Raw genomic sequence first — 44,925 nt, 5'->3', positions numbered from 1 at the left:
CCGATTCTAGTTTGAAACAACTGACTTACTTAAAAACCTACATTACTGTTTCGTCTACTATTTAGTTTTCAAAGACCAAGCCGCTGTTTGCGACAGACTCAGCACCCTACCTGAACCGTTCCAACCTGTCAAGATTTTCTTTTCTTAAATCTTTCTCAGATTCGCAGCCACCGCAACTTTCCCACGGTGACTGCCGGTCCAAATATTCGGTTGAAAAGAACGTCGTTGCTGCGGAGTCCAGCTTTATAGCAAAGGCCGTTTCGGCTGTCAATGCTTTTTTGTCGGCCGCTGAGCAGAAAGTGTCTCGTGCGTCAGCGGAGGGTGGTTATAACAAAAGCCCCCCTCCCCGTCAACGGGTTTGTTGTTAGTTTTTTCTCAAGAGACTTAAGCTATAACAATTGTTCGTGCGCAACCACCTTGTGGAGCTTGTGGACCTTGTGCACAGGAGATTACGGTGACGCTATTGCAACGGCGTGGCTCAAACGACCAAGGGCGATGCTTGCGCATCGCCCTTGGCTTTACTGCTATGGGTGCTGTTATCCCTTTACTCAGGCCTGTGCTGCTTTGAGGGCCTGGTCCAGGTCGGCGATAATGTCCTTCACGTCTTCAATGCCAATGGAAAGCCTGATGAAGTCGGGGCTCACCCCTGACGCCAACTGCTCTGCCGGGCTTAATTGCTGGTGCGTAGTAGACGCCGGGTGTATGACGAGGCTCTTTGCGTCACCGATATTAGCCAGATGGGACAAAAGCTTCACATTGTCGATGAACTTCGAGCCTGCTTCCACACCACCCTTGATGCCGAAGCCTATGATGGCTCCCGTGCCATTGGGGAGATACTTCTTCGCATTCGCATGATCTTTGTGGCTCGGCAACCCGGGGTAGTTGACCCAGCTCACCAGTGGATTCTGTTCAAGCCACTCGGCGACCTTCTGGGCATTCTCTACGTGACGCGCCATCCTGACGTGCAGGGTCTCAAGCCCTTGCAGGATCTGGAAGGCGTTGAACGGCGAAAGGCATGCGCCCATGTCTCGCAGCAGTTCAACCCTCATCTTGATGATGTAGGAGATGTTCCCCAGGGCATCCCAGAATTTGAGACCGTGGTAGGAGGGATCAGGCTCGGTGAACTCGGGAAACTTGCCGTTGTTCCATGGAAAGGTACCACCATCAACGACACAACCGCCGATACTCGTGCCGTGGCCACTCATGAATTTGGTCAGCGAATAAACGACTATGTCTGCTCCGTGCTGCAGCGGCTTGAACACATACGGGGTCGCCGCGGTGTTGTCCACGATATAAGGAATCCCTGCATCATGGGCAACCGTGGCAATCGCCTCGAAGTCGTCGACGTTGTTCTTCGGGTTCCCGATCGCTTCGCTGTAAACCAGACGGGTGTTCTCATCGATGGCTTTGCGGATGTTCTCCGGATCCGACGAGTCGACGAACTTAACGGTGATGCCGAGTTTCGGCAGGGTGTAATGGAAAAGGTTGTAGGTCCCGCCATAGAGATAACTGGTAGAGATTATGTTCTGGCCCGCGCTCGCTATGTTGAGCACGGCGTAGGTGGTGGCAGCCTGACCGGAGGCGACAGCGAGCGCTGCAACGCCGCCATCCAACTCCGCCACTCTTTTTTCAAGCACGTCAGTCGTCGGGTTCATCAGACGGGTGTAGATGTTGCCAAATTCCTTCAGCCCGAAAAGGTTGGCCGCATGCTCGGAACTTTTGAACACGTACGAAGAGGTCTGATAGATCGGTACGGCACGGGACAGGGTGGTGGGATCTACAGTCTGGCCGGCATGGAGCGCAAGGGTATCAAATCCGAATTCTTTTTCTGACATAATCTCTCCCGTCCTTTCTGAAGCTGTTTCGTAAAGAATATAGAGTGTTTTCTCTATAACGAAACTTCACCCTCTTTGTCAATAATTTTGGAATTAAAACTCCACCATTTCAGTCTGGTAGCCGTCCGTACAGCTCGGTGGCCCGCGAGAGCTTCGACGCAAGCTTTCCGGTGAAGGCATCCGCCGGGCACCTCCAACTCCAGTTGCCTCCCGCGACACCCGGCACGTTCATCCTCCCGGTACTCGGCAACTCGAGCAGATCCTGCATCGGTATGATGGCGTAATCGGCCACGGAAGCGAGCGCGCAGCGCACCATGTGCCACACGATGTCCGCACCGTCCCGATCGAAGTAGGCCAGTACGTTTTTCTGTTCCTTCCCCTTCAACGACTGAAACCAACCCATAGTGGTGTCGTTGTCGTGAGTCCCGGTGTAGACGACGCAGGAGCGAACGTGGTTGTGCGGCAGATACGGGTTTTCCGGGCCCGAACCGAAGGCGAACTGCAGTATCTTCATCCCCGGAAATCCGAACTGATCGCGCAACGTCTCAACTTCCGGCGTTATGATGCCGAGATCTTCCGCGATGATGGGGAGGCTCCCCAGTGCGTTTCTGAGGGCACGGAAAAGCGCCTCGCCCGGCCCCTTGACCCAACGGCCGTTGATCGCCGTCTTCTCCCACATCGGGACCTCCCAGAAGGCCTCGAAACCGCGGAAGTGGTCGATGCGCACCATGTCGTATAGGGAGAGGTCGTTACGCAGGCGTGCGATCCACCAGCCGAATCCCTCCTGGGCCATGCGGTCCCAGTTGTAGAGCGGGTTCCCCCAGAGTTGGCCGGTCTTGCTGAAGTAGTCGGGGGGGACACCGGCTACGACAATGGGAATTCCCTTCTCATCCAGGTGGAAGAGGTGCGGATTGGCCCATACATCGGCTGAGTCGTAGGCAACGAAGATGGGGAGATCCCCCACGATGGATATGCCGAGCACGTTGGCGTAGGTTTTGAGCTGCTTCCACTGGCGTGCGAATTGCCATTGCTGGTATTTCTGCTCGCCTATGGCACTCCCGAGTTTCTCGCTCCAAGTGGAAAGGGCTTCCGGCTCCCGCTTTGCCAGTGCGTCAGGCCAATCCTTCCAGCTCACCTCTTTGAACTGTTCTTTCAGCGCCATGAAAAGGGCGTAGTCGTGCAGCCAGAAGGTGGTATCGCAGAATTGCCAGAACTCCTCTTTGCGTTTTTGGGGCGCCTCGGCAAAGAAGCGGGCCGCTGCCTCCTTGAGCCTTGCCGACTTGTACAGTTCCGCCGCCCCGTAATCGACGCGGGTCGAATCCAGTTCCGGCCTGGCCTCCCCGGGGAGCAGGTCACCCTCGTCCTCAAGGGCTTCAAGGTTTATGAGCAGAGGATTTCCGGCGAAGGCCGAATAGCACGAATAGGGAGAGTTGCCGTACGCGGTAGGACCAAGGGGAAGGATCTGCCACAGGGACTGCCCTGACTTGTGGAGAAAATCAACGAACCGCTTTGCCTCGTCTCCGAAAGAGCCTATGCCGCCCGGCCCAGGCAAAGACGTCGGGTGCAACAGTATCCCACTTTTTCTCTTCCTCGCCATCCTCACCTCCATTACATTGAATTAAACACTCAGAATCCTTCTGGAATTTGAGCAGACACTACTATGACACAATTCACCTGCAATGCAATGCTCCAAAGCCTTTACCGCACTTTCAACACATGATATAGTGCCGGCCATGGAAACTATAAAGACTGCATCGTTCGAATCTTTGATGGAGCTGGCTGTACCTGATGGTGACGGGTACATCTTCACCTTGGATGGCGAGACTTTCCGGATCAAGGACACACTCGAGATCACCGGGATTGCTACAAGGAAAGGTTACATCATCATCTATTGAGCAAAAGGCGGTGTGTGTGAAGGCCAGTTTCGACTGCTCCGCTTCATGCACCTGCTGCGAGAATCTCGTCCACGCGTCGGCCGTCGAGGGTCTCCTCGTCCAAAAGGGCCAGCGCCAATGCGTCGAGTTTGCTGCGGTTTGCCGTTACCAGCTCCATTGACTTCCCTTCAGCGGCACGAATCAATGCCGCGATCTCCTGATCGATAAGCCAGGCCATCTCTTCCGAGAAGGTCTTTTCCTCGGCCAGCTTCATCCCCAAAAACGGATGTTCCTCCCCGCGCGGGAAAGTCATCGCCCCGATCTTCTCGCTCATTCCCCATTGACAGACCATCTTTTCCGCCAGCTCCGTCACGTGCTTCAGATCGCTTTGCGCACCTGAGGAGACGTCGTGAAAAACGATCCGTTCGGCGACCCTCCCACCCAAGGCGACGCAGAGCCGGTTCACCAGGTATGCGCGCGGGTAGTGGTATCGGTCGTCCTCGGGGAGTTGCTGGGTGACGCCCAGGGCCCGCCCTCTCGGCAGGATGGTCACCTTGTGCACCGGATCCGTACTGGGCAGCAGGCGAGCTACGAGGGCATGCCCTGCCTCGTGGTACGCAGTGATCCTTTTCTCCTCATCGGAGATGACCATGCGCCGCTCACCGCCCATTAGGATCTTGTCCTTGGCGCGCTCGAGCTCCTCTAGCCCGACGACCTGTTTGTTGTCCCTCGCGGCCAGGATGGCGGCCTCGTTGACGAGTCCCTCCAGATCGGCGCCGGTCATACCGGGGGTCCCCTTCGCGATGATGGCGAGATCAACGTCCGGGGTGAGCGGCACCTTCCGGGTGTGCACCTTCAGGATCTTCTCCCGATCACGCCAGTCCGGACGTTCGATCACCACGTTGCGGTCGAAGCGTCCGGGGCGCAGCAGGGCCGGGTCGAGGACGTCGGGGCGGTTGGTGGCGGCGATGACCACGACCTCGGTGTGCGGGTCGAAGCCGTCCATCTCCGACAAAAGCTGGTTCAGGGTCTGCTCACGCTCGTCGTGCCCGCCGCCGAAGCCGGCGCCACGGCTTCTGCCCACCGCGTCCAGTTCGTCGATGAAGATGATGCTCGGGAGCATCTTTCGTGCACCTGCAAAGAGGTCGCGTACGCGGCTCGCTCCCACGCCGACAAACATCTCGATGAAAGCCGAGGCCGATATGGAGAAGAAAGGGACCCCCGCCTCCCCCGCCACCGCCCGGGCAAGCAGGGTCTTCCCCGTCCCCGGAGGCCCGACGAGCAGCACCCCCTTGGGCACCTTCCCGCCGATCTGCTGGAACTTCCTGGGATCCTTCAGGTATTCGACCACCTCGCGCAGCTCCTGCTTCGCCTCCTCCATGCCGGCCACGTCGGCGAAGGTCACATCGATTCGCTCCGAGGTGTAGGCCTTCGCTCCGGAGCGGGCGAAGCCTCCCATCATGCCGGTAGGCCCCTGTTTCCGCATCCCTCTCATGACGAAAAGCCAGACCCCGATGATGATCGCCCAGGGGAGCAGGTAGAGAACTATCGAACCGAAGGCGGAATTTTCGGTAGATACAACATTCACGTCGACCCGCCGCGCGCTAAGCTCGGGCAGCAGGCTTGGGTCCTCCATTGAAGGGAGGGTGGTGTTGAAGGCCGCGGCACTGACCATCTTCCCTTTTTCCTCGACCGCGGTAGCCGGGACCGAGATGGGAGTACGAAACTGTCCCTTCGCGCTCCTCCCCCTGAGGATGAGGTTCTTCACGTTGTTGGCGGAGAGTTCCTGCCTGAACCTGCTGTAGGTAATCTCGACCCCGCGCTCTGCCGTCTGCTTCACCATCGCCCCGTAAAAGAGGTCAAGCAAGAGCACGAACAGTGCGGTGATCAGCAGCGGTCTCCAAAAGGACTGGGCCATGACCGGCTCCTGTACTCAGGGGGTAAAACGGCACCAGGGTATTCTAGCCAAGACGACAAGCATTACAAGTTTTTAATCTTTTAGCATGGGGTGGAGAGAGGAAGAAGGTGGGTGCATGGCGGGGGTGGAACAGAGCCGGGCGTGGCCGGGTCAGGGCTCCAGGCGGTAGCTGCCGAAGCCGAACGGAGCGCCCTTGCCGAGGTGGGTGGCAACGCCAAGCCGCAGGAGAAGGTGGAAGGGCTCCAGGTCCCCCTGAAACCGCGCCACCCCAAGGATCCCGGCGGGACGGCCGTTCCACGAGACGAAGCGGCAGTCGGACGCGATGGTCCGGACGTCTTCGCTGCACTGGGAAAGCCACCGGTAGTCGAGATCGGGCTCGTCTCCCTCGTAGTGATAGGCAAGCGACGAGACCCTGCGCATGAGCGAGCGTGCGAGATGCGCGAAGGTGTAGCTTTTGAGCAGACGGCCGTCCTGGACGAGCTTTAGCGGCGTCAGAAAGCGAAGGGAGAGCGTCTCGGTCGACAGCGGACCAGTCATGTCCGGGTCGAGCGAACCAAGTAGCGGCAGTGCGGGGTGATCCTGCCCCGCGACCACGCTTCGCGCCCCGCCCGAAGACTCGGCGTGCACCGCGACCACGGTCCCGCGTCTCGCCTCAATGAGAAAGCGCACCGCGGAAAGGTAGACGGCAAAATGCTGCACCGCACTCCCCACCAGCGTCAGGGACAGCTCGCAGGCAGCGCCCGCATTGGGGAGGGGCGGCAAAGCGGGAAACCGGAAGATGAAAGGAAGCGGCGGCTTCTGATGACGCCGCACCGCCTCCGGGTCCTTCGCTATCTGCTGGCCGAAGGTAACAGGGAAGGCGCAGCGCGCAAGGGCGGTACACCCCTGGCAGTCGCCCCTTTTGCAGGAGAGGGCCCTGCGGAAGGCATCTTCGAACTCGGAGCGGCCGGCGAAAAGGGCGTAGGGGTCGGAGATGTCGTCCCTTAGGACGAAGCTGAACCAGAGTCTCGCGTAGTGCAGTTCCAAGCGCGCCCCTACCCTTCCGTCTCGAGCCTGCGCTCAAGATGTTCCCGCACCTGCGCCAGGACCTCGCGGACCGGACGTTCATCCGGGAGCATGGCCGCAAAGCGGTCAAGGATGCCGCGCTCCCTGATCAGCCGCAGCGCCTTCAGGTAGTTGATGTCGTAGATCCAGGAGACCTGCAGCAGTTTGAAATCGTTGAGACTCTTTAGGGTGGAGAGATGGACCATCCGCCCGGCGGCGACGGCGGCCAGCGGTTCGGGGGAGCAGCCTGGCAGATCGGGAAAGCCGAGTCCCGCTGCCGAGGCGCGCTCCGATTCGGGGGCGTAGAAGTATTCGACGAAGACGCGCCAGATATCGAGCTTGTCGGCGTCGCGCAGAAGTCTCAGCAGTGCGTCGGTCTCGGCGGGAAGTCCATCCGGAACATGAAATGCATTGTGCATGCGTACCGCGGTGTCGACACGGGAGAGCTCTTCAGCGGAAAGGAATTGCAGCGGAGCGTGACTCTTCATGATTTGCGCGGAGAGGTGAGCGTGGTTCAGCGACTCGCTGTCCTTGAAGGTGCCGTAATCACGGTACTGCGGAAAGCGCCCCAAGTCGTGGCACAGAGCGGCCACTTCGGCAAGAACCAGGAAACGCCGAGGCATCCCTTGCGCCACGATGAGCGCATCGCGGCAGACGTTGCTGGTGTGCTGCTGCTTCAGGTCGTAGTTGCGCTGCACCGCCGGATCCCCGGTTCGAAAGGAATCGCAGTAGGAGGTGAACCAGTCGCGCAGCGGCGAGAGGTCCGGAAGTGCCGCCTCATCATTCATCGTGCATCTTCTTGACGATGTACTCCGAAAACTCCGCCATGACCTTCGATTCGTCCCCACCCTGGTAGGAGATGATGCTCCGCAGGTGGGCGAAGGATTCGACGTCCATCTTATCGAATGCACAGCCGATGCCGCCTGGAACGAGACGGGCAACGGTCCCCTTCACGTTGATGACGATCGGCTCGGCAGCCGAGGATAGATAGATGGTGACCTCAACGGGAGAACCGACCGGGATCTTCTCCTCGGTCTCCATATAAAGGCCATGCAGACTGATGTCGGTCACCTCGCCCTTTATGGCCACGCCTTCCGCCTGCAACAGCGCGGAAACCCTGAAATCAACCCGCGAGAAGTTACGCCTGTCGTTCATCATGTTCCCCTTTCGGACAGCCGGCGGAAAAAGGGGGCGCGTGGCCCCCTCTTTTTTGCCTGCTGCATGCTGCTAGTCCTCGAAGTTCCCCTCGGGCCCCTTGTCACGGGAGAGCCCCTTAGCCTGCTTGGGAAGCTGCTCCTTGGTCCACTCCGCCGGGTTCTCGATGCGCTTCCCTTTCGGGCCGAGATCGTAGGAACCGGCCTTGACGATGGCTTCGATGGCGAGCGGAGCGGTGTCGGCCGAATTGAAGACGTTGGTGATGAGGTTGTAGGCGAAGTCCTCCACCCTCTTGCACATCCGGTCGCGCACTTCCTTCGTCTGAGCCAGGAGCTTGTTCTCGAACGGGAGGTTCAGGTTCTTGTAATCCCCCTTCTTCCACCCCTTGGAATCAGCGAAGGCGACCATCTCGGCCCAAAGCTCCTCACTCATCCCCTCGCCCTTCACCTTGATGAAGTTGCCGTTCGCGTCGAGGTTGGCGTTGCCGTACTCGTTCACCTCGAGCCCCCAGGAGATGAACTGCAGCGCGGTGGCCACGTTCGCCTTGGTGGTGCGGGTGTTCTGGGCGATCTGGCGCAGCCTCTCGTAGCTGTTGCCGGAGGTTCCGTGCTGGGCGCCGTTCACGCCGTACGCCTTGATCGCCTCGTGGATCTCGGCGGTCAGGTCGACCTGGATGCCGGCGTCTGATGCCTCGATGCCGTGAGTGGTGCCGTTGTTGAGGGCGATCCAGTCCGGGAAGATATCATGTGCGTTCAGGCCGCGGATCAGGAAAAGCGCCTCGGGGACGGTGGAGAGCCCCTCCTTACCCTTGATCTCGCCGACCTCGGTCTCGAGACCGGCCCAGGCAGGGATCACGCTGTTCAGCTCGAGGTTGGCGAGAAGGTTCTCCTCGTCCGGCAGGTGTGAAGCGTCGATGGCGATGGAGGTGATGCCGGCGTCGAACATGCTCGGGATCTCGACCTTGGCGGACTTCACGTCCCCCTCGCCTTTGATGCCATAGTGGTCGGCGTGGATGGCGACCGGAATGGTGATGCCGAGCTCGTTGGCTACGGCGTCAACCTGGCGCGCCATGTTCCAGTAGTTGACCGGGCAGTAGGCCTTCTGCCCCCCTTCGCTCTTGGCGATCTCGATGATGACGGCAGCGTTGGCCTTCTGGGCTGCGGCGAGCACGCCGCGGATGACGAAGTGGTTGCGGCCGTTGGCGGCCAGGGCCAGGGCGTGTCCCTTGGCGTTCATGGCGCGGTCGATGACCTTGCCGCTTACCAGCAGTGCTTTTGAATTGGGGAAGAGTTTCGCTACGTTGGGGGGGCGCCCGACTTCAAGCGCTTTGACGAAATCTGAAGATGTTGCAGTCATATCTCCTCCTTTTGGTGGGAATATCAATTCATGGCAAAAAGCCGCTTCCTTATAGCATCTTAATCATGTAAAGGCAAGAGCCTTCGCTACCGATCCAGGATGAACTCCGTAGCCCCTCCTCCGCGGAACGGGCCACGTCCCAGGTACTCCCCACTCCAGTAGAGTGAGGCTTCGCCCGGAGGGAGGCCGGACTCGACTGCGGCGAAGGTGAAGCGTGCCGGAAGCCTGTCCCCGGTGGCGGCGGTGACGGCGAGCGGGTAACGGGCCAGGACCGGAAAATCGCCCCGCACCGTTTCCGCAGTCATCGATTGCGCCGCGCTGCCGCGCGACACGAAGCACTGCACCCCCTTCTCGCGCGGCGGAAGCTTCGCGTGCAGCAAAAGCTCGCCGCTTCCCTCTCCGGAGAGGCGAAGGTCGTAGCTCGGGGTCCAGCGCTCATCGCGCATCAGGTAGGAGACCCGCGCCTTGCTCCCGGTCACCCAGATGCGCGCCGAGGCCACCCCCTTGCCGGCGGCCGCGATCTCACGCTCCACGGCGTCGAGGACCAAGCGGCATTTGCGCTTGCTGCGCAATACCCCCTCCATCTGGCTCAAAGCGAAGTCGGTACCCTGCTGCAGGGCGGCCACCGGATCGGGGTTCGCCTTGGTCCTGCGCGGCGCCTTGCCGCTTTGCGACTTGGCCGCTGCGCTGAAGATCTCCTCGCGCCGGTCCAGTGCGGCCATCCTGTCGAGCAGTTCGCCCCGGCGCTCCTTGAGCCGTGCCAGTTCGCCGGAACGGCGCCGGTCCTGTTCGGCCGGCACCAGCTCAACCCGCAGCACCGATCCGCCCGGGGCCTTCACCCTGAGCGAGCCAGGAGCAAAGCTCTCCGGAAGAGGCAGCTCCGCATAGCCGCCGGGGGCACCCACTTCCTGCTCCACCCGGGCTCCGTCGGTGAAGTAAGTGACACTCTTCGTCCCGGCGAACGCCTGCCGGCAAAGCAGGGACGAAAGAAGGAGAACGGCGAGCGGGAGAAGGCGCATGCGGCACCTCGCTGACGGCTTGGGATGAAAAGACAGAGGACAACTTTACAGTCCTCCTTAAGCCATTGCAAGGAGCCGCGCCGCTTACTTCTCTACATCCAGAAGCTCCACTTCAAAGACCAGGGTCGCGTTGGGGGGTATCACCCCGCCTGCGCCGTTCGCCCCGTAGCCAAGCTGCGGCGGGACGACGAGCTTCCTTTTGCCGCCGACCTTCATGGACATCACCCCTTCGTCCCACCCGGGGATCACCTCGCCCGCGCCGATCCGGAATACGAAGGGCTGGCCGCGGTCGAGCGAGCTGTCGAACTTGGAGCCGTTCTCAAGCGTGCCGGTGTAATGGACGGTGACGCTCTTGCCCGAGGTGGGCGACGCGCCGGTCCCCACCACAAGATCGGTGTAGGAAAGGCCGGAAGCGGTGGTCACCGCACCGGCTGCACTTTTCTTTTCTGTCTTTTCGGCTGCCGCCAGCTTGGTCGGTTCCTTCTGGGAGCAGGCGGGTATGGCCACCGCCGCCATGAGCAGCAGCAGCACAAGGAACTTCTCAACGTTACGCATCAATCTCCTCCGTCAGGTGTGATTAATCGTTTTAATCCAGCAGGTGGACAAAGAGTCCGCTTCTGAGCTTCGGTTCGAACCAGGTTGACTTGGGCGGCATGATCTTGTCCTCGTCCGCCAGCGACATGAGCTCCTCGATAGAGGTCGGGAACAGGGAGAAGGCGACCATGTACTCGCCGGAATTCACCACCCGCTCCAGTTCCTCGACGCCGCGGATTCCGCCCACGAAGTGGATGCGCTGGTCGGTGCGCGGGTTGCGCACGCCGAGGACCGGGCTCAAGAGGTTGTCCTGCAGGATGGATACGTCCATGGAAGCGACGGGATCGTTTTCCGGGAAGGAGTCCTCGCGCGGGACGAGCACGTACCACTTTCCGCCCAGGTACATGCCGAACTGGTGCCGCTCGCCGGGCTGCACCGCGCCGGAGACCGGCGTCGCCTCGAAGCGCTCGCCGACGCGTGCCATGAACTCGGCGAAGCTGCGGCCGTTCAGATCCTTCACCACCCGGTTGTAGGGCATGATGGTCATCTCGTTGTCCGGGAAGATCACGGTGAGGAAGAAGTTGTACTCCTCGCTGCCGGTGTGCTTCGGGTTGGCGTCCTTTCTCAGGTCGCGCACCCGGCTCGCCGCGGCACTGCGGTGGTGGCCGTCGGCGACGTAGAGGGTCGGGATCGCGGCGAAGCTCGCGGTCAGGGAGTCGATGAGTGCCTGGTCGGCGATGTCCCACAGGGTGTGGGAGACGCCGTCGTCGGTGGTGAAGTCGTAAAGCGGCTCACCCTTGGTCACCTGATCGATGGTCGCGGTGATGGCCGGGGCGTTGCGGTAGGTGTAGAAGACCGGCTCGTCGTTCGCGTTCAGCGCATCGATATGCTTTACGCGGTCCTCCTCCTTGTCCGCCCTGGTCAGCTCGTGCTTCTTGATGGTGCCGTCTTGGTAGTCGTCGACACCGGCGCAGACCACGAGGCCGGTCTGGGTGATGTTGCCCATCTTCTGGCGGTAGACGTAGTAGCGCTCGGTGTCGTCCTGCAGCAGCACCCCTTCTTTCATGAACTTCGCGAGGTTCTCCCGCCCCTGGACGTAGACCGGGTCGGAGTGCACGTCGATGTCTTCCGGAAGATCGATCTCCGGGCGGGAAATGTGCAGAAAGCTCGCCGGATTGCCGGCCGCCATCGCCATGGCCTCCTGCGTGTTCATCACGTCATAGGGAAGAGCGGCGACCTTCTCCGCCAGATCCTTTTTGGGGCGCACCGCCTTGAACGGCTTGATAAATGCCATAACTGCTCCTGTCTTTTAATTCTCGTTCTACAATCTATGTTCTAGGTTCTGTGTTCTATGTTCTAGGTTGTCTCTGTTTCAGGTACTGCACTCTCATCGGCTTTTACCGGCGTCGGCTTAAAAGTATCGCTTCGCGCCGACGAACCTCTTCTGAAAGTAGGATTCGTCCATGGAACTCACCTTGATGTCGTCGCCGCGACGCGGGGCATGCACGAAACGGCCGTTGCCGACGAAGATGCCGACGTGGTTGATCTCGTCCGGGGAGCCCCCGAAGAAAACCAGATCGCCGTCCTTTAACTCCTCGCGCCCCACGGCGTCACCCACCCGGTACTGCTCGCGCGAGGTGCGCGGGATGTTGACGCCGCACAGGTTGTAGACGGCGCGCACGAAACCGCTGCAGTCCATGCCGTCCACCACGGTGTCCCCGCCCCAACGGTACGGGATACCGACGAAGCGCTCCGCGGTCCGGGCGGCGATCCCGCCCATGTCGCTGCGGTCGCGCTTCACCGGCTCTTCCTTCTTCTTCACGGGCTTCGCCGGCTTGGTGATCGAGGGGGCCGGCGCCTTCTCGATCACGGTCTCGCGCAGCGCGGCACTTCGCTCGGGCTGCGGCGCGGCGATGAAGTAGGAGCCGATGGTCCTCTCCTTCACGAGCTTCTGCGCCGCCTTGCGCGCATCGTCGCGACGGGGGAAGTCCCCGAAGCGCACGGCGTAGATGCCGTTTTCCCTTTTGAAGTAGAAGGCCTCGATCCCCTGGTCCTGAAGTTTTTTGGTCAGCCGCTCGGCGTTTTTCACGTCGGAGAAGGCGCCCACCTGGATGGCGAAGCCAACGCTCGTGAGCCCCGCACGCTGGGCGGCGCAGCCGGTGGCCGCGGGTGCCAGCAGCAATAGATATATGACAAAAAGCCTTACCGTCTTAAGCATTATCGTTCCTTGTCAGAGCTCCCGCCCCGTAAACCCACCCCTAGATGTCGCTCGTCTCGCGGCGCACGCCCATGAGGTAGGGGACCACGAAGTCGTCCAGCGCGCCGTCCAGCACGTTGTCGGGATTGCCGCTCTCGACACCGGTGCGCAGGTCCTTCACCATCTTGTAGGGATGCAGCACGTAGGAGCGGATCTGGCTCCCCCAGCCGATTTCCTTCTTCTCCCCGGCGATATCGGCCGCCTTCGCCTCGCGCTCCCTGAGCTCCAACTCGTAGAGCTTGGAGCGGAGCACCTTCATCGCGGTCGCCTTGTTCATGTGCTGGCTCCGCTCGCTCTGGCAGGCCACCACGGTGCCGGTGGGGAGGTGGGTGATCCTGATCGCGGAGTCGGTGGTGTTGACGTGCTGACCGCCTGCCCCCGAGGAGCGATAGGTGTCGATCCTCAGGTCGCTCTCCGATATCTTGATGTCGATGTCCTCTTCCTCGATGATCGGGAAGACGAACACGGAGGCGAACGAGGTGTGACGCCGGGCGGAGCTGTCAAAGGGCGATATGCGCACCAGGCGGTGGATCCCCGCCTCCGCCTTCAGATAGCCGTAGGCGAACTCGCCGGTCGCCGCGAAGGTAACCCCCTTGATCCCGGCCCCATCCCCTTCCTGGTAGTCGGTGATCTCGGTCTTCCACCCCTTCTTCTCGCAGTAACGCAGGTACATGCGCAGGAGCATCTCGGCCCAGTCCTGCGACTCCGTCCCGCCTGCACCGGAGTTGATGGAAACGAAGGCGCCCGAGGCGTCGTGCGGCCCGGAGAGCATGCGACGGAATTCCGCCTGGCTCACCACGGTCTCCAGTTGCGCGTTCATGGCGCGCACCTCGGCAAGGGTCGCCTCGTCCTCTTCCTCGCTCCCCAGCTCGATCAGTTCCTTAATGTCGCCGGCCTGCCGCTCGAGCGATTCCCAGGTGTTGACGTCCTTCTCCATGGCCATCCTGGCCTTGAGGACCTTCTGGGCATTCTCGGCATCGTTCCAAAAATCGGGGCGGGAGGTCACCTCTTCGAGCTCCTGCATCCGCTCCCTCTTGTCATCTACGTCAAAGAGACCCCCGGAGGTTGTTGATGCGCTCCACGAGCTCTTCTATCTTGGCTATTTCCTCTCTGAACATCGGTACGGCTCCTTATGTCGCATCGCCTTCAGGCGATATAGGTTTTTGTCAAAAAATCAGTCCCGCCCTCTGCGACGGTAGCAGGCGACCGCCATCCCCGCGCTCCCGGAGAGGCAGAGCAGCGCGAAGAGGTCGCCGAAACGGGTGTAGAAGGTCCCCCGCGCGCCGGTACGGATCTCCCCGGCCAGGGTTCCCTCCTGGAACAGCGGTGTAACCCCGCGGATGTGCCCCTTGCTGTCGATCACCGCGCTGATCCCGGTGTTGGCGGCACGCACCAGGGGGACCCGGTTCTCCACGGCCCGGAACACGGTCATGGAGAGATGCTGGTACGGTGCGGAGGTGCGCCCGAACCAGGCATCGTTGGTGATGTTCACCAGGAGCCCGGCGCCCTGCTCGACGTAGGCACGGGCGATTTCCGGGAAGATCCCCTCGAAGCAGACCAGCACGCCGAGCTTCCCCGCGGAAGAGGCAAGGAGCTGGGTGCTCTTGCCCGGAGAGAAATCGCCGACGCCGGTCACCAGCTTGTTCACGAACGGCAAAAGCGGAGCAAGCGGCACGTACTCGCCGAAGGGGACCAGGTGCAGCTTGTCGCTTCGTCCGGCCACGACGCCCTGCTCGGTGACGAGAAAGACGCTGTTCAGGTAGCGCACCGTTCCCCCCTCCTGCTCAAAGGCGGGGCTTCCCACCACGATGGGGCTCTTCAGTTCCCTGGCGAGGCTCTTGAGCCGCTCCGCGTAGGCGGGCTCCTGCTGCAGGAAAAACGGCATGGCGCTCTCGGGCCAGACCACGAGCGTCCCGGGCTCGCGGCACCCCTCGCGGGTCAGCCGCTCGTAGGTCTTCACGGTGGCGTCCTGCCAGGCCGGGGCCCACTTGACGTCCTGCGGGATGTTTCCCTGCACCACGAGCACCCGCTGCGTCACACCCCTGTCGGCACGGGTGAGCCGGGCGACGCCGTACACCATGGTGGCGGCAAGAAGCAGCACCAGCATGATGAGCGCGCGCACCGGGTAGGGCTTTTTGTGCCGCATGGAAACCCAGATCCGGTAAAAGACCACGTTGGCGAAGGCAACGAGGAAGCTCACCCCGTACACGCCGGTCAGGTCGCTGATCTGGATCAGCGGCAGGGTGCGGTATTGCGAGTACCCGAGGTTCGCCCACGGAAAGCCGGTGAACGCGTAGGAGCGGACCGCCTCCCCCGTGACCCACAGAAGCGGAAAGGAGCAAAGAAGCGGGATCCCGTTCTCCTCGCAGCGCCGCACCATCCACAAAACCGCGGCCGGGTAGAGCGCGAGGTATCCTGCAAGCAGAAGAAAGAGCGTGCCGCTCACGCTCCAGTGCAGCTTGCCGTACCCCATCATCACCACGTTCAGCCAGTACAGAAGTGCCGTGTAAGCGGCGCTGCCGGCGACGAACCCGAGCCGGAACCCGAGCCTCGGGGCGACGCCGTCGGCGGCGACAAACAGCGGCACGAAGGCGATCCACGCCAGCACCGAGATGCCGGGAAGCGGAAAGGAAACCGCGAGCAGCGCACCCGAGCAAAGCGCCAGCAGGTAGCGCCCCGCGGTCGTCGCGCCGGGGTTCACCGTCTTGCCGGTCACGACTCCTCGGACTCCCGTTCCAGCTCTTCTTTACGGGCGATGTGCACCTTCGCGATGCGGCGTTCGTCCGCTTCGAGCACGGTAAGTACCAGGGTCTCGCTCTCGATCACCTCGCCCGCCAGCGGGATGCGGCCGGTCAGGTGGAAGATGAGCCCCCCAACCGTCTCGAAGTTGTCCTTCTCGATGGAGACGTGGAAGTGCTCCTCCACCTCCTCGATGGTGAGCCTGCCATCGGCGACGATGGAGCCGTCCCCCTGCACCGAGAGGCGCTCGGTCTCCAGGTCGTACTCGTCCTGGATGTCCCCCACGATCTCCTCGAGCAGGTCCTCGATGGTGACGAGCCCCGCGGTGCCGCCGTACTCGTCGATGACCACCGCCATATGGACGCGCCGCTTCTTGAAGTCGTGCAGCAGCTCCTCCAGGTTCTTGGTCTCGGGGACGAAGAAGGGGGCACGGATCAGCTTCCGCAATTCGATGGCGTCGTCCGGCTCGCCCCAGTATCTCAGGAGGTCCTTCGCGTAGATGAGGCCGATGACGTTGTCGATGGTCCCTTCGTAGACCGGCAAGCGCGAGTGGCCGGAGGCGATGATCGATTTCAGCACCTCGCTCACCTCGTCCTGAATGGAAACGCAGGACATCTCCATGCGCGGCAGCATGATCTCGCGCACCATCGAGTCACCCAAGGTGAGGATGGAGCGGATCATCGCGTTCTCCTCCTGGTTGATGACCCCTTCTTCCTCGCCGGCGTCCATGATCTCCTGGATCTCGGCCTCGGTGACCTTCTTTTTGCCGTACAAGAGCCGGGTCAGGGATTCGATGAGCCCCTGTCCCTTGCGTCCGTTACCCTCTTCCAAGGATGTTTCTCCTTACTGTTGCTGCATTGTCGGTCAAGACGTTTCACCCGAAGGCGCGGAACAGCAGATGCACCGCCACGGTGATCGCCACCCCGACGAGCCCCCCCGCCACGACTTCCCTGGGACGGTGGATCCTCAAAAGAAGGCGCGAGTGGCTCACCATGGCGGCGAGGATGAAACAGAAAACCGTTATGAGCGGGTCCTGAGTGTGCAGCGCGACCGAGGTGGCGATGGAAAAGCCGACCGCCGAGTGGCCGCTCACGCCCCCCCCTTCGAGCGGGGTCCCGGTGCCGCCGCGCGCCTTCATGATCACCACGACGATGAGCACGAGGACCACCGAAACCACCATCCCCGTCTCCGTTTCGGTACCGATCATCTCGAGCCCCGTTCTCTGCCAGGGGAGCACGTACCTGGCGAGCACCAGGTACCCCATGATGGCGGTGCCGAAGGCCGCCACGAGCACGGCGCCCGCGGCGACATCTTTGGCGAGCTTCGCCAGCGGGTGGTACCCGGGCGAAATCATGTCCACCACGATTTCGACCGCCGTGTTCATGAGTTCGGCGAAGAGGACGAAGCTGACCGCCAGGGCGAGCAGCATGAACTCCATGGAGGAGACCCGCAGCAAAAGGGCGGTGAAGAGCACGGCGAGCGCCGCCAGGAAGTGGTAGCGCATGTGCTTTTGCGTGCGCGTCGCGTGGAGGATCCCCTCGATCGCGCAGTTCACCGAGTCGATGAAGCGGGTCGGCTTCATGCTACCGCTTTCCCAGGCTAGACAAGCCCTTCCTCGACGAGCAGGGCGAAGATCTCACGCTCTTTCGCCTCCATGCGGGCGGCCTCGGCCTCACCGCTTCTTTCGTGGTCGTAGCCGGTGATGTGCAGGATGCCGTGCATAAGCAGGAAGTACAGGCGGCCCAAAAAGGTGTCGCCGGACTCCTCGGCCTCGCGCGCCGCGGTGTCCACGGAGATCACCACGTCCCCCAGCACCTCCGGGTTGACGGCCCCGAACTCCCCTTCCTGCATGGCGAAGGAGATCACGTTGGTCGCCTTGTCACGCCCCAGGTACTCACGGTTCAGGACCCGGATGGCCCGGTCCCCGACGATGCTCACCGAGAGTTCCGCCTCAGGACATCCCAAGGCGTCTAAGATCCTCTGTGCCACCCTTCGCAGGTCCTTCTTCGCGACCGGTATCCGCCTTTGGCGGTTCGCTATCGATATCTTCTGGCTTCCTGGCAATCGTCTTCTCCTTGTAGGCGGGCTCGGGGTAATCGATACGCTGATGGTAGATCCCCACGAGTATCTGGTTGAAGCTCTTGGCTATCTCGTGCAGGTTTTTGAGCGTCAGTTCGCACTCGTCCAACTGCCCGTCGATGAAGATGTTGTTGATGATCTTCTGCACGAGCCCCTGGATCCTCGCCGGGGTCGGATCGGTGAGCGTGCGCGAGGCGGCCTCGACGCAATCGGCAAGAAGCACGAGCCCCGCCTCCCTGGTCTGCGGTTTGGGCCCCGGGTAGCGGAAGTCGCGCTCCTCCACCGGCGGGGAGCCCGGTGTCTCCAGCCCTTTCGCCTTCAGGTAGAAGTAGTTGATGATCGAGGTGCCGTGCGACTGACGGATGATCTCGATGATCGGCTGCCCCAGGCGGTGCTCCTTGGCGAGTTCGACACCGTCCTTCATGTGCGAAATCAGGATGAGCGCACTCATGCTCGGAGAGAGCTTGTCGTGGCGGTTCTCACCATCGCGGATGTTCTCGATAAAGTACTGCGGCTTCTTCAGCTTTCCGACGTCGTGGTAGTAGGCGGCGACACGGGCGAGCAGCGGGTTCGCGCTGATCGCCTCGGCGCCGGCCTCGACCATGTTGCCGACGAGTACGCTGTGGTGGTAGGTCCCGGGGGCCCGGATCATCAGCTCGCGCAACAACGGCGAGTTGAGGTTCGCAAGCTCCAGAAGCTTGACGTCGGTGGTGTACTGGAACACCGCCTCGATGAGCGGAATCATGCCGGACACGTAAGCCGCGTTGATGAAGCCGCCCAAGAAGGCGAAGACGATGCCGTAAACCGGTTGCAGCGAGATCGGGCTGTCGTTGTAGACGTGGAAGCAGACGGCGAGCGCCATGTTCACCGCGCTCACCTTGAGCCCCGCGCTGTAAATGGTCCCACGGTCCTTGCACTGGCGCACGCCGTGAGCCCCGACGATGCCCCCCAGAAGTGCATAGACGACGACCTGGAGCGAGTTGTTCAACATGATCCCGGTCAGGGGCGCGGTGATGGCGCAGTAGACCAGGGCGACCTCGGAGTTCAGGATGATCCTGACCACGATGGCGGAGGCCGCAAAAGGGAAAAGGTAGAAGTAGTTCGCCGTGTCGATGGAAGGGAAGAGCCCCCCCATGGCGGTGGAAACGGTGGAGACCAGCTTCAGCACCCCGAAGTTCACCACGGTGAGAAGGGACAGTAACAGGATGTCCTTGTTGCTCGGGTTGAATTTCCTGATGTTCTTGCGACCGAAGCGGAAGGGGGCGTAACAGAGCACCAGGATGAGCCCGAAGATGCCGAGGCCGGTGAGGATCGGGGCGCTGTTGCGCGCACTGAAAACCCGCTCCAGCTTCATGGCCTGCTCGGAGGTGACCCGCTCGCCGACACGGACCAGCATCTCGCCCCGCTTCATCTTGAAGAGGACAGGACGCACCGCTCCGCGAGCCTGGCTCTTCTTCTCGTCGGTGCCGTTGCGGTCGAAGGTGAGGTTCGGGGCGATCATGCGCAGCGCGAGCCCCTTCAGGGTCTCGAGGTCACGGGGAGAAGCACCCTGGGTAAGGGTCATCCCTAAAAAGGCGCGGCGCGCCCCGGCGAGATCGAGGCTGGCGGAGTAGTCCCCTCCCGCCACGTCCTGCTTGGTCGTCTCGTCCACCACCACGATGCCGTGGCGCAGGTCCGCGGCGAAGTGCCCCTTGTCCGCCACGATGCGCTGCCGGTACAAGGGGGCTAGCTGCCGCCCGAGGTCGGAGAGGAAGGCGCGCTGCTGCCTGACCCGCGAGAGCGCGGCCAGTTCCTGCGCAGAGACGTCCACGCCGACCGCCGCGATCACCGCCTTGCGCCTCGCCTCGCCGTGCAGGGTGGCGTCGTCCATCAGCTCGAGGGCGTCCTCCAGACGGCGCACCAAGTCTATGTTGCCGTTGGGTGCAAGCGTATAGACGAAGGGGGCGGCAGCTTCGGCCTCGGCACGCTTCTTCTCGGTGAGGAGCAGGTCCTCGATGAGATAGTCCTGCGTGGCGCGGATGTCGGAGGTGGCAATATCCCCCTCCCGGTAGTGCACCGAGAGGAACTGCGGGCTCGGGATGATGAACAGGGTGAGGAATAAGGCGGTGAGGAAGAGCATGATGAAGCGGCTGCGCTTCTCATACCGGTCGCAGGTGAAACCTTGCGCGACCGCTTCCATCCAGCTGTCACACAACCGGATCAGCGAACTCTTCTGAATTGTCTGTTTATCGCCGCTTTCAGTGGGCATTATTTCAATGGTTCCCGTGTCGTAAGGACAGAGACTGCAAGGCTAGCAGCAAGGGCACAATATATCCCTTTTATTCGATTACTGTCAATCTAAACGAAATCTCTGGAACCGCTGTCACGACGGCATGTTAGCAAATTTTTACAAAAGTTCCTTCCCTTTGGGGGCGGTTATGTTATATAACGGAACTCCATTAAGACGGGCGGTGCCGCCCGTTCACAATCCAAAATCCATTGCAGGGAGGGGAGAGATGAGCCAGATAACCGACGTTTACGCCAGAGAAATCCTTGATTCCAGGGGAAACCCGACACTCGAGGTCGAAGTGTTCCTGGATTCCGGTGCCATGGGTAGAGCAGCGGTTCCTTCCGGCGCATCTACCGGTGAGCGCGAGGCCCTTGAGCTGCGCGACGGCGACAAGGGGCGTTACCTCGGCAAGGGCGTCGAGAAGGCAGTCTCCAACGTCAACGACATCATCGCCGACGAGATCACCGGCATGGACGCCACCGACCAGGTAGGCATCGACAAGAAGATGCTCGAGCTCGACGGTACCGAGTTCAAGAGCCGTCTCGGCGCCAACGCCATCCTCGGCGTCTCGCTCGCCGTGGCCAAGGCCGCGGCCGACGAGGTGGGTCTGCCGCTGTACCAGTACATCGGCGGCGCCAACGCGAAGGAACTGCCGCTGCCCATGATGAACATCATCAACGGCGGCGCGCATGCCGACAACAACGTCGACATCCAGGAATTCATGATCATGCCGGCGGGTGCGAAGAGCTTCAAGGAGGCGCTCCGCATGGGCGCCGAGATCTTCCACGCCCTCAAGTCGGTCCTGAAGGGTAAGGGCTACAACACCGCGGTGGGGGACGAGGGGGGCTTCGCGCCGAACCTCAAATCCAACGAGGAGGCGCTCCAGGTGATCATGGAGGCCATCGTGAAGGCGGGCTACAAGCCGGGTGAGGAAGTCGTCCTCGCTCTCGACGTCGCCTCTTCCGAGCTCTTCGAAAACGGGGTGTACACCCTGGAGAACGAGACCGAGTCGAAGAAGACCGCCGACCAGATGGTCGACTTCTACGAGAACCTCGTCAACAAGTACCCGATCATCTCCATCGAGGACGGCATGGCCGAAAACGACTGGGATGGCTGGAAGAAACTCACCGACCGCCTCGGCAAGCGCATCCAGATCGTGGGCGACGACCTCTTCGTGACCAACCCCTCCATCCTTAAGGAAGGGATCAAGAAGGGGATCGCGAACTCCATCCTGATCAAGCTGAACCAGATCGGCACCCTGACCGAGACCCTCGACGCCATCGAGATGGCCAAGCGCGCCGGTTACACCTGCGTCATCTCGCACCGCTCCGGCGAGACCGAGGACGTGACCTTAGCCGACCTCTCCGTCGCGGTCAACGCAGGCCAGATCAAGACCGGTTCGCTCTGCCGCACCGACCGCGTCGCGAAGTACAACCAGCTCCTGAGGATCGAGGACGAGCTCGACGAGGTCGCCATCTTCAGGGGACACGACGTGTTCTACAACGTGAAAAAATAGGGGCACGCGATCGCTCCCGCGCTTCCCGGTTACATCGAGGGCGCACCCACCAGGGTGCGCCCTTTTTCTTTGCCCCTGGCGCCCCCGGATTCCCTTGCGCCTTCTTCCTCATGAAGGTATACTCCGTCCCATGTTAACCTACCAGATAGCGGCCAAAGACCACCTGCGGCGCGTGGACAGCTTCACGCGAAACCTGCTTCCGAGCGCCCAGTTCTCCTACATCAAGAAGCTCATCTCCTCCGGGCACCTAAAGGTAAACGGCGCCCCCGCCGCCCCCGGCGAGCTGCTCCGCCTGGGCGACCAGATCACCATCAAGGAGAGTTCGAAGACGACGGCGCTTCTCGCCCGCCTCACCCCGGAGCTCGACATCCTCTTCGAAGACACCTGGATCCTCTGCCTGAACAAACCAGCAGGTATTGCCGTGCATCGCACCGAGGACCCGGAGGAGATCACCCTGGTAGATCTCGCCGAGGCCCTGCTCCAAAAGCGCGACGGCTCCGGAAAGCTCAGGCCGGTCAACCGGCTCGACAAGGGGACCTCCGGCGCGATCATTCTCGCGAAGAGCGCGGTCGCCGCCGGCATGTTCGGCAAGATGATCCAGGAGGAAGGGCTCGGAAAGCTGTATCTTGCGGTGGTGGAGGGGAAGCTGCAGAAACAGGGGACCATCGATGCCGCCCTGGACGGCAAGGAATCGCAGACGAGCTACGTGAGGCTTTTGCAGGGGGGCGGGGTTGCCCTGCTGGCGGTCTATCCGCTGACCGGCAGAATGCACCAGATAAGACAGCACTTCAGGATGATCGGACACCCGATCCTCGGTGACAAGCGCTACGGCGGCAGGAGCCTCACCGGCTTCGCCGGCCATGCGCTCCATTCCTTCCGCACAACACTCATGCACCCGGCCACCGGTGAGGAGATCGACGTCCCGGCTCCGCTTCCCGAGCAGCTGCTGCGTCTCGCCTCCCGTTTCGGCTCCATGGGGGAGGAAGCCCTCCTGTCAGCGCTCGGCGAGATTCCCGCAGCCGAGGCAGCAGCCCTTTCCTAATCTCCCCAACCTTTGGCCCCGATGAGGGGAACGAATCGGACCCCGCAGAGCTCCTCGTAGCAGAGCTCTCCTCCCGCCAGGCGGCGCACCCGCACGAGTTCCTGCAGGTGCGGGCTGCGTCCCACAGGTATCACGAGCCTCCCCCCCGGGGCGAGCTGCTCCAGCAATGCGTCGGGCACTTCGGGCGCCCCGGCGGTCACCACGATGCCGTCGTAAGGGGCGTGTTCCGGCCATCCCAGCGTCCCGTCGCCCAGGTGCACCTTCACGTTGCGGTAGCCCAGCTCACGAAGCCGTTCCTCCGCGCTGCGCGCCAGGTACGAAAGGCGCTCGACAGTGAACACCTCGGCAGCGCAAAGACTCAGCACGGCGGCGGCATAGCCCGAGCCGGTACCGATCTCCAGCACCCTCTCGGCCCCACCGAGTTCCAGGGCCTCGATCATGTAGGCGACGATGTACGGCTGGGAGATGGTCTGTCCCTCCTGGATCGGCAGCGGGCCGTCCTCGTAAGCTAGAAACTCCATCTCCGGCGGCAAAAACGACTCGCGCGGCACCTCGCGCATCGCCTTCAGCACGGCGCCGTCCCTGATGCCGCGCCCGGCCAGGTGATCGGTCAGCATCCGCTCTTTCCTCGCCATCAGTTCTCTCTTGAGGTCGCTGGTCATGGCATCCTCCCGAAGGCGCAATGTTACCACAGGGACCGGCCGTCTCAACCGCGCCTTCCCGGAGGCCTGGGACTGGACCTGGCAGCCGACAACGGCGCACAGCCAAGTATCAAGCAATTGCGGCAAATGAATTAGAACCCGCCAATACTACACCGCAACACCTCACACTCAACCTGTTGACTCTTATATGGGGCAGGCGTAGACTTAAATCAGATGAAAGGGCTCTTTGAAAAAAGCTCTGGAGTACAGGTAGAGGTGGCGTGAGGTACCCTGATTATTCCACACTTATGATTTCCCAGGTTTCAGACGCGGTGTGCAGTTCCCGATGCTTTTACGGAATTACCTGAAGCGTTTTCCGGGGAGATGCTTCACAAAAGAGCGTGGTCTCACATAAACCTTTACGGCACTTTGGAGCTAGTAACTGGCGCGTACGGAGATCAAGCCGATTGGCCTAAAATAATCTCATCCGCCATGCGCGTAAAAACCGCTTCAAAAAGGGGAAGGAACCTGGAGCAACGGGCAACACGGTCCCGCCGGAGCGCGTTCTCCGCCCCCGGCACCCACCTTCCACCGACGGATAGGGGTAAAGGATCTCATAAAGTGGCGCCAGTTACATTTTTCCAGGCCCGGTGCATCAAGCACCGGGCCTTTTTCGTGCCGCAAACCGGACCAACGCCATGCAGCGGTGCAAGCGGGTGCTATAATGGGTGCGCGCTAATTATGGCGAATCTAAAAGGATGGAGGTTGCCATGCCACGCGGAGCCAGAATTACCATGGAGGAAAAGGGACAAATGACCGCCCGCAGTCCTGAACCTTACCAGCCCAAGCGCGGGCTGCCGGACGGGACCGTATGCAAGGGGTGCGGCATCGTCTACCACAACAAACGGTGGCAGATAGTGGAGGGAAGCGTAGCGGCACAAAAGGGCGACGTCCTATGCCCCGCCTGCCAGCGCATCGTCGGAGAAGACCCCGCCGGCGTGGTGACGCTCTCCGGGCCGTACCTCGCGCAGCACCGCGAAGAGATCATGAACACGGTGAAGCAGCAGGAGGTGAAGCACCGGGAAAAGAACCCGCTCGGGCGCATCATGGAGATCAGGGAGGATAACGGCGGTATCGTGGTGACCACGACCGAGGACAAGCTGGCGCAGAAGATCGGGCGCGAGCTTTACAAGTCGCAGCGCGGCGAGCTTCACTACAAGTGGAGCCACGACCAGCGCATGGTCCGGGTCGACTGGACGCGCTAGGAAAGCGCACTGTGCGGAAAGAAAAAGCCCCTCTCGCCAGGCGAGAAGGGCTTTTTTCGTGGGTGAGTTGCCGATGGATGTGACTTGCTACCCGCGTCGCAGCGGCTCGAAGAGGTACTCGAGGCCGTTTGCCTTCACCTCGTACATGCATGCGAGCATCGCCCCGAGCTCCCCTCCGGGGAACCCCTTCTGCCTCATCCATACGAGATAAGGCTCGGGAAGGTCCACGAGCAGCACGCCGGCGTACTTCCCGTAGGGCATCCTGGTGCGGGCCAACTGCAGCAGCCGGTCCGTATCAGGGAAAAGCTCCTCCACGGGCTACCCCTTAAGCTTCGCCTTGAGCAGGTCGCCCAGGGTCCCCATTCCTTTGGGGGCCTCGGAAACGGTCTTCTTGTAGGCGTCCATGCTGGCGGTCTGCTCTTCCTGAGCGCGGCTCACGGAAGCAAGCGACAGGGAGATCTTCTTCGCCTCGCGGTCCACCGACTCGACCTTCACCTCGACCTCCTGCCCTTCGGCAAGGACCTCGCGGGGGTGCTGGATCCGCTTGCCGGCGCCGAGTTTAGAGATATGGATGAGACCGTCCACGCCCGCTGCCAGGGTGACGAAGGCGCCGAACGGGGTGAGCCTTGCCACCTTGCCGTTTTGATAGGAACCTTCCGGGAACGCGCCCGCCGCCTCTTCCCACGGGTCGGCCAGGGTGTCTTTCAGGGAGAAGGAGATGCGGTTCTTGTCCCAGTCGATCCCCTTGATCACCACCTCGACTTCCTGTCCGACGGAGAGCACGTCACTTACGTGATTCACGCGCGCCCAGGCAACCTCGGAGACGGGCAGAAGCCCCTCCACCGCCCCGATGGAGACAAAGGCGCCGAAGTCGCGCAGCGAGGTGACGGTCCCCTTCACGCGGTCGCCGACCTTGAGGGTTTCCTTGAGCGCCTCTTTCTGCGCCTGCTGCTCCTCCTCGAGGAGGGCACGGTGCGACAGCACGATGTTGCGCCCCTTCTCGGAGTATTCCATGATCTTAAACGACATGTGCTTGCCGAGAAGCGCCGCGGTGTCCTCGACCCTTCTCAGGGCGATCTGGGAGAACGGACAGAAGGCACGCGAGCCTGCCACCTTCACCTCGAAACCACCCTTCACTTCCTTCTCCACCACGCCCTCGACCGGGATGCCGGCTGCGAAAGCTTCCTCGAGCTGCGCGTTGCCTGCAGCCTGGCCGCTCCCCGCGCCAACCTTGGTGGTGAAACGCATCTCGTTGTTGCGCGAAGAGAGGAACCAGGCGGTGACCTTGTCGCCAACCTTGACGGTCACATTGCCGTCGGCGTCGAGGACTTCCTTGATGTCGAGGATCCCTTCGCCTTTGCGGCCGGTATCCAGAAAGACCCAGTCCTTGGCGATTTGCAGTACGGTCGCCTCGACCTTGGCACCCGGCTCAAGCCGGCCGGCGTCCTTCTGGCTCCGCTCGAACAGATCGGCAAAGCTCTCCTCTTCGTTTTCCATCTCTTCCCTGTGATCGATATCCATTTAAATACCTCTGAACGTTTTGTTGCGCTTTAGCACCAAAGGAGCATACAGGGGACCCCGTACCCTTGTCAACTACTTGAGCTGCTTTGAAAGATCTTTCTGGCGCTCCGCTTCGGCTTACAGAGTAGGGGGATGGGAACCAGGGGGCGCGGAAAGAAAGAGGCAGCCACGAAAAGTAGTTAAAGCCTTTACGTCCCTGCTCCGATAGGAATGAAAAACAGCCACAGTCACGGATGAAGGAGAGACCGATGGGCGTGCTTGTCTGCTACGACGATTTCACCTACGACGTCATCAACGATTATTACCTCGAACACCTGCTGGAGACCGGCTGCATCCTGGGCTATGACAGATCGGAGCACTGGGTGAAACAGGAAACGGCGCCTGCCGCGCCGTCTCTTCACTCTTGCGCGTCCGGTTCAGCCTGAGGCGAAAGACCGCCGTTCCCCTCCCCCAGCGCGCCTCCTCATGCCCGGCAACCCCGAACAGGTGTGGTAACATCTCCAGGGTGCAGCGTCAGCCGAGCATAAGACGGAGGAACCATGAACGTACCAGCCGCGCTCAAGCGCATTTCCGACACGATCTGGGAGCTCCCGGTGAGCTACAAGACGGGGATGCTCGTCCCCGCGAGGATCGTGGCCAGCGAGAAGCTCGTCAATGAGATGGACGCCGGCGTCTTCGAGCAGGTGAGCAACGTCGCCACCCTCCCCGGCATCCAACGCTACGCCTTTTGCATGCCCGACGGGCACTGGGGCTACGGCTTCCCCATCGGCGGGGTCGCCGCCATGGATCCCGGCTCCGGGGTGATCTCCCCGGGGGGGATCGGCTTCGACATCAACTGCGGCATGCGTCTCGTACTCACCACCCTCACCGCCGAAGAAGTCCAACCAAAGCTCCACCAACTGGTCGACCGCCTCTTCGCCCGCATCCCGACCGGCGTGGGATGCCAGGGGTTCGTGAAGCTAAAGCACGACGACTTCCGCAACGTGGTGCAGCAGGGTTCGCGCTGGTGCCTTAAAAACGGCTTTGCGACCGAGCAGGACCTGGAGATGACCGAAGAGGGGGGATGCTTTGCCGGTGCCGATCCATCGCACGTAAGCGAGAAGGCGATCGAGCGTGGTTACAACCAGCTCGGCACCTTGGGGAGCGGCAACCACTACTGCGAGATCCAGGTGGTGCGCCCGGAAAACATCATGGCCCCTGAGCTCGCCGACGCCTTCGGTCTCACCGCCGTCCCGAACCAGGTCGTCATCATGTTCCACTGCGGCAGCCGGGGGTTCGGCCACCAGGTCGCCACCGATTACCTGAAGCTCTTCCTCTCTGTCATGGAAAGAAAATACGACATAAAAATCGTCGACCGGGAGCTTGCCTGCGCCCCCTTCCATTCCCCGGAGGGGCAGGCCTACTTCAGCGCCATGAAGTGCGCGGTCAACATGGCCTTTGCCAACCGCCAGGTGATCCTGCACCGGATCAGGGAGGTCTTCTCGGACGTCTTTCACGCCTCTCCGGACGAGCTCGGTTTGCGCATGGTCTACGACGTGGCGCACAACACGGCGAAGCTCGAGCGGCACGCCGTGCACGGTGCAAAAAAGGAGTTCTTGGTGCACCGCAAGGGATCGACGCGCGCCTGGCCTCCCGAAGGGGAAGGGCTGCCGGAATGCTACGAGAAGACCGGGCAGCCGGTGATCATCGGAGGGAGCATGGAGACCGGCTCCTACCTCCTCGCGGGCATGTCCAGCGGTGCCGAGGCCTTTTTCACCACGGCGCACGGCAGCGGCAGGACCATGAGCCGGCACGAGGCGAAGAAGAGCTTCAGGGGAGACAAGCTGCAGCGCGACATGGAGCAGCGCGGCATCTACGTCCGTACCGACTCCTTCGGGGGGCTCGCCGAGGAAGCGGGAGCCGCCTACAAGAACATCGACGAAGTGGTGGCGGCAACCGAGTTGGCCGGGCTTAGTAAGCGCGTCGCGCGTCTCGTACCGATCGGGAACATCAAGGGGTAGCGGAGGGGATATGCCGTTTGAATACCGCGGGGACATAGCACACGCCGACATAGCCTTCGATGCCTGGGCGCCGACCCTGGAGGAGCTCTTCAACGAGGCGGCGCGGGCGACCATGCAGGTCATGGTAGAGAACCTGGGCGAGGTGCGTCCGGCGCAGACGCTCGAGGTGAAACTGGAAGAGGAAAACGAGGAGATGCTCCTCTTCGACTTTCTGAACGAGCTTATCTTCTACAAGGACGCGAGGCGATTGCTGCTGCTTCCCACCGAGGTGAGCGTGGCCCCCGCGGACGGCGGTTTCGTGTTGCGGGCGAGGCTTTCCGGTGAGGAGATCGACGTCGTCCGGCACCAGATGAACACGGACGTGAAGGCGGTCACCATGCTCCGTTACAAGCTGGAACAGGTGGCCAATGGGTGGCGGGCAACGGTGGTGCTGGACGTTTAACCCCCCGCCTCGACGGTAAAGGCGGGGTCCACGATACGTTCGCTACGACAGACCGGGCAGCGCCCCGGCTTTTTCACACGCTCCCTTTTCTGAAAGGAAAAACCGCACTCCAGGCAGCGGGACGGGGTTACCACCAGCTTGCCATGGAGTGCGGCTTTTATATGTTCGAGGTGCTCCAGCACCTCCTTCTCGGATATCCCCACCGCACCGGAGAGCTCCTTCGCGGTGAGCGTCTCCCCCCGTAGCAGCGCAACCAGCTCCCGGCGCACCGTCTCGTAGCGCCGCACCGGGACGAAGGGCTGTTTCGGTCGCTCCTTCACCCGGTTACCACCAGGTGGTTCACCACCTCGTTCACGCCGAGCACGTACCAGACGTCCGACTCGGCGGCCCTCCTGTTGTTCGGCGTAGGCACCGTTCCCTCGAGGGTCACGACCCCTTCCTTGCTCCGTACCGTGATTTGCGAGGCGTTCACCAGGGGATCCTTCTCCAAGACGATCCTGATCAGGTCGACCAGCTCCTCGTCGTTTTCCTCGGTGTCGGACCAGACCTCGATCCCGTTCACCACGTCCCTGGAGCCGGGGACCCACCAGGCGAGCACGCCGGCGAGGCGCTTGTGCGACACGCTCTCGGCCCTGCCGTTCAGGACGACGACACCGTCAGCGACCTCAACCTCGATGACACGCTCGAGCCCTCTTTGCGCGGTGCCGCGCACCTCCTCCAGTTCCTGCTTCACCACCGCCTGGACGGCGTACTGCATGAAGGCCGGCTCGCTGGAAAGCGCGTTGCAAACGTGGTCCCTAATGGCACCGTCCTCCATCGGCTCGGAGGGCTCGACGCGCAACCGGTCCACGATGCCGTTGACCGGCGCGGGACGCGCGGCGATCTCGAGGGCGAGCTTCTTCGCGGCGATCCCACCAACTTCGCCCGAGATGGTGACCACGCCGTCGGCAAAAGCAAGCTCGATGGGGTGCCCGTGCAGGTTCACCCGTGCTTCCCTCTCCAAGGCGGCACGGATGGTTCCGACAACCTCTTCCGCTCTAATCATGTTCTCCCCCTTTCCCGGCTGTCCGTGAAAGAGCACGTAGCCAGGTCCCCATGTGACGCACTGCTTCGGTGCATTAATAATAGGCCAGGCGACAACGGGAAGATTGTAGCACGCGGCAGGGGGTTGTCGAACGGAAGGAGGGAGTGGGGATAGGCGGAAAACGGCGGCAGGGTCGCTGCCGCCGGCTTTTTAGAGGATGCGGTTCAGGAAGGACTTGATGCGGTCGTGTTCCATCTGGTTGGCGAAGAAGTCCTCGGGGGTACCCTGGGCTACGAAGGAGCCCTTCTCCATGAAGATGACCCGGTCCGCCATCTCCTTGGCGAACCCCATCTGGTGCGTGACGATGATCATGGTCATCCCTTCCTTGCCGAGGTCGCGGATGGTATCGAACACCTCGCCGATCAGCTCCGGGTCGAGCGCGGAGGTCGGCTCGTCGAAGAGCATCAGCTTAGGTCTCATGGCAAGCGCCCGGGCGATGGCGACGCGCTGTTTCTGGCCGCCCGAAAGGGTCGCCGGGTAAACGTCGCGCTTGTCGGAGAGGCCGACCTTGGCCAGCATGTCGAGCGCGATCGCGCGCGCCTCCTGCGGGCTCTTCTTCTGCACGGTGAGCGGTCCTTCCATTACGTTGCCGAGGACGGTCATGTGCGGGAAGAGGTTGAAGTGTTGGAACACCATGCCGATCTCGGAGCGCAGCGCGCATATCTTGTGCGGCGCGTCCAGGTGACGGCGCCCGTGCTTGCTGGTCACGTAACCGATTTCTTGCCCCTCGAAGAGGATGGTCCCCTCCTCGATCTCCTCGAGGAAGTTGATCGAGCGCAAAAGGGTCGATTTCCCGGAACCGGAGGGGCCGATGATGACCACGATCTCCCCCGGGCAGACGTCCAGGTCGACGCCGTTCACGGCGGTGAGCGAGCCGAACTGCTTGGTGATCCCCTTGAGGCTTAACAACGGTTGGTTAGCGATTTTCATAGATGCCGGCCCGAATCTCGATCTTTTCGAAGATGAAGGTGAAGATGGTGGTGAAGAGCAGGTAGATGAGCGCCGCCAGGATCAACGCGGTCACGTTGAAGTAGGCGTTGAACATCTGGTCCGCGGAGCGCATCAGCTCGACCATGGCGATGGTGGAGACGAGGGCGGTGTCCTTGATGAGCGCTATGAACTCGTTGCCGATGGGAGGCATGAGCCGCTTGTAGGTCTGCGGGATGATCACCCGGCGCATCGCCTGCCAGTAACTCATGCCGATCGCCTTCGCTGCCTCCATCTGCCCGTGCTCGATGCTCTGGATGCCGCCGCGGATGATCTCGCCAAGGTATGCGGAGTAGTTAAGCCCGAGGCCCAGGATGGCTGCGGTGAACGGCTTGAAGGTGATGCCGAGGGACGGAAGGCCGTAGTAGATGAAGAAGAGCTGCAGAAGAAGCGGGGTGCCGCGGAAGAGCCAGATGAAGAACCAGCAGATACCGGAGACCGGCTTGAAAGTGCTGATGCGCCCGAGCGCGATGAGGAGACCGCCGACGGGAGAGATCAGGATGATGCAGACCACCAGGGTGATCGTCATCACGGCTCCCTTCAACAGCTGCGGCAGGAAGCGGAGGCAGTCCTCGATGAACACCTTGTACCGGGGCTTTTGCTCCTGTTGCACCGAGGCCATGAAATTGAGCGCCTCGCTGTTGTCGGGGTATACGGCGAGCACCTCCTTGGCGGCGGCGCTGGCGGCGTTCATGTCCTTGAGGGCGAACTGCAGGCGCGCGATCTGCATCCTGCTCCTGACGAAGGCACCGCTTTCGTCCCCCTTCTCGAACTCCACCTTTTTCAGGATTTTGATGGCGGCGGAGAGATCCCCCTGGGCCATCGCGTCGTTGGCTTCGGTGAAAAGCTGGTCGTAATCCTTGGCAAAACAGATGGAGGCTGCGAAGAGCAGCACGCACGAAAAAAGCAGGATCGACCTTTTGGCAATCCTGCCGTTAAAAAATTTCATCGGCACACCTGACTGGACTTGTGACTCTCCCCCTCCCCGCGAGGGGGAGGGGAAAACGGTTGACTATTTCCACTTCTTGGGGTTGGTGATGTCCTCACCGAACCACTTCTTGGAGATCTTCGCCATGGTGCCGTCCTTGACCATCTTGTCGAGGGTCTTCTGAACGGCTTCGCGCAGCTCGACATCTTCCTTGCGGAAGGCGACGCCGAACGGCTCCTTGGTGATGTTGCCCGGCAGGATGCGGAACTTGCCAGGGCGCTTGGCGATGAAGTCGCGGCCGGTCGCATCGTCGATGATGACGGTGTCGAGACGGTTGGACTCGAGATCGAGCAGCGCTTTCGGGTTGTCCTCGTACTCGCGCACCTCGCCTGCCGCAGCGGGAAGCTTCTTGACCGCCTCGACGGCGGAGGAACCTTTCTGAACGCCCACTTTGGCGCCCTTCAGGTCGGCAAGTTTCTTGTGCTTCTTGTCGGCGAAGCGGATCACGGCTACCTGGCCGTCCATCTTGTACGGCTTGGTGAAGGCGACCTCTTTCTTGCGCTCATCGGTGATGGTCATGCCGTTCCAGATGCAGTCGAATTTTTTGGAGTTGAGAGCGTGGATGACGCCGTCCCATGCGGTCGGCTGCCAGTTGATCTTGATGCCCAGACGCTTGCCCACTTCCTCGGCGGCATCGATGTCGAAGCCCACCAACTGCCCCTTGTCGTTACGGTAGCCCATGGGGGGAAACGCGTCATCGAGCCCGATGGTCATGGCACCGGCGCTTTTCACCCTTTTGAAGGACCCGTCGCCGGCGAAGGCCGAGACGGCGCAGGCAAGGACGAGCAGAGACGACAGGATAACCCAGATCTTTTTCACGTTTACGCTCCTTTTCTTTGCTGTAGTCGGTGATGGTGAAGCTTAGAAAAATTTGATGTAAACAAACAGGCGTTTGGACCGGCGGATTATTGCAGAATCTCGCTGAACCGTCAAGAAGATAACGGGAAGCGGGAGCGTCTGAAGACGCTCCGGGCCTGACAGAGCGATGGAACGGGAGGGCGTGCAAAGAGAGGCGAGGCGGTACCGTATACCATGTTGCCCCCAATTTGCCAAACCAGTATAATCCGGGTGAATAGCTGAACTACGTCCGAGAGGACAGCAAAGAGGCTACAACCTGATGTGCAAGAAGATTTTCATAGCCGCGACCGGGCAGCATGTAGGGAAGACGACGATAAGTCTTTCGCTGCTGCACCTCGCGAAAAAGAAGTACGCCCGCGTAGGCTTCATAAAGCCGATCGGCCCGAAGGTATTCATGCTCGACGGCGTCGAGATGGACATGGACGCCGCACTCATCGCCTCCGTCTACGGCCTGGAGGCCGACCGCAAGCTCATGTCGCCGGTCGTTGTCGGCAAGGGGTACACGAAGAAGTACCTCTCCGGCGAGATCGCGCCCGAAGCGCCGCTTGAGGCGATCAAAAAGGCGTGCCGCGAGCTCGAGGCGAAGAACGATTTCCTCATCATCGAGGGGTCCGGACACGGCGGCGTGGGCTCCGTGGTTGGCATCAACAACGCCCAGGTGGCGAGGACACTCGACGCGCCGGTGATCATGGTCGGCGCGGGCGGCATCGGCTGCGTCATCGATTCGGTGCAGTTGAACCTTTCCCTGTTCCAGCAGCAGGGTGCCGACGTGAAGCTGGTCCTCGTGAACAAGCTTCTTGCCGCCAAGCGCGAGGAGACGCTCGGGTTCCTGCGGTCCTTCTTCGAAAGCCGTCAGCAACGTGTGGCCGGTGCCTTCGATTACTCCCGCACCCTGGCGAACCCGACCCTCCTCGACCTCTCGAAGCTTCTGAAGCTGCCACTGCAGGGGGACCAGGAAGGGAAGAACCGGATCATCAACCACATCCAGTTGGGCGCCGCCTCGTCGCAGCGTGTCATCGACACCCTGCAGGACTCGACGCTCCTCATCACCACCAGTTCGCGCGACGAGCTCATCGTCACCGCGTCGGCGCTGTACAACATCCCGGCCTACCGGCACAAGCTGGCGGGTATGGTGATCCCGGGCTCCGCTCCGGTATCCGCCATCACCCAGAAGATCCTGGATGACAGCAACATCCCGTACCTGCGCACCTCGCAGAACACGGCCGACGCCTTCCTCACCCTGACCGAGCACGTCTCGAAGATGACCGCGGACGACGTGGAGAAGATCAGCCTGATCCAGTCCACTGCCGAAAGCGTCTTCGACTTCGAGGCGATCGACGCGATGGCCCGCTAGTAAAAAGCAGTCCAAAAGAGAAAAGCCGGAAGGGAATCGATCCCCTCCGGCTTTTTTATTATCCTGCCACCGCCCCTCGTTACCTACCCAAGCCGCTCCACCAGTGCGTCGTAGATCCCGTAAGGGGTCGACTCCACGACCTGGACCGGGGCACCCAGCTGCTGCTCAACGTCATGCAGACTAAGGTCGTCCAGAAAGACCCCCTCCCCTTCTTTTAGCATCACGTCCGGCACGAGTACCGCGTCGCCAAGATCCACCCCCTGCAGGGCCGCCACCACGTCGGCGCCGCACACAAGACCGGTCACGGTGACGGTTGGGCCAAAGAGCCGGTTTCGTACCGGTACCGGATGCATGGCGACCCCCGTGGCGCCGGAGAGGCGCTCCAGGAACTCAGAGAGGAAGCGGTAAGGGGATTCGCCGGTCACCACGGTAAAGCGTCCCGACTTCAGCTTTTCGGCCTCCTGCAGCACCTGATCGGCCTCGGAGAGGAAAAGCGGTATCATCCCGACGCCATTCTCCAACTGCGGCAGGTCGCCGTAGCTCGCCACGTCCGGGAAAGGGACCTCCCCCTTTATGTAGAATTCATCGGCCAGGAAGAGAAACGGTGCACCGAGACGCTTCTCAAGGAGCTGCGACTGCGGGAACCACTCACCCACAAAGGCGGCGGCGAACTCCTTGGTAACCGGCGCCAAGGGGGGGAGGTTATGGCGGTGCTCGGTGAGACCGACCGGAACGACGGCAAGCGACGACACCCACGGGTGCAGCGCCGCCAAGTCCTCGACGGTCTTCGCGAAGACGTCGCCATCGTTCCAACCGGGGCAGAGTACCACTTGGGTATGCATGGTGATGCGCGCCTCGGCGAGCTCGCGTATCACGTCGAGGATGGAAAGGATGCCGCTCTTGCCGAGGAGCTTCTCCCGCAGCGCCGGTTCCGTCGCATGCACCGAGATGTAAAGCGGCGAAAGGCGTTGCTCCTTGATCCGCTCCAGCTCGGCCCGCCCGATGTTCGCCATGGTGACGTAGTTGCCGTAAAGAAAGGAGAGGCGGTAATCCTCATCCTTCACGTAGAGAGGACCGCGCAGCCCGCGTGGGAGCTGGTGCACGAAGCAGAACACGCAGTTGTTGCCGCAGCGCGCCGGAGCGGGCGCCTGGAACGAGAGCCCCAGAGGCTCCCCCTCCTCGCGTTCAACCTCGAGCTCCCAGAGCTCCCCGTCCGCCTTCTCAACCTGCAGCTCGAGCTCGTCGTCCGAGGCGTAAAAATTGTAGTCGATGACATCGCGCAGTTGGTGACCGTTCACCGCGATGAGCCGGTCACCGGGCTGGAGCTCCAGCTCCTCCGCTATGCTTCCCGGTATGATCCGGTCTATGGTAAGCCCTGACATGGGGTCCCTCCTGTAATGTGCATGCCTTGCAGCAGACGCAGGTATTTCCGGCTGCGGAAACTGCCGCTCTGTCGGCGCGGTGCCGAGCAGGCGGCGCGCATGCAGGTTTAATGATAGGAGGAGAAGGAGGTTTTTGGCAACAGATAAAAAACGAACCGGCCCTCACGGGCCGGCTGGGGATAGGACTTAGGTGAACCTGAAGGGACGCACCGATGGATCTCGGTCCGCGCCGAATGGTTCTGCTGTGGCTTTTCCCTGGTTATTGAACTACTGGTGCAGACGGAATACACCGTCTACCGAGGTGATGCTGCAGATCGCGTGCTTGTAGATGAGGATATCACCGTGCACTTCCATCAACACGGAGAAGTTGTCGAAGGATTTGATATGCCCTTCCAGCTTTTCGCCGGACATGAGCTGCACCAGGACCTTTACACGCTCCTTGCGGGACTGGTTGAGGTACTGGTCCTGAATGTTAAAAGGCGTTTTCGGCATGATTCCGCTCCTTTACCCAAAAAATTCAATCACATGACCAAGGATACTAGCAAAACCTGTAGGATATTCAAGCCAATAAATTTCATTTTCCCTGCCGAACCATGTCATCTGACGCTTCGCGTAACGCCGTGTGTCCCTCTTTATCAGCGTAACTGCTTCATCCAGCGTTATTTCTCCATCCAGATGTGCGCAGATCTCCTTGTAGCCTATGGAGCGCATGGCCTTCATGTCGCGGCGATACCCTGAGGCGAGCAGACCTTTCACCTCGTCCACGAGCCCGGCCGCTATCATCCGCTCCACCCTGAGCTCGAGGCGGCGGTACAGCTCCTGGCGCTCCACTGATATGGCCGCCTTGAAGGTATCGAAGTAAGCGCCGGAAAAGCCGTGCTCGGCACGAAACGCCGAGATGGGGCGACCGGTCTGGAGGTAGACCTCGAGGGCGCGGATCAGGCGGACCCGGTCGTTTGGGTGCAGCCGGGCCGCGGTCTCCGGGTCTGCGAGCAGCAGGCGACGGTGCAGTTCCTCCCCCGGGACATCGTCGAACTGACGGCGCAGCTCCGGGTCGCCGGTCGGGGAGTCGAGCAGCCCCTCCAAGAGGGCACGCAGGTAAAGACCTGTCCCCCCGACGACGATCGCCTTCTTGCCGCGCCGGTCGATGCCCTCGATGGCTGCGGTAGCCGCACACCGAAACTCCGACGCGGTGAAGTCCTGGTCCGGCGACACGATGTCGATCAGGTGGTGCGGCACGCGGGCGAGTTCCTCGGGGCTAGGCTTCGCTGTGCCGATGTTCATGCCCCGGTAGACCTGCATCGAGTCGGCGTTGACGATCTCGGCGCCGATCTCCTCCGCGAGCCTAAGGGCCAGATCGCTCTTCCCCGAACCGGTCGGGCCGCCGATCACAAGCAGCTTGATTTTCTTCTTCGCCATCTCCGTCACGCTCCGCTACACCCTCTTGAACATCTTCTCGACCTCGGAGAGGGTGAGCGTCTGCATGACCGGCCTGCCGTGCGGACAGTTGCTGGAAAAGTCGGTCTCATCCATCTGCTTGAAGAGAGCGGCAATCTCCTGGGCGCTCAAGGAGCGCCGCCCGCGCACCACGCTGTGGCAGGCGATACGCGCCAGCAGATCCTCCTGCACGTCGGTAAAAGTGCGGCTGCGGCTAAGGCTCGCGAGTTCCTCCAGGATGTCGCGCACGGTACGCAGGTAGTCACTCCCTGCCAAGAGCTGCGGCACGGCGTTCAAAAGCCACGTGTTGCCGCCGAACTCTTCGAAGGAGAAGCCGAGTCGGCGCAACTCCTCCAGATGCTCCATGAGTACCGCAGACTCCTTGAATGAGAGTTCCAGCGTCTCCGGGAAGAGAAGCCCCTGGCTGTCGACCGCCCGCCCGGCAAACTCCCCCTTCAGTCTCTCGAAGGCAACGCGCTCGTGGGCCGCATGCTGGTCGATGAGCACCAGGTCCGTGCCCCGCTGGCACAGGATATAAGAGGCGTTGAACTGGCCGATCACGGCAAGGGAGGAGAAATACCCGGGCGCGCCGCCTTCCGCCTCCTCTTCCTTGATCGGCTGCGGCACGACCGGGGGCTCGGGTGCAGACTGCGGCTTTTCCGCCTGGGAAGGGAAGTGTAACTGCTGCCGCAGGGCGGGCTGAGGCTTCGCCTGGTATCCGGTGAGCAGTTCGCGAATCTCCGCCACCTTGGCCTCGCTGACCGACGTTGCCGGTTGCTCCGGCGCGGGCGCCGCCGCGGGTACCTCAAAGCGCTCGTGCTTCGGCGGGGCAGCCTGAGTGGGAGGCGCCGCCTGCGTCCAAAGCTGCCTCGTTGTCGTAGTCGCCGCCGCGGACTGCGTCTCCGCCGGGCGCGCAGCGTCCGGCGCGGCAGGACGTTTCAGCCACGGCGTCTGTTTCAAGACGCTTTCCACGGCGAACTGGATTGCGTCGTGCACCCGCCCCTGCTGCCTGAACCTCACCTCGTGCTTGGTCGGATGCACGTTCACGTCGACCTCGCCGGGAGGGATATCGATGAAGACCGCGACTACCGGATAGCGTCCGCGCTCCATGAAGTTGCGGTAGGCCTGGAGAACGGCGTGCTGCACCACCTTGTCCTTGATGAAGCGGCCATTTATGTAGGTGTAGAGATGGCTTGCCGCGCTGCGGCTGCACTCGGGCGCCGCCACCAGTCCGCTTACCTTTACCCCCCCATCTTCGTATGAGACGGGGTAGAGAAAGGAAGCGATGGAGCGACCAAGAAGCGTCGCCACCCGCTCCTTTAGGTCGGCGTCGAGAGCACGGAAGACGACCTTACCGTCGTTTTTGTAGGTGAAGCGGACGTCCGGGCGGGAGATGGCCAGTCGGGTCAACAGCTCGCCCACGTGCCCCCCCTCGGTCTCCGCGCTCTTCATGAACTTAAGGCGCGCCGGCGTGTTGAAGAAGAGGTTGCGCACCTCGATTACCGTTCCCGAGGCCATGCCGCACTCCTTGACCTCCTTGATGCGCCCCCCTTCGACGTAGATCTCCGCTCCTTCCAGGGTTTCCGCGGTGCGGGTGGCGATGGTGAGACGCGACACCGAGGCGACCGACGGCAGCGCCTCGCCGCGGAAACCAAGGGTGGTCAGGGAAAAGAGGTCGTCGTCGCTGGCTATCTTGCTCGTGGCGTGGCGCTCGAGGGCGAGCAGGGCGTCCTCGCGGGACATGCCGCTCCCCGAATCGGTGACCTTGATGAGCCGCCTGCCGCCGGACTCGATCTCCACCGTCACCTCTTTCGAACCGGCGTCGAGCGCGTTTTCCACCAGTTCCTTGACGACGGAGGCGGGGCGCTCCACTACCTCGCCGGCAGCGATCTTGTTGGTGAGATTTTCAGGAAGAATGCGGATCTTTGTAGCCAATGTCGTCCCTCACAGCCATCACGTTAATCGAGGGAGCAAAGATACCTTAACCGGCGACGGTTTGTAAATCCAAGATTGCTCTGTGAGGCGAAGCCGCCGGCTTGCGCGTTGCGGCACCTGCAAAGGATGCTATAACGTGCATGATGAAAATTTTCTCATCCATAAAGCAGGGTCTCATCCTTCTCCTTTTGGTCTGCGTCCCCTTCCCCCACGCAGCCGCGGCATCGAGCTACCCCGCCCCCACCTACCTGCTGAAGATCGACGGGCACGTCTACCGTCAGCGCAACGCCTCTCTGAGGCGCGCACCGGCAAGCCTTACGAAGATGATGACCGCCCTCGTCGTGATGGAGCGCTGCGACCTGGACGAGGTTGTGACCGTTTCCCGTGCGGCATCCCGCGAAACCGGGAGCAGGATAGGCCTCCGCAGCGGCCAGAAGTTCAGGGTGCGTGACCTGCTTGCCGCCACCCTTATCGCCTCGGCCAACGACGCATGCCGGGCTCTCGCCGATCACGCCTGTGGTAATCAGAAAATTTTCGTGCTACAGATGAACGCGCGCGCCCGCGCGTTAGGCCTAGAAAACACCCACTTCAGCAACGCCTGCGGCCACGACAACGCCGGGCTCTACTCGAGCGCCCACGACCTCGCACGTCTTGCCGAGGCGGGGATGCGGATACCGTATTTCGCGAGTCTTGTTGCCAAGCGGAGCATGCACATCTCGACCATCGACGGCAGGCGAAGCTTCTACTTGCGGAACAAGAACAGGCTGATCGGGCGCTACCCGGGCGCCGTCGGCGTGAAGACGGGCACCACACCCAACGCCGGGCAGTGCCTCGTGGCGATCGCCGAGCGCGAAGACCGCAAGGTGCTCCTGGTCATCATGCATTCACCCAACCGCTGGAAGGCGGCCCCGGCCCTGCTCGATGCAGCCTTCGCCGCCGGCTCCCCGCAACGCTCGACCAAACGGGCGGAAACGACACAAACAAGGAGTTCAGATGAAGCACCACCGGAAGGAACTGTGGTTCCAGATCAAGAGCAGACGGGGGTTCGTTAACATCACCCGTGATTTAGAGGCGGCCCTGGCAGAAAGCGGCATCAGGGAAGGGCTACTGCTTTGCAACGCTATGCACATCACCGCAAGCGTCTTTATAAACGACGACGAAAGCGGGCTGCACCAGGACTTCGAGCAATGGCTTGAAGAGCTTGCCCCGGAAAAGCCGCACAGCCGCTACCGGCACAACGTGGGCGAGGATAACGGCGACGCTCATCTGAAGAGGACGATCATGGGGCGCGAGGTTGCCGTTGCGGTTACGGGTGGGAAGCTGGATCTAGGTCCCTGGGAGCAGGTTTTTTACGGGGAGTTCGATGGCATGCGGAGAAAGCGCGTTCTGATAAAGATCATCGGCGAGTAGGAGAGTTCGAGGCGAACGCCCCCCGGCAGGGGGACTTACAGCGCCTGCAGCACCAGTACTGTGATGTCGTCCGGCTGCGGATCCGGCTTGTCGGTCAAAGAGATCAGGCTGTCCACCATCTCGAGGGCGCTCTCCTTGCCTGCCAATTGCCGGGCGATCAGCTCGTGGGTCAGTTCCAGCTGCGGCTTCGCATCTACCAGGCCGTCGCTGTAAAGGACCATGACGTCCCCCCTTCCGAAGCGGATCCTCCCTTCCTGGTAGATCTCCTCCCCTTTCACGCCGAGAGGAAGCCCCCGCGGCGACAGCGTCTCCACCTTCCCGTTCGCGCGCCGGACGAAAACATAGCCGTGGCCGCAGTCGACAAAGGAGAGGGTCCTCGTGCCGGCGTCGAGCTGGGCGTGAAAGAGGGTCACGAAGCTCTCTGAATTCTCCAAGTCCTCGTTCAGCGCCTTCTCGGCAAGATGCACGGCCTGTGCGGGCTGATTGTACAGGGTGACAGCGTGCAGCGCCGCCCTAACGGTCGCCATGAGCATGGCCGCCGCCATCCCCTTTCCCATCACGTCTCCCAGGGTCAGGTTGAACAGCGCCGGCGACACCTGCTGCCAGTCGTAGAAGTCCCCGCCAACCTGCTTGGCCGGTAGGCATCGGGCAGCCATCTCGAAGTGCGGGATCTGCGGGTAGCAACGTGGTAAAAGCTTAGCCTGTATCTCGGCCGCATATACGAGTTCCATCTGCAGTTGCATGCGGCGCAACTCGCTCTCGCGGAGGTCTGCCTCCGCTTTCTTGCGTTCGCTTGTGTCTCTGAAAATGGATATGTTGCCGGTTACCTTGCCGAAGCGGTCCAGGCGCTTCATGGCGAAGAGTTCGCCGATGAACACCTCCCCGTTCTTTCTGCGGAAGTGGAGTTCCGACAGCGCGCCTTTGACCGGGGTCCGTACATCGAACACCTCTTTACCGGTGCTTTCGTAGTCACGCTTGTCTGCGTAGAGAATCCTGCTGCTCTTGCCGATTACCTCTTCAGATTCGTATCCGAAGATCTCGCGCAGGGCTGGCTGGTTCACATGCAGTATGGTCCGGTGGTGATCGGACACCACGATCACGTCCCGGATGCTGTTGAAGAGGTTCCGATAGTCCTCGGCCCTCTTCTCGATCTCAGCGTGGGCCACCTCGAGTTCCCGCTCGGTCTCCCGCTGCCTCGCCCGCTCCTTCGCCTCGGTGAGCGCGCGCTGCACCGCGGGAACCAGTCGAGACAGCCGGCTTTTCAGCACGTAGTCCGTCGCACCGCTTTTGAGGGACTCGATCGCCGCTTCTTCGCCCAGTTTCCCCGAGACGAAGACAAAGGGGAGGTCGGGAAGCTTGGTCCGCACCATGGCGAGGGCGGTCATACCGTCAAAGGCCGGGAGGGCGAAGTCGGCTAGGATGAGATCCATCCCGCCCCGCTCCAGGGCGTTCTGGAACTCCTCGCGCCGAGATACCACCTCGACTTCACAATCCATCCCCTCTGCGCTGAGCGCCATCAAAACCAGCTCAGCATCCATCGGATCGTCTTCAAGATGTAGTATGCGCAGGCGCTGCGTCATTTATTCAAACCTCGGGAAGACATCGGGGGCGGTTCATTGACGATGGCCCAGAAGGCACCGATTTCCTTGACGGCCGTGATGAACTCGGAAAAGTTCACCGGCTTGACGACGTAGGCGTTGACGCCGAGCCGATAGCTCTCAACCACATCTCGTTCTTCGCGTGAAGAGGTGAGAACGACCACCGGGATGAATTTCAGCTTCTCGTCAGCCTTAATGGAGCTCAAAACCTCAAGTCCGTCGACTTTGGGGAGTTTCAGATCCAGAAGGATGACGGCCAGGTTGCCCGGCTCATACTCTGAATATTTCCCCCTCTGGTAGAGGTAATCCAGAGCTTCGGCACCGTCCCTGACAACATCTACTCCATTGGCGAGGTTGTGCTCTGCCAACGCCTCCAACGTGAGTTCGGCATCGTTTGCGTTATCCTCCACCAACAGAATGCGCTTTAGTTTTACCATTTCCCGCATCTCCGTGTCTGTCATGTCAGATGATTAGGAGCATCGGCCGGATAGGCTGACCCGCGAACAGACAGATTTTACCACGTCTTCAAAGCGATACACCAAGCCGAGACGAGTTCATTTCAGGAAAGGTTGTGCGCACCGCCTTAAAGACAACCTATAAAACGAAGCGTCCGAAAGCGCTCTGCAGAAATAGTGGTGGGGGAATGATCAGCTACAGGCAGGCCTGCTGAATAACCCGGATCCGCCAGGCACCCCGACAGGAATGAAGGCTACGCGATCCCCCGGGAGAACCAAGTGATCCAGGGAATACACCCTATGATTTATAAACACTCCGTCAATCCGGTTCAGTGGCAACTCCAGCGCCTCCGCTATCGCGCTGGCAGGACAACCATCCGCCGGGATGTCCACATCGATCACAGAAGGTAACCCGCGATCCCTTCTGATACCATGCAGGGCTCCGAACATCCTTACAGTAGTTGCTGCTTGCACTGCCATAACTGCCTCCTAGAAAGAGAATTATGGTCTCAGGCCAGCGCTGTCACCTAATCCTTACTACCACCGGTGAGCAGTTGCTAACGAGCGGCGTTTTTTGGATAATAGACCTCTCACATTTGCTGTCAAGAACAAGTAAGTGGTATGCAGACTCAGCAATTCACGGAAAACCTGATATATGTTGAGTCATGTCAGTTTTAAAACACCCGTGACAAAGGAGTTGCAATGAGACATGTGATTGCATTGGGAGCTGCTGCGACACTCATTTACACAGGTACTGTGCTTGCTGCACAATTTCCCTCGTCAGGTAAGGACCTGGGCGCCGTGACTGGCGGTACTTTCAAGGAAGCGCACATGGTGATAGACAAGAAATGCGTCTCATGTCATACCGCAGAGCGCATCGAAAGCGCCATTGCCGCCGGCAAGGACATGCAGAAGATCCAACACAGAATGGAGCTCAAAGGGGTGAAGCTCACTGCCGACGAACAGACCGTCCTTGGGATTTTCTACAAGCAAAGCCCGCTGAAACCAAAGAAGTAATTTGTACAACGGGCCTTTCCGATGGATGGATCCCGCCTCCGTCGGAAAGACCTTGATCGATCATCTGATCGAGGTCACCTCAACCGGATACCCCCTCTTCTCGGAAACCGCCTTGACCACCAGGCCGATGTCAACCTTAGTGAGAAAGCCCAGCCTCGCCATCTGGTGCAGCACCTCTCCCGGCTCTGGTTGGTAATTCCCATCTCGGTGCACCTCCAGGAAGATCTTGCCCTTTCTTACGCCAACCTTGACGGGGCGGTTCACGATAAGCACCTGCGTCCCCCTCCCCACACATTCGAACAGCCGCACGATATCTTCCGGATAGAGTCTGATGCATCCGTGGCTCGAACGCCTGCCTATCCCCCAGGGGCGGTTTGTGCCATGAATCAGGATGTCGTTACCGGAGAGGTGCAGGGCTCGGCTTCCCAGAGGGTTCTCCGGGCCGGGAGGAACAACGGGTGGGAGATCTTGTCTTTGTTGCAGTATGGAGGCAGGTACGTGCCATGAAGGGTTGATGGACTTTCGATCTACCGTATAAAGACCAAGCGGTGTGTCGGTCCCCTCATCTCCAATGCCGATCGGGTAGGAAAGGAGTGGGTCGTCGGGGTCCTTCGGGAAATAGTACAACCGGAGTTCCGCCAGATTGACCACGATCGAAGGTCGGGGAGATAACTCGGGCGGAATCCACGCTGTCGGGATGGTAACTAAAGTGCCTGGTAGAGGCAGGTAGGGGTCGACGCCTGCGTTGGCGGCGGTTACTTGGTTGAAGCCCAGGTCAAAGCGGCGAGCTATCTCCAAAAGCGACTCGCCTTCGCGCACCCGGTAGTGGAAGACGTTTCCGAGGTAGCCGCCATAGTAGACGGCATCAACAGGCGCTTGAGCCGTTGTCGTGGCAATGGCTACAAGACCAAGTGAAACGATCGACATGGCGGGGGGGCGAAGCATAGGAGTGTCGTGCAGGCTATTTCTTCTGCCCTAGCTCAAAGATCTTTTGCGCCCGTTCCGCCGACTGTGCTGCCGAAGAGGCGGCAGATTCGGCCCTCTGGGCGCTGTCGGCTGCCTTTGCGGTAGCCTCGTCCAGCATTGCCTTGTTGGCGAGCTGTGCCTGGCTTACCTGCCCCTCGATGGTGGCAAGCCTGGTTTCAAGCGCGTTGAGACGCTGCTCGTCAGAGGCACTCTTCGTCTCCGCAGCCCCCATTTTTGACTCGAGAACGTCAACCCGGCACGACACGGGATCGATCTGTCTCTCGACATAGCCTTTGCTGGCGCAACCAGCCAGGAGCACCGCCAACGGGATTACGAGCCATAAGTTTCCCATGAGACACCTCCCTCAAGAATTGACCAGCCCACATTTTAGCCGGGGGCCGACGGAATGCAATGGAACGGAAAAGACGAAAGCGATTTGGTCCACGATAGATGGAGAGGGCAGGAAAGAGAACCGTCTTCTGGGGGGGAAGATGGCATGGCGGGTGACAGAGGCAAAGTTGAGAAACGCGAAAAGCCCCACCGGTAATCCGGTGGGGCTTCTCTATTAAATTCCCTGCGGCGACCTACTCTCCCACACCGTTACCAGTGCAGTACCATCGGCCCTGAGAGGCTTAACTTCCGTGTTCGGGATGGGAACGGGTGTGACCCTCTCGGCATTGCCACAGAGAAACTCTTACGCGCTAGCGCGAAACTCTCTGTTGTCGGACGTCGGACCAGTCGGACTGGTCAGACTAGTCTGACAGCTAAACAATCGCATCATCGTGAATGTAGGTTTTTGGCAGTTTATGATCGGGGGGTGGAGAACCACCCCCCTCTCTAAGAATTTTTTATGGTCAAGCCTCACGGCCGATTAGTACCGGTAAGCTGAATGCATTGCTGCACTTACACACCCGGCCTATCAACGTTGTGGTCTACAACGGGCCTTTA

General features: G+C 61.1%; 43 protein-coding genes and 2 rRNA genes. 10 read left to right on the top strand and 35 right to left on the bottom strand.

Annotated elements, in window-relative coordinates; all coding sequences use genetic code 11:
- Positions 1-548 precede the first annotated feature (548 nt).
- The 17 genes from E8L22_RS21015 to E8L22_RS20935 all read right to left on the bottom strand — a co-directional run bounded on the left by E8L22_RS21015 (position 549) and on the right by E8L22_RS20935 (position 20,058).
- Positions 549-1,835, bottom strand: coding sequence for a homocysteine synthase (locus E8L22_RS21015; protein WP_136527058.1), 1,287 nt, complete (start codon positions 1,833-1,835; stop codon positions 549-551).
- Positions 1,836-1,944: 109 nt separating this feature from the next.
- Entirely contained in the window at positions 1,945-3,432 is a 1,488-nt protein-coding gene (gene malQ, locus E8L22_RS21010; RefSeq protein WP_136516380.1) for a 4-alpha-glucanotransferase, read from the bottom strand.
- Positions 3,433-3,773: 341 nt separating this feature from the next.
- Positions 3,774-5,627 carry an ATP-dependent zinc metalloprotease FtsH gene (gene ftsH / locus E8L22_RS21005; RefSeq protein ID WP_136527057.1) on the bottom strand — a complete coding sequence of 618 codons (1,854 nt, stop codon included), beginning with the start codon at positions 5,625-5,627 and terminating at the stop codon, positions 3,774-3,776.
- Positions 5,628-5,777: 150 nt separating this feature from the next.
- The gene (cas6, locus tag E8L22_RS21000; protein WP_136527056.1) at positions 5,778-6,653 is read right to left on the bottom strand and encodes a CRISPR system precrRNA processing endoribonuclease RAMP protein Cas6; all 876 of its coding nucleotides are present in this window, start codon (positions 6,651-6,653) and stop codon (positions 5,778-5,780) included.
- 8 nt (positions 6,654-6,661) lie between these two features.
- The gene (locus E8L22_RS20995; protein ID WP_136527055.1) at positions 6,662-7,459 is read right to left on the bottom strand and encodes an HD domain-containing protein; all 798 of its coding nucleotides are present in this window, start codon (positions 7,457-7,459) and stop codon (positions 6,662-6,664) included.
- Positions 7,452-7,826, bottom strand: coding sequence for a PilZ domain-containing protein (locus tag E8L22_RS20990; RefSeq protein WP_129128503.1), 375 nt, complete (start codon positions 7,824-7,826; stop codon positions 7,452-7,454). The genes E8L22_RS20995 and E8L22_RS20990 overlap by 8 nt, the downstream gene beginning before the upstream one ends.
- A 72-nt stretch (positions 7,827-7,898) precedes the next feature.
- The gene (locus E8L22_RS20985; protein ID WP_136527054.1) at positions 7,899-9,182 is read right to left on the bottom strand and encodes a class II fructose-bisphosphate aldolase; all 1,284 of its coding nucleotides are present in this window, start codon (positions 9,180-9,182) and stop codon (positions 7,899-7,901) included.
- 86 nt (positions 9,183-9,268) lie between these two features.
- Positions 9,269-10,201: a hypothetical protein gene (locus E8L22_RS20980; protein WP_136527053.1), complete on the bottom strand. Its 933-nt coding sequence runs from the start codon at positions 10,199-10,201 to the stop codon at positions 9,269-9,271.
- Positions 10,202-10,285: 84 nt separating this feature from the next.
- Positions 10,286-10,756, bottom strand: a complete 471-nt coding sequence (locus tag E8L22_RS20975; RefSeq protein ID WP_136527052.1) for an FKBP-type peptidyl-prolyl cis-trans isomerase — start codon at positions 10,754-10,756, stop codon at positions 10,286-10,288.
- A gap of 31 nt (positions 10,757-10,787) precedes the next feature.
- The gene (locus tag E8L22_RS20970; RefSeq protein ID WP_136527051.1) at positions 10,788-12,029 is read right to left on the bottom strand and encodes a DUF1015 domain-containing protein; all 1,242 of its coding nucleotides are present in this window, start codon (positions 12,027-12,029) and stop codon (positions 10,788-10,790) included.
- Positions 12,030-12,146: 117 nt separating this feature from the next.
- Positions 12,147-12,953, bottom strand: a complete 807-nt coding sequence (locus E8L22_RS20965) for an NlpC/P60 family protein (RefSeq protein ID WP_136527050.1) — start codon at positions 12,951-12,953, stop codon at positions 12,147-12,149.
- Between the two features lie 40 nt (positions 12,954-12,993).
- Positions 12,994-14,110, bottom strand: a protein-coding gene (prfB, locus tag E8L22_RS20960; protein WP_136527049.1) for a peptide chain release factor 2 whose coding sequence is annotated in 2 segments (ribosomal slippage) — positions 12,994-14,040 and positions 14,042-14,110 — 1,116 coding nt in all. Because the reading frame shifts where the segments join, the coding sequence is not laid out codon by codon here.
- A 56-nt stretch (positions 14,111-14,166) separates the two neighbouring features.
- Entirely contained in the window at positions 14,167-15,708 is a 1,542-nt protein-coding gene (gene lnt / locus E8L22_RS20955; protein ID WP_136527048.1) for an apolipoprotein N-acyltransferase, read from the bottom strand.
- On the bottom strand, positions 15,705-16,562 hold the full coding sequence (locus E8L22_RS20950; protein WP_136527047.1) for a hemolysin family protein: 858 nt from the start codon (positions 16,560-16,562) through the stop codon (positions 15,705-15,707). The genes lnt and E8L22_RS20950 overlap by 4 nt, the downstream gene beginning before the upstream one ends.
- A gap of 43 nt (positions 16,563-16,605) precedes the next feature.
- Positions 16,606-17,313, bottom strand: a complete 708-nt coding sequence (locus E8L22_RS20945; RefSeq protein WP_136527046.1) for a diacylglycerol kinase — start codon at positions 17,311-17,313, stop codon at positions 16,606-16,608.
- Between the two features lie 17 nt (positions 17,314-17,330).
- A complete protein-coding gene (ybeY, locus tag E8L22_RS20940; RefSeq protein ID WP_246044896.1) occupies positions 17,331-17,696 on the bottom strand; it encodes an rRNA maturation RNase YbeY in 366 nt (121 codons plus the stop codon).
- Positions 17,683-20,058, bottom strand: a complete 2,376-nt coding sequence (locus tag E8L22_RS20935; protein ID WP_136527045.1) for an HD family phosphohydrolase — start codon at positions 20,056-20,058, stop codon at positions 17,683-17,685. Before E8L22_RS20935 ends, ybeY begins: the two co-directional genes overlap by 14 nt.
- A gap of 247 nt (positions 20,059-20,305) precedes the next feature.
- On the opposite strand from E8L22_RS20935, the gene eno reads away from it, so the two are divergent.
- On the top strand, positions 20,306-21,595 hold the full coding sequence (gene eno, locus E8L22_RS20930) for a phosphopyruvate hydratase (RefSeq protein WP_136516396.1): 1,290 nt from the start codon (positions 20,306-20,308) through the stop codon (positions 21,593-21,595).
- A 130-nt stretch (positions 21,596-21,725) separates the two neighbouring features.
- Positions 21,726-22,637 (top strand): RluA family pseudouridine synthase, encoded by a 912-nt coding sequence (locus tag E8L22_RS20925; protein WP_136527044.1) that lies wholly within the window; start codon positions 21,726-21,728, stop codon positions 22,635-22,637.
- Here the strand turns inward: E8L22_RS20925 and E8L22_RS20920 are convergent.
- Positions 22,634-23,299, bottom strand: coding sequence for a protein-L-isoaspartate(D-aspartate) O-methyltransferase (locus E8L22_RS20920; protein ID WP_136527043.1), 666 nt, complete (start codon positions 23,297-23,299; stop codon positions 22,634-22,636). The genes E8L22_RS20925 and E8L22_RS20920 overlap by 4 nt on opposite strands.
- Positions 23,300-24,048: 749 nt before the next feature.
- On the opposite strand from E8L22_RS20920, the gene E8L22_RS20915 reads away from it, so the two are divergent.
- A complete protein-coding gene (locus E8L22_RS20915) occupies positions 24,049-24,543 on the top strand; it encodes a BCAM0308 family protein (protein WP_136527042.1) in 495 nt (164 codons plus the stop codon).
- A gap of 87 nt (positions 24,544-24,630) precedes the next feature.
- Here E8L22_RS20915 and E8L22_RS20910 read toward each other — a convergent pair whose 3' ends face one another.
- Together E8L22_RS20910 and rpsA are read right to left on the bottom strand one after the other, a co-directional pair.
- Positions 24,631-24,858, bottom strand: coding sequence for a DUF3820 family protein (locus tag E8L22_RS20910; RefSeq protein WP_136527041.1), 228 nt, complete (start codon positions 24,856-24,858; stop codon positions 24,631-24,633).
- 3 nt (positions 24,859-24,861) lie between these two features.
- Positions 24,862-26,064 (bottom strand): 30S ribosomal protein S1, encoded by a 1,203-nt coding sequence (rpsA, locus tag E8L22_RS20905; protein WP_136516401.1) that lies wholly within the window; start codon positions 26,062-26,064, stop codon positions 24,862-24,864.
- Between the two features lie 248 nt (positions 26,065-26,312).
- Between rpsA and E8L22_RS21660 the strand changes: the two genes are divergently transcribed.
- The 3 genes from E8L22_RS21660 (at position 26,313) to E8L22_RS20895 (ending at position 28,506) form a co-directional block, all read left to right on the top strand.
- Positions 26,313-26,489, top strand: coding sequence for a GSU3473 family protein (locus E8L22_RS21660; protein ID WP_198420208.1), 177 nt, complete (start codon positions 26,313-26,315; stop codon positions 26,487-26,489).
- Positions 26,490-26,603: 114 nt separating this feature from the next.
- Positions 26,604-28,064, top strand: coding sequence for an RtcB family protein (locus E8L22_RS20900; RefSeq protein WP_136527040.1), 1,461 nt, complete (start codon positions 26,604-26,606; stop codon positions 28,062-28,064).
- Positions 28,065-28,074: 10 nt separating this feature from the next.
- Positions 28,075-28,506, top strand: a complete 432-nt coding sequence (locus tag E8L22_RS20895) for an archease (protein WP_136527039.1) — start codon at positions 28,075-28,077, stop codon at positions 28,504-28,506.
- Here E8L22_RS20895 and E8L22_RS20890 read toward each other — a convergent pair.
- The 5 genes from E8L22_RS20890 to E8L22_RS20870 form a co-directional block, all read right to left on the bottom strand.
- Complete coding sequence (locus tag E8L22_RS20890; RefSeq protein ID WP_136527038.1) at positions 28,503-28,826, bottom strand: transcriptional regulator; 324 nt, start codon at positions 28,824-28,826, stop codon at positions 28,503-28,505. The genes E8L22_RS20895 and E8L22_RS20890 overlap by 4 nt on opposite strands.
- Positions 28,823-29,551: a BON domain-containing protein gene (locus E8L22_RS20885; RefSeq protein WP_136527037.1), complete on the bottom strand. Its 729-nt coding sequence runs from the start codon at positions 29,549-29,551 to the stop codon at positions 28,823-28,825. Before E8L22_RS20885 ends, E8L22_RS20890 begins: the two co-directional genes overlap by 4 nt.
- A gap of 189 nt (positions 29,552-29,740) precedes the next feature.
- Positions 29,741-30,520: an amino acid ABC transporter ATP-binding protein gene (locus E8L22_RS20880; protein WP_136527036.1), complete on the bottom strand. Its 780-nt coding sequence runs from the start codon at positions 30,518-30,520 to the stop codon at positions 29,741-29,743.
- Positions 30,507-31,526 (bottom strand): ABC transporter permease subunit, encoded by a 1,020-nt coding sequence (locus tag E8L22_RS20875; RefSeq protein ID WP_136527035.1) that lies wholly within the window; start codon positions 31,524-31,526, stop codon positions 30,507-30,509. Before E8L22_RS20875 ends, E8L22_RS20880 begins: the two co-directional genes overlap by 14 nt.
- Before the next feature lie 63 nt (positions 31,527-31,589).
- Positions 31,590-32,384, bottom strand: a complete 795-nt coding sequence (locus E8L22_RS20870) for an amino acid ABC transporter substrate-binding protein (protein WP_136527034.1) — start codon at positions 32,382-32,384, stop codon at positions 31,590-31,592.
- Positions 32,385-32,682: 298 nt separating this feature from the next.
- On the opposite strand from E8L22_RS20870, the gene E8L22_RS20865 reads away from it, so the two are divergent.
- Positions 32,683-33,777: an AAA family ATPase gene (locus tag E8L22_RS20865; RefSeq protein ID WP_136527033.1), complete on the top strand. Its 1,095-nt coding sequence runs from the start codon at positions 32,683-32,685 to the stop codon at positions 33,775-33,777.
- A gap of 83 nt (positions 33,778-33,860) precedes the next feature.
- Here the strand turns inward: E8L22_RS20865 and E8L22_RS20860 are convergent, their stop codons facing one another.
- The 4 genes from E8L22_RS20860 to mutL all read right to left on the bottom strand — a co-directional run bounded on the left by E8L22_RS20860 (position 33,861) and on the right by mutL (position 38,531).
- A complete protein-coding gene (locus E8L22_RS20860; RefSeq protein ID WP_136527032.1) occupies positions 33,861-35,159 on the bottom strand; it encodes a DUF512 domain-containing protein in 1,299 nt (432 codons plus the stop codon).
- A gap of 267 nt (positions 35,160-35,426) precedes the next feature.
- Entirely contained in the window at positions 35,427-35,651 is a 225-nt protein-coding gene (hfq, locus tag E8L22_RS20855) for an RNA chaperone Hfq (RefSeq protein WP_012529414.1), read from the bottom strand.
- A gap of 12 nt (positions 35,652-35,663) precedes the next feature.
- Entirely contained in the window at positions 35,664-36,578 is a 915-nt protein-coding gene (gene miaA / locus E8L22_RS20850) for a tRNA (adenosine(37)-N6)-dimethylallyltransferase MiaA (RefSeq protein ID WP_136527031.1), read from the bottom strand.
- Between the two features lie 15 nt (positions 36,579-36,593).
- Positions 36,594-38,531 carry a DNA mismatch repair endonuclease MutL gene (gene mutL / locus E8L22_RS20845; RefSeq protein ID WP_136527030.1) on the bottom strand — a complete coding sequence of 646 codons (1,938 nt, stop codon included), beginning with the start codon at positions 38,529-38,531 and terminating at the stop codon, positions 36,594-36,596.
- Positions 38,532-38,671: 140 nt separating this feature from the next.
- Between mutL and E8L22_RS20840 the strand changes: the two genes are divergently transcribed.
- Entirely contained in the window at positions 38,672-39,583 is a 912-nt protein-coding gene (locus E8L22_RS20840; protein WP_246044889.1) for a D-alanyl-D-alanine carboxypeptidase family protein, read from the top strand.
- Positions 39,525-39,941: a secondary thiamine-phosphate synthase enzyme YjbQ gene (locus E8L22_RS20835; protein WP_136527029.1), complete on the top strand. Its 417-nt coding sequence runs from the start codon at positions 39,525-39,527 to the stop codon at positions 39,939-39,941. Before E8L22_RS20840 ends, E8L22_RS20835 begins: the two co-directional genes overlap by 59 nt.
- A 35-nt stretch (positions 39,942-39,976) precedes the next feature.
- On the opposite strand, the gene E8L22_RS20830 is transcribed toward E8L22_RS20835, so the two are convergent.
- Both E8L22_RS20830 and E8L22_RS20825 read right to left on the bottom strand, forming a co-directional pair.
- The gene (locus tag E8L22_RS20830; RefSeq protein WP_136527028.1) at positions 39,977-41,521 is read right to left on the bottom strand and encodes a SpoIIE family protein phosphatase; all 1,545 of its coding nucleotides are present in this window, start codon (positions 41,519-41,521) and stop codon (positions 39,977-39,979) included.
- Positions 41,518-41,976 (bottom strand): response regulator, encoded by a 459-nt coding sequence (locus E8L22_RS20825; RefSeq protein ID WP_136516417.1) that lies wholly within the window; start codon positions 41,974-41,976, stop codon positions 41,518-41,520. The genes E8L22_RS20830 and E8L22_RS20825 overlap by 4 nt, the downstream gene beginning before the upstream one ends.
- A 720-nt stretch (positions 41,977-42,696) precedes the next feature.
- Between E8L22_RS20825 and E8L22_RS20815 the strand changes: the two genes are divergently transcribed.
- On the top strand, positions 42,697-43,011 hold the full coding sequence (locus tag E8L22_RS20815; RefSeq protein WP_136527026.1) for a cytochrome C: 315 nt from the start codon (positions 42,697-42,699) through the stop codon (positions 43,009-43,011).
- Positions 43,012-43,071: 60 nt separating this feature from the next.
- Here E8L22_RS20815 and E8L22_RS20810 read toward each other — a convergent pair whose 3' ends face one another.
- From E8L22_RS20810 to E8L22_RS20795, 4 genes are all read right to left on the bottom strand, one after another.
- Complete coding sequence (locus tag E8L22_RS20810) at positions 43,072-43,956, bottom strand: L,D-transpeptidase family protein (protein ID WP_136527025.1); 885 nt, start codon at positions 43,954-43,956, stop codon at positions 43,072-43,074.
- A gap of 16 nt (positions 43,957-43,972) precedes the next feature.
- Entirely contained in the window at positions 43,973-44,329 is a 357-nt protein-coding gene (locus E8L22_RS20805; protein ID WP_136516416.1) for a hypothetical protein, read from the bottom strand.
- 219 nt (positions 44,330-44,548) lie between these two features.
- Positions 44,549-44,665, bottom strand: a 5S ribosomal RNA gene (gene rrf / locus E8L22_RS20800).
- Positions 44,666-44,827: 162 nt separating this feature from the next.
- Positions 44,828-44,925 (bottom strand): 23S ribosomal RNA (locus tag E8L22_RS20795); the annotation flags it as partial.

Source organism: Geomonas ferrireducens (assembly GCF_004917065.1).
GTDB lineage: Bacteria > Desulfobacterota > Desulfuromonadia > Geobacterales > Geobacteraceae > Geomonas > Geomonas ferrireducens.
Note: the sequence above shows the minus strand (reverse complement) of the source record. Positions and strands in the feature narration are given on the sequence as shown.

Bases quoted from the DNA above. Each gene is read 5' to 3' on its own strand.
- E8L22_RS21015 (WP_136527058.1), bottom strand. From the start codon at position 1,835: ATGTCAGAAAAAGAATTCGGATTTGATACCCTTGCGCTCCATGCCGGC.
- malQ (WP_136516380.1), bottom strand. From the start codon at position 3,432: ATGGCGAGGAAGAGAAAAAGTGGGATACTGTTGCACCCGACGTCTTTG.
- ftsH (WP_136527057.1), bottom strand. From the start codon at position 5,627: ATGGCCCAGTCCTTTTGGAGACCGCTGCTGATCACCGCACTGTTCGTG.
- E8L22_RS20995 (WP_136527055.1), bottom strand. From the start codon at position 7,459: ATGAATGATGAGGCGGCACTTCCGGACCTCTCGCCGCTGCGCGACTGG.
- E8L22_RS20990 (WP_129128503.1), bottom strand. From the start codon at position 7,826: ATGAACGACAGGCGTAACTTCTCGCGGGTTGATTTCAGGGTTTCCGCG.
- E8L22_RS20985 (WP_136527054.1), bottom strand. From the start codon at position 9,182: ATGACTGCAACATCTTCAGATTTCGTCAAAGCGCTTGAAGTCGGGCGC.
- E8L22_RS20980 (WP_136527053.1), bottom strand. From the start codon at position 10,201: ATGCGCCTTCTCCCGCTCGCCGTTCTCCTTCTTTCGTCCCTGCTTTGC.
- E8L22_RS20975 (WP_136527052.1), bottom strand. From the start codon at position 10,756: ATGCGTAACGTTGAGAAGTTCCTTGTGCTGCTGCTGCTCATGGCGGCG.
- E8L22_RS20970 (WP_136527051.1), bottom strand. From the start codon at position 12,029: ATGGCATTTATCAAGCCGTTCAAGGCGGTGCGCCCCAAAAAGGATCTG.
- E8L22_RS20965 (WP_136527050.1), bottom strand. From the start codon at position 12,953: ATGCTTAAGACGGTAAGGCTTTTTGTCATATATCTATTGCTGCTGGCA.
- E8L22_RS20945 (WP_136527046.1), bottom strand. From the start codon at position 17,313: ATGAAGCCGACCCGCTTCATCGACTCGGTGAACTGCGCGATCGAGGGG.
- E8L22_RS20935 (WP_136527045.1), bottom strand. From the start codon at position 20,058: ATGCCCACTGAAAGCGGCGATAAACAGACAATTCAGAAGAGTTCGCTG.
- eno (WP_136516396.1), top strand. From the start codon at position 20,306: ATGAGCCAGATAACCGACGTTTACGCCAGAGAAATCCTTGATTCCAGG.
- E8L22_RS20925 (WP_136527044.1), top strand. From the start codon at position 21,726: ATGTTAACCTACCAGATAGCGGCCAAAGACCACCTGCGGCGCGTGGAC.
- E8L22_RS20920 (WP_136527043.1), bottom strand. From the start codon at position 23,299: ATGACCAGCGACCTCAAGAGAGAACTGATGGCGAGGAAAGAGCGGATG.
- E8L22_RS20915 (WP_136527042.1), top strand. From the start codon at position 24,049: ATGCCACGCGGAGCCAGAATTACCATGGAGGAAAAGGGACAAATGACC.
- rpsA (WP_136516401.1), bottom strand. From the start codon at position 26,064: ATGGATATCGATCACAGGGAAGAGATGGAAAACGAAGAGGAGAGCTTT.
- E8L22_RS21660 (WP_198420208.1), top strand. From the start codon at position 26,313: ATGGGCGTGCTTGTCTGCTACGACGATTTCACCTACGACGTCATCAAC.
- E8L22_RS20900 (WP_136527040.1), top strand. From the start codon at position 26,604: ATGAACGTACCAGCCGCGCTCAAGCGCATTTCCGACACGATCTGGGAG.
- E8L22_RS20895 (WP_136527039.1), top strand. From the start codon at position 28,075: ATGCCGTTTGAATACCGCGGGGACATAGCACACGCCGACATAGCCTTC.
- E8L22_RS20885 (WP_136527037.1), bottom strand. From the start codon at position 29,551: ATGATTAGAGCGGAAGAGGTTGTCGGAACCATCCGTGCCGCCTTGGAG.
- E8L22_RS20880 (WP_136527036.1), bottom strand. From the start codon at position 30,520: ATGAAAATCGCTAACCAACCGTTGTTAAGCCTCAAGGGGATCACCAAG.
- E8L22_RS20875 (WP_136527035.1), bottom strand. From the start codon at position 31,526: ATGAAATTTTTTAACGGCAGGATTGCCAAAAGGTCGATCCTGCTTTTT.
- E8L22_RS20865 (WP_136527033.1), top strand. From the start codon at position 32,683: ATGTGCAAGAAGATTTTCATAGCCGCGACCGGGCAGCATGTAGGGAAG.
- E8L22_RS20860 (WP_136527032.1), bottom strand. From the start codon at position 35,159: ATGTCAGGGCTTACCATAGACCGGATCATACCGGGAAGCATAGCGGAG.
- hfq (WP_012529414.1), bottom strand. From the start codon at position 35,651: ATGCCGAAAACGCCTTTTAACATTCAGGACCAGTACCTCAACCAGTCC.
- miaA (WP_136527031.1), bottom strand. From the start codon at position 36,578: ATGGCGAAGAAGAAAATCAAGCTGCTTGTGATCGGCGGCCCGACCGGT.
- E8L22_RS20840 (WP_246044889.1), top strand. From the start codon at position 38,672: ATGATGAAAATTTTCTCATCCATAAAGCAGGGTCTCATCCTTCTCCTT.
- E8L22_RS20835 (WP_136527029.1), top strand. From the start codon at position 39,525: ATGAAGCACCACCGGAAGGAACTGTGGTTCCAGATCAAGAGCAGACGG.
- E8L22_RS20830 (WP_136527028.1), bottom strand. From the start codon at position 41,521: ATGACGCAGCGCCTGCGCATACTACATCTTGAAGACGATCCGATGGAT.
- E8L22_RS20825 (WP_136516417.1), bottom strand. From the start codon at position 41,976: ATGGTAAAACTAAAGCGCATTCTGTTGGTGGAGGATAACGCAAACGAT.
- E8L22_RS20815 (WP_136527026.1), top strand. From the start codon at position 42,697: ATGAGACATGTGATTGCATTGGGAGCTGCTGCGACACTCATTTACACA.
- E8L22_RS20810 (WP_136527025.1), bottom strand. From the start codon at position 43,956: ATGCTTCGCCCCCCCGCCATGTCGATCGTTTCACTTGGTCTTGTAGCC.
- E8L22_RS20805 (WP_136516416.1), bottom strand. From the start codon at position 44,329: ATGGGAAACTTATGGCTCGTAATCCCGTTGGCGGTGCTCCTGGCTGGT.